Raw genomic sequence first — 57,671 nt, 5'->3', positions numbered from 1 at the left:
GCTTGATGTTGCGCCACCCATGCCATCTATTTGTTTGCCGTATATATCTGGGCTACCAATCACTCGCATCAATAAGGCATCCCTTGCTGGTCCAGGCACTTGCGCTGCAGCAGGTAAATCCAAAAGGTTAAAAAATACGCCTTTGCTGGTACCACCACGCATATACGTGGCTGGGATTTTTATTTGCTGTTTAAAGCTCATATTAAGTCCTAAGTAGCACTTGTTGATTCAAGAAAATCTTGGGCGAAGCGTTGCAAGATACCACCAGCAGAATAAACTAAAGTTTCTTCTGCTGTGTCTAAGCGACAAGTAACGGTAATGCTATGAAAGCTACCATCCACACGATTAACCACCAAAGTTAGGTCACAACCAGGGCTAGGATCACCGATCACATCAAAGGTTTCTGTTCCATCTAGCTTGTGGCTTTTTCGGTTTTCTAACGCTCTAAATTGTAGAGGTAAAATACCCATACCCACAAGGTTGGTACGATGTATACGTTCAAACCCTTCGGCTACTATTACTTCTACACCGGCTAAGCGCACGCCTTTAGCTGCCCAATCTCTGGATGAACCTTGTCCGTAATCTGCACCAGCCACAATAATTAACGGCTGAGCACGGTCCATATAAGTTTCAATGGTTTCCCACATACGCAGCGTCTGGCCTTCGGGTTCTAGTCTGGCAAGTGATCCTTGCTGTATATTGCCCTCGTCATCTAGACACATTTCGTTAAGGAGCTTAGGGTTAGCAAAAGTGGCTCTTTGTGCGGTTAAATGGTCGCCTCTATGGGTAGCATACGAGTTGTAATCTTCCTCTGGCAGCCCCATTTTGGTCAAATACTCACCTGCCGCGCTGTTGGCAAGAATAGCGTTTGAAGGTGATAAGTGGTCAGTGGTTATATTGTCCCCTAGTATGGCTAAGGGGCGCATGCTTTTTAAGGTGCGTTCACCTGCCAAGGCGCCTTCCCAATAGGGAGGCCTACGTATATAGGTAGTATTAGGGCGCCAATCATATAAAGGGCTTGCCGCCTCGTCTATTTTACCTAGATCAAACATTGGAATATAAATCTGTTTAAACTGCTCCGGTTTAACACATTTAGCGACGATAGCGTCTATTTCGTCATCTTCAGGCCAAATATCTTTAAGCAGAATGTCATTACCTTTTTGGTCTTGTCCTAACACATCTTGTTCTATATCAAAACGCATGGAGCCCGCAATGGCGTAGGCAGCTACCAATGGCGGTGATGCTAAGAAGGCTTGTTTGGCATAGGGATGAATTCGGCCATCAAAGTTACGGTTGCCCGATAATACGGCTGTAGTATATAGATCACGATCAATTACCTCTCGCTGAATTTGTGGGTCTAAAGCACCACTCATGCCGTTGCAAGTGGTACAAGCATACCCGACAATACCAAAACCAAGTTGTTCCATTTCGGTTAACAACCCTGCTTCTTCTAAATAAAGTTTGGCTACTTTAGAGCCAGGAGCAAAGGAGGACTTAACCCAAGGCTTGCGCTTTAAGCCTAAGCGGTTAGCATTTCGGGCTAATAAACCCGCGGCGATCACATTGCGTGGGTTACTAGTATTGGTACAGCTAGTAATAGCGGCGATAATTACTGCGCCATCAGGCATTAACCCATCAACTTCTGAATTGTCATAGGCTTTGGCAATGCCTCGTTCAACCAAGGCCGAGGTCGGTAAACGCAGGTGTGGGCTTGATGGCCCAGCCATAGTGCGGCCAACGCTAGACAAGTCGAAGGTTAATACTCGTTCGTACTGGGCGTTAACCATGTCACCTGCCCATAAACCGTTGGTTTTGGCATAGGTTTCAACCAAAGCCACTTGCTCTGGTTCGCGTCCGGTTATATTAAGGTAATCAATAGTTTGCTGGTCAATATAAAATAGCGCCGCAGAGGCTCCGTATTCGGGAGTCATATTCGAAATGGTAGCTCGGTCACCAATGGTTAAACCATTAGCGCCTTCTCCAAAGAACTCCAGATATGACGACACTACTTTTTGGGCACGCAAAAATTCAGTGAGTGCCAAAACCATGTCTGTGGCGGTAATACCTGGCTGCCGTTTGCCGCTCAGCTCTACACCAATAATGTTTGGCAACCTCATCATAGAGGCACGGCCTAGCATCACGTTTTCTGCTTCTAACCCACCCACTCCAACAGCGATGACACCTAAGGCATCAATGTGCGGTGTATGGCTGTCAGTACCGATACAGGTGTCTGGGTATGCCAGTCCATCTCGGTTCTGAATCACAGGAGACATTTTTTCCAAATTGATCTGATGCATAATGCCGTTGCCAGCAGGGATCACATCAACGTTTTTAAACGCCGTTTTAGTCCATTCAATAAAATGGAAGCGGTCATCGTTGCGACGGTCTTCAATGGCACGGTTTTTTTCAAACGCGTCAGCGTCAAAACCGGCATGCTCTACAGCCAATGAGTGGTCAATAATCAGTTGCGTCGGGACTACTGGGTTCACTTTTGAAGGATCGCCGCCTTGCTCTGCAATAGCATCCCTTAATCCGGCTAAGTCTACCAAAGCAGTTTGGCCCAAAATGTCATGGCATACTACACGCGCTGGGTACCAAGGAAAGTCTAGGTCTTGTTTTCGCTCAATTAATTGCGTAAGAGAAGCTGTTAACGTAGAAGGGTCGCAGCGTCGTACCAACTGTTCCGCTAATATCTTGGAGGTATAAGGTAGTTTGGCGTAGGCACCCGCACTAATGTCATTAATAGCCGATTGAGTATCGAAATAATCTAACCCAGTATCAACCAGGGCTTTGCGGTAGTTGGTTTTCATCGTTATTAACCTCGGTTAGATATGTCTACCCACTGGGCAGTTTCAGGGCCTGTGTAGTCTGCACTTGGGCGAATAATCCGATTGTTAGTACGTTGCTCCATGACATGAGCTGCCCAGCCAGTAAGCCGCGACATGACAAAAATTGGCGTAAATAATTTGGTTGGAATACCCATAAAATTATAGGTAGATGCATGAAAGAAATCAGCATTACAGAACAACTTCTTTTCTCGCCACATAACTTCTTCACAACGCACAGACACTGGGTATAAATGTGTGTCACCAATAGAGTCTGCCAGCTTTTCTGACCAGCCTTTAATGATCACGTTACGTGGGTCTGACTCACGATAAATAGCATGGCCAAACCCCATGATTTTGTCTTTACGGGCCAGCATACCCATGATGGCAGATTCTGCTTCATCTGGTGTTGCCCAGTTTTCAATCATGTCCATTGCTGCTTCGTTTGCACCACCATGTAATGGGCCCCTTAAGCTACCAATTGCTCCGGTAACACATGAATGCATGTCTGAAAGTGTTGACGCACAGACCCTAGCAGTAAACGTGGACGCGTTAAATTCGTGCTCGGCATATAAAATGAGAGATACGTTCATCACCTTAGCGTGCAAGTCACTGGGCTTCTTGTCATGTAATAAATGTAAGAAGTAAGAACCAATAGAGTGATCATCAGTTTCAGTTTCAATACGCACGCCATCATGGCTAAACCGATACCAATAACAAATGATCGCAGGAAATAGACTTAGCAAACGGTCTGTAACCTCTTGTTCCATCGAAAAGTCGATTTCAGTTTCTAAATTACCTAGCATAGAGCAACCAGTGCGCATCACATCCATTGGGTGCGCATCAGCAGGGATTTGCTCCAGTACAGTTTTTAAGGCTTTAGGTAAGTGGCGCATACCCCGTAACTTTTTGGTATAAGCGTCAAGCTCTGCTTGATTTGGTAAATGACCTTTTAGCAGCATGTGGGCGACTTCTTCAAAGCTAGCCTTTTCAGCCAGTTCGCTAATGTCATAACCACGATAGGTTAAGCCCGTCCCAGTTAAGCCAACAGTACATAATGCGGTAGATCCAGCTGATTGACCCCTTAGGCCAGCTCCAGATATAGGTTTAGTACTCATTGTATTGTTCCTTTAAGGGTGTAGTTACAGGTTTTTACCAGCTGCGAATAATTTGTCTAACTTTTTTTCAAACGAGTGATAATCTAAAAAATCATATAGTTCCATACGGGTTTGCATCGTATCGATGACTGCCTTTTGATCACCGTCAACTAATAAGTGTTCATAGACATTAAGCGCCGCTTTGTTCATAGCTCTAAATGCACTAAGTGGGTAAAGCACCATATCTACACCAACATTGGCCAATTCTGTTTTGTTGTATAAAGGTGTGGCACCAAATTCGGTAATGTTAGCTAATAGAGGCACAGATATGGCCTTAGCAAAAGCTTCATAATCAGTCAGCTCATGCACAGCTTCAGCAAAAATACCATCTGCACCGGCTTCTATGCAGGCTTGAGAGCGCTCAATAGCAGCTTGTAAACCGTCCTTTTGGAAAGCGTCCGTTCTTGCCATGATAAAAAAATCATCATCAACACGGGCATCTACTGCAGCTTTAATGCGATCTGCCATTTCTTGAGTGGATACAATCTCCTTATTGGGGCGATGGCCACAGCGCTTTTGTGCCACTTGATCTTCAATATGCACTGCAGCAACACCTGCAGACTCCATGCCTTTAATAGCTCTGGCAATATTAAAAGCCCCACCCCAACCCGTATCAATATCCACTAAAAGAGGTAGTTCGCTAGCTGCGGTGATTCGCCTAGCGTCTGCCAATACATCGTTAAGGCTAGTCATGCCTAGATCAGGTAAACCATACGAGGCATTAGCTACCCCGCCGCCAGAAAGGTAAATAGACTGATGACCAACTTTTTCCGCCATCATCGCACTATAGGCATTAATTGTGCCGACAATTTGCAGTGGATCATTATTATTGATTGCTGCTCGGAATTTAGCACCTTGGCTCATTCTAACTGTTTTGCTCATGGGTTATTTCCATCCTGGGTAGTAGATTGTGTTTGCATGCGCTGCATGATGTTTTTTCGAGCATTATTAATGTGACGCTTCATAAGCCACTCGGCTAACTCTCCGTCGCCTTCTTCAATAGCGCTACAAATTTGGTCGTGTTCTTTTAAGGCTTGTTGAGGTCGGTTGCTAGACAAGCTAAATTGGTATCTGTACATACGAACAAGCTGATACAAATCCCCGGCAAGCATGTCAATAAGGCGTTTATTTTTACTGCCATGAACAATGCAATAATGAAAGTCAACATCACCTTCTTGTTGAAAATAAGATTGACCTTGAGTGTCTAGGATGTGCTTATGATGGCTATTAAGAAGTAATCTAAGGTTAGACTTCTCTTCTTTTGACATGGCCTGAGCCGCCAGCTTGGCGGCCAAGCCCTCTAGTGATTCTCGTATTTGATAAATTTCTAACAACTCTTGGTAAGATAGCTTTACAACCCTTGCACCGACATTAGGTATGCGGGTGATCAAACGCATAGATTCAAGCCTACTCATGGCTTCTCGCAGCGGGCCACGGCTTATCCCATGAATTCGGGCCAGTTCAGGCTCATTAAGCTTTTGACCTTGGGCAATGGTGCCAGTAATAATATCTTTTACGATACGCTCACACACTTGTTTGGCTAAGGTAGTTATTTCTTCCTGCATAATAGATTGTCTACACATTTAGAGTGAAGCCATTATATTCCACCTCTGCAAGGGCGTCAAATTAGACATTGATCTAATATTGTAGACAATATGGCATATAAATTGTTATTTAATTGTTGATAATGTTAAATTTATGTTGCTAATTAGAGTAAAGCCCTAGTGCCACTCCCTTTGGACAGTTAGAATAGAACTACTATTAGTCTTAAGATGCTTAATGTGTATATAGCCAACCTACCTTTTGTAGAAAACGCCTGTCATTATTTTGAAACCATAAGGCATCTGTCTATGCCATTGTTACTGGATTCTAGCCGCCCAGAGAGTCATTTTGGCCGCTACGACATCGCTATGGCTGAACCGTTAGCAGTAATTACCCACAAAGACGGCGTGACTAAAGTTGAGCAGAATAACACCACTAAAACAACGAACATAGACCCCTTTAGCTTAATTGGTCAATTACAAAGTGAGTTACTGGTAGATACCAGCAAGCTTTCACAGGCCCAAGGCATCCCGTTTACCGGAGGTGCTGCCGGACTATTTGGTTTCGATCTAGGACGCTCCATAGAGGTAATCCCTTCAACTGCTGCTGCAGACATAGCAATGGAGGACCTGTGCATCGGTATTTACCCTTGGGCAATTATTACCGACCATGAGCTTCGATCAAGCTACCTAGTGAGCCAGCTTAATGAATTAAGTACTGAAGCGTTAAAAGCAGACATCCTTCTAGCTAAACCTGCCCAAGCCAAAGAGTTTGCTCTAGAAAGTGATTTTGTTTCCAATATGACCCGTGAGCAATATGCCGAAAAATTCTACCGTGTCATTGATTATATCCATGCTGGAGACTGTTATCAGGTCTGTTTAGCACAACGTTTTGATGCGCCTTATAAGGGCAACCCGTGGGCAGCTTACAAGCAACTTCGCCAAGTCTCCCCTACGCCATTTAGTGCCTACATGGAAACACCCGAAGGTGCCCTATTGAGCTTATCACCGGAACGGTTTTTAAAGGTAGATAATTGCAAGGTAGAAACTAAACCAATTAAAGGCACCCGACCAAGAGGCAAAACAGACACGGAAGATCAGCAGTTAATCAAAGAATTGGCCGCAAGTCCAAAAGATCGTTCTGAAAATGTAATGATCGTTGACTTGCTGCGCAATGACATTAGCAAGCACTGTCTGCCATTTTCTGTAAAGGTGCCAAGTTTATTTGCCATTGAGACATACAGTAACGTACACCACCTTGTTACTACGGTTACTGGAGAGCTTGAATCTAGCGAACAGATTTTACCTTTGTTAAAAGGGGCCTTCCCAGGTGGCTCAATTACTGGAGCACCTAAGTTGAGGGCTATGGAAATTATTGAAGAATTAGAACCTCACCGCCGCAATGGTTTTACCGGTTCTATTGGTTACATCAGCAGTAACGGGCGCATGGATACTAATATTTGCATTCGTACTTTGGTGACTAACGCCAAGGGTGATGGTGGTGGACATATATATTGTTGGGCCGGCGGCGGCTTAATTGCAGATTCTGAGTGTGACTCTGAATACCAAGAGACCTTCGATAAGGTCGACAACCTACTCAATGGGTTACGCGCGCTTTAAATCATAAGTGGTTTGAGAAACTCACCTCATGGGTAGTGATTTGCGTTCAAACAAGGTATCAAGTTCTTGCTGTGTTCGGCATTCTTGAGCTTCATGTACCTTGCTTTTGGTGAGGTTTGGAGCAAAGGCTTCTATAAAATCGTACATATAACCCCGTAAAAAGGTGCCCTTTCTAAAGCCAATGTTGGTGGTGCTGTGAGCAAACAAATGGCTTGCATCCAAAGCTACTAGATCGCCATCAAGATCAGGTTCATAGGCCATAGACGCAATAATACCCACGCCAAGACCTAACCTAACGTATGCCTTAATGACATCCGAATCCACTGCTGTGAACACCACCTTGGGCTCCAAATGGGCGTTTTTAAAGGCGTCATCTAGTTTAGACCGTCCAGTGAAACCAAATACATAAGTAACAATAGGATGCCTTGCCAGTTCTTCTAAAGAAAGCTTTGCCACCTGGGCAAGAGGATGGTCTTTTGGCACCACAACACATCGGTTCCAGTGATAACAGGGCATCATCAGTAAATCACTAAACTGATCTATGGCTTCGGTCGCAATAGCAAAATCAACTTCACCATCTGAGGCTAAACTGGCAATTTGTTTAGGTGTGCCCTGCTGCATATGCAATGAAACGTCAGGGTACTGGCCAATAAAGTTATTAATGACCTTAGGTAAGGCATAACGTGCTTGAGTGTGTGTCGTGGCAATCGACAAAGAACCTTTAGTTTCATCAGTATATTCTTGAGCCTTACGTTTAATGCCATCGACCTTTAAAAGAACATCGTGGGCAGACTCTAAAATAGATTTTCCTGCAGGAGTAACATGGGTTAGGTGCTTGCCACTTCTAGCAAAAATTTCAACACCAAGCTCATCTTCTAATAAACGAATCTGTTTACTTATGCCTGGTTGTGAGGTAAATAAACTCTGCGCTGTAGCCGACACATTAAGGTTGTGCTTTTCTACTTCGCAGATATATTTTAGCTGTTGTAACTTCATAAGCGCGTTAAACCCTAAAGAATTATTGGCAAATAGTACCACATATAACAAAAAAGCATATGGGTAGAATTACAGTGCATTTACCTTTTGTAACAGATCAACTAAATCTTCAATGGCTGGAACACCCACCACAGTTTCTGAATTTAACTGGCCTTGGGAATCATAAAACACCAAGCCTGGAGGCCCGACCAAACGCAGTTCCTGCATCAGTTGCTGTGCAGCTGGGCTATTAACAGTAACATCTACTTTAACCACTTTAAAATCTAATAATGCACGCTTCACGCGTGCATCAGTAAATACAAAACTATCCAACTCCTTACAGGAGATGCACCAATCAGCATAGAAATCTAACATCACCGGTTGCTCATCCAGTTTTGCTTGACTCAACAAGGGGGCTACTGCAGCTGGCAGCACTTTAATAAAGTTCAGCTTAGACGCCTGGACTTGAACCATACTGTTACTTTCGGTAACAACCAGTTTACCTAGTGGTTGCAATAAGCTCCCAGTACCTGCGAACTGTCCTACAGCCAGAACGGCTCCATAAAGACCCAAAAACATGGCTAATGTATAGCTAATTACCGCAGCAGACACTGTCGCTAAAGGTGGTTGCCAGCGATGATTCAAAGCTAACACTAAGGCGATCATAATGGCTAATAGCGCAACCAGTATCAGGGTTACACCTGACCAAACACGATCGGTCATCCACAAGGCCATAAACAGCATTAAGAAACCAAAACCAACTTTTATTCGATGCATCCAAGGACCTGTTTTTGGAATCCACTTACTCGCAGATGTTCCCACCAAAAGTAATGGTAAGCCCATACCCAAACCCATAACAAATAGGGCCAAACCACCCGTGGCTGCATCCCCAGTCTGGGCAATAAACAATAGCGCTCCAGCCAATGGTGCTGCTACACAGGGCCCTACTACCAGTGCAGACAATATACCCATGGCTGCTACACCGGTATATTGCCCACCTGATTGATTATTACTCATTAAATTTATTTTGTTTTGAATAGCCTGAGGCATTTGCACATTAATCCAGCCAAACATAGCCACTGCAAACAGCACAAATAGTGCAGCGGTGGTTCCTATTACTGCAGGGTGCTGCAAAGCAACCTGCACATTAGCGCCACTTAGCCCAGCAAAAACCCCAGCCACACTATAAGTCGCTGCCATAGACAACACATAAATGAGGGATAATAAAAAGCTTTTCCATGGGCTAGGCTTGGGGCTAATGCCTACAATAATGCTCGACAAAATGGGCACCATAGGTAATACGCAAGGTGTAAAGGCTAAAGCTAGGCCCGCTAAAAAGAAAATGACCGCCAAGGTGGCAATCGATGTGTTTTCTAGATTTTGTATAAACCAGTTAGCATTAGTGCCACGAGTTTGTGACCAGTCTGTAGTTTCAATAGCTACTGGTTTGCTTTGCGCTGCAACAAGGTTGACGGCTCTGAGTAAAATGCTTGTCGTTTGTGGTGGGTAGCAAACACCCCCACTCCAGCAACCTTGGTAATGTATAGTGAGGTGGGTAGCAGCATTGTCTGAGCTAGGTAATTTACCTGTTGCATGGAGCTGATTGTAGTAGACCTGAGTATTGCCAAATATGGGGTCTTCCTTCTCCTCAGCTGAAGGCAACACTAGCTGCTCTAAAGATTGGTTGTTAGAGGTGGTAAAAAATAATTTGTCTTGATACAGATAGTAGTCATCCGCTATAGTCCAAATGACATCAATTCGATCATTATCTTGTTGAACTTCTACAGCAAACGCTTGCTGTGCTGGAAGCGGGTGCTTGACAGTATCAAACAAAGCGGCTTGGGCTTGCATTGACAAAAGCAGCCCTAAAAACATAGCAAAAGTTTGCCCAGCAAAGAATGAACGACTATTTATACCCAGTATTGCCATGATCCTTTTCTCTCAAACACGATTTAGGTGAGATTCATTTGTTTGTGGGCCTTTATGTGTGTTACAAAGGACGGCTTGATTATAGCGTTTAGACCTTGCCATAAGCCAATCTTTTACCGTTTTTACTATTAGTTATTTTATTGAGAGCAACTATGACAGACCGTCGCATCGAAGACCTGAACATTGCCAGCCAACAGGTTCTTACATCCCCTGAAGATCTGAAAAATCAACTACCCACTACCAGTATGATTGCTGATGGTGTAATGCAGGCTCGTCAAACTATAAAAAATATTTTAGATGGTAAAGACCACAGATTATTTGTCGTGATAGGCCCATGCTCTATCCACGATACAGAAGCCGCTTTAGATTATGGACGCCGCTTGGCAGTGTTAGCCAATGAGTTAAAAGACACGCTGTATATTGTTATGCGGGTTTATTTTGAAAAACCACGCACCACAGTCGGTTGGAAAGGGCTGATTAATGATCCACACCTAGACGGGACCTTTGATATTGAAACAGGTTTACACATTGGCCGTAAGCTCATGCTGGACTTATCTGCTATGGGTTTACCGTTAGCGACAGAGGCATTGGATCCTATTTCACCACAGTATCAATCAGACCTATGGAGCTGGGCAGCAATTGGTGCACGTACGACAGAATCCCAAACTCACCGTGAAATGTCGTCTGGCTTATCCTGCCCTATTGGTTTTAAAAATGGAACTGACGGCGGCTTAACAGTAGCTTTTAATGCGCTAGAATCTATGGCGTCGCCTCATTCTTTTTTGGGTATTAACCCACATGGACAAGTTTCCATAACTCGCACTAGTGGAAATCAGTACGGCCACGTTGTGCTTCGGGGCGGCGGTGGCAAGCCGAACTATGACTCTGTGAATGTAGCTCTATGTGAACAAGCACTTGCAAAAGATGGTTTGTCTGGCAATATTATGGTGGATTGCAGTCACGCCAACTCAAGTAAAGATCCGTCTATCCAGCCTTTGGTGATGGACAATATTGCGCAACAGATTAATGAAGGTAACGATTCTATTGTTGGCCTGATGATAGAAAGTAACATTAACTGGGGTAACCAATCTATTCCACAAAACCTGTCTGAATTGCAATATGGTGTGTCTGTCACCGACGCTTGTATTGATTGGGATACAACAGAAATGAGCATGCGTGAACTCGCCAGTAAACTTAGGCAGAGCTTGCCAAAACGATCTCGGGTCGCTTAAACCGTTTTTTAAAGCAAAAAAAACTAGCAAAGGGAGCTAGTTTTTTTTGCTTTAAAGAAAAGCGCTACATATAAGCATTTTCAGTGTTTGAGTGATCAGTGACATCGCGAACTGCACCAATGCCAGGAATCCTTTCCATTAAGGTTTTTTCGACGCCTTCCTTTAGAGTTAAGGAAACAGAGCTACAACCTTGACAACCACCACCAAACTTTAATACAGCCACGTTGCCTTCTTCTTCTGCCACTACACCAACCAAACTAACATCACCACCATGGGAGGCTAAACTAGGATTAATTTCTGTATATAGGTAATAATTAACTTGAGCATCTAGTGGGCTATCTGCAGTCACCTGAGGCATCTTAGCGTTCGGAGCCTTGATTGTGAGCTGGCCTCCCATACGGTCTGCACTGTAATCAATAAAAGCATCGTCCAGATAGTCTACACTGGCAGGATCAACATAAACCCGAAATTTCTCTAAGTCTGAAAATTCGTCGGTGATTTTTACTTCATCTGGGCGGCAGTATGCTAAACACGTTTCAGCGTTTGGGGTGCCAGGGTCAGTGACAAAAATACGCACTGAAATCCCTTCTACATCTTGCTTTGAAAGCAACTCTGCTAGATAGTCTTGGGCACTGGGGGTGATGTCTATGTAATCCACTGTATTTTCCTTTTTTACCAACCACATGAGCAACCCGCAGGCACTCAACTATTGGCTTATTATATACCCTAGTGTTTTACTTGGGTATTCATTTTAAAGACTCGGCAAAAAAGCATATAATAGCAGATCAATTGATTAGCATACCCTTTAGGCATCTTTGACCCAGCAACTCATGAGCAAATCTCAGAAACCTCATTTACATTACTCGTGTGAACCTACATTAGCCAATTTATGGCCTATTGCGGTGCCACTAAGTGGCGCTATGCTATCCCAGGCTGCAGTAAGCTTAGTTGACACCGCCCTTGTTGGGCACTTGGGTGGTTTGGCTCTAGCAAGTGTGAGTATTGGTAGTTATCTGGTGTTTATTTTGGTGGCTATCATTACCGGATTGGGCACTGGCTGGCATGGCCTAGTATCACAGTATTCCTCGTCTCGTGAGGGCTTGATCGGGCTGGGTTTAGTTTACGGCGTCTTTATCTCGATTGGCCTAGGCGCACTAGGTGCGTTGATGCTGGATGACGTGATCGATGTATTTGTATTGGATGATCGCATAAATAGCCTAGCCGCCTACTACGCTCAATCTCGACTTTGGGCTTTGCCCGCTATTGTTTTAAGCATAGCGGCTAGAATCTATTGGAGTGAACTTGGGACTCCCTGGCAATTTACCAAAATAATTTTACTCGCTCACTTAGCTAATGTGCCCATCAGTTATGGGCTTATATATGGCATTGGTGGGATGCCTGCCATGGGCGCAGTGGGTGCTGGCCTGGGCACCAGCATAGCGCTTTGGCTTGGTGTTTTATTACAACTATCTCTATTATTTAAGAACAGCTCAAGGTTTCAAGCGTTTACTTGCCAATTTAGCATAACAAATTGGGTATTATTATTGCGGTTCACTTGGCCCCCTATGCTACAACAACTAGCATTTGCATTACACTTAGCTTTATTTTTGTGGATACTAAGCCAACTTGGTGCTTCTGTAATGGCTGCTTCCTTTGCTGTGCTCAATATTGGCATGCTGCTTATTCTGCCTGCCATTGGTTTAGGTCAAGCTGCATTATCTCTAATGGGATCAGCAATGGCCAACAAAGATTTCTTTAGCACCTTGGCCTGGAGTAAATTAATCATAGCTACTGGGCTAGTTTCTGCCCTCTTACTGGCTGTGGTAGTCAGCATTATGGCCCCTTGGTTCGCACAACTACTATTAGTTAATAGGGAATTACAACAACTCACAGTAACCGCTTTACCATGGTATGCCATGGCCATGTTTTTTGAAACGTGCATCATAATCTTAAGCCGCTTCGTGTTGTTAATGGGCCGACGAAAAACTGGTTTTATACTCGTTACTGGTAGCCAATGGTTACTTTTCTTGCCACTTTTAGCTTGGTTAGCGCCAAGTTATGGTTTTATGGCCGTGTGGTGGTTGCATATTGTTTATCGAATACTTACGGTATCAACACTGTGGTGCATTTGGCGACGTTATATAAAGCGTTTATCTACGGACCAAACGTTTTCACTCAATAAGGAATAAGAATGCATACTGAGTCGGTCATATTTTCATTTTTCTTGATCTTTACAGGTGCTGCACTGCTAGCTACCTTATCGTTGTATTTTCGACAGCCACTGCTCCTGGCCTATATCGTTTTAGGCGCAATATTGGGGCCTTTTGGCTTGGCGTGGGTAGTTGATACAGAGCTTTTAGCCGATGTTTCCCACATTGGAATTATTTTTTTACTGTTCCTCATTGGCCTTGATATGCAACCTAGCCATTTATTCCGAATGTTGAGAAAAGGCTATATGGTGGCCTTCATAAGTTCTTTAGCTTTTGCTCTATTAGGATTTTTTGTTGGGTATGGTTTTGGCTTTAGTATGATAGATAGCCTTATTATCGGCGCCTCTACCATGTTTTCAAGTACTATTATTGGCATTAAACTACTGCCCACCACTGTCTTGCATCATAAACAAACAGGTGAACTTGTAGTGGGTTTGTTGTTATTGCAGGATCTATTAGCGATTATTCTTCTTACTCTTTTGACCACATTAGGACAGCAATTTAGTGAGGGATTAGAACTATCATTAAACGTTGATTTATTAATAAGCCTTGCGGCCTTGCCTTTGATAATGTTGGCTGCACTGGGTTTTGTGCGTTGGGTCTTGCTGCCTCTCATAAAACGATTTGACCGTTTCCATGAGTATATCTTTCTTTTGGCTTTAGGCTGGTGTTTAGGCTTAGCTGAACTGGCTCACAGTATCGGTTTGTCTGCCGAAATCGGTGCTTTTATTGCCGGAGTTAGTTTAGCTTCAAGCGTTATCAGCCAATATATTGCAATTAACTTAAAGCCTATTAGAGATTTCTTTTTGGTGTTATTTTTCTTTTCCATAGGAGCAAGCTTTAACTTTCCTCTCATGCACTCTATTTGGTTTCAATGTTTAGTGTTAGCCGTGTTAGTGGTGACTATAAAGCCTATTGTGTTTGGTTGGATTATCCGGCCAATTTGCAACTCTAAGGCAACATCATGGGAAGTGGGCTTTAGGTTGGGCCAAACGAGTGAATTTTCTATTTTAATTGCTACTTTGGCAGCTTCCAGCATGTTAATAAGTGAATCTGCCTCACTATTAATTCAAGCCACAGCCATTATTACTTTTGTGGCATCATCTTACCTTGTGGTATGGAATTTCAAGTCACCTATTGCAGTTAAAGATCATTTAAGACACGACTAAAAAAGCCCCAGCAGATAAACTATTGGAGCTTGATCAATGAGAGTATAAATAGTTTAGTCTGAGACTCCCTGCTTTTAGCTTGGTGTTCTCATGGTGACTAGCTCTTCAGCACTAGTGGGGTGGATACCAATAGTAGCGTCAAAATCGGCCTTGGTTGCTCCCGCTTTCATAGCCACAGCGAAACCTTGCAACATTTCACCAGCCCCCTCTCCTACTATGTGTAATCCAATAACGCGATCTGTAGAAATATCGACTATTAGTTTCATGAAACTTCGCTCATCACTGCCGCTTAAGGTATGTTTCATCGGCTTAAAGTCTGAACGATACACAGCTATTTCGCTATGCTTTGCCAACGCTTGATGCTCTGTTAAGCCAATAGTGCCAACGTTTGGTTGAGTAAATACAGCTGTTGGAATAAGCTCATAGTCCATCTTTTTGGCACCATCACCATACCAATGATTCACTAATACCATAGCTTCAGCTAAGGCCACAGGGGTCAGTTCAATACCCCCAGTGACATCACCTAGAGCATAGATATTATCTATATTAGTCTGAAATTTGTCGTTGACTGCAATAGTGCCTTTTAGAGTGGTTTCTATTCCTAGAGAGTCCAAGCCGATGCCTGCTACCCGAGGTTGGCGACCAATAGCCATAAGCACTTGGTCAACTTCGATCTGACTGCCATCTGCAAAGGTTACTAATAAGCTATGATCAGCTTGACGAACAACATTATTAACCTGGCTTTGATAATATATTTCGATGCCCTGCTTGCGCATTTCTTGATCAACAAACTGACGTACATCATCGTCAAAGCTTCGCATGATCAGGTCACCGCGGTAAGATACGTGCACTTGGCTACCTAAACCCTGAAAAATACAAGCAAACTCAAGAGCAATGTAACCTGCACCCACTACTAACAAGCGCTTTGGAAACTCTACAAGATCAAATATCTCATCAGAGCTAATGAGTAGGTCAGCGTAATCAACATCAGGAATATTGGGAGCACCTCCTGTTGCGATAACAATACGCTTCGTTGTGTAGTCTTTTCCTTCCACTGTGACAGTATTGCAGTCTTTGAGGCGGGCATACCCACGAATAATTTGTGCACCTGAGTTGTCCAGAAGCTTAGCGTAAATGCCATTAAGCCGACTAATTTCTATTTTTTTATTGGCCACCAGGGTAGGCCAGTGGAATTTAGCTGCACCTAAGTTCCAACCAAAACCCTTGGCGTTTTCGAAATCATGGCTGAAGTGGCTGGCATAAGTGTAGAGCTTTTTCGGGACACAACCGACATTAACACAAGTGCCCCCTAACGCCCGGTCATCAGCAATAGCCACTTTTGCTCCTTCACCAGCCGCCATCCTTGCAGCTCTTACACCACCAGAACCAGCACCAATCACAAATACATCAAAATCAAATTCCATCAGGACAAATCTCTTAATTTAGGTGAGTTACGCTAACTAAACCAACATAAACCAAAGTTGGACCGTTCTAACCGACCACTATTTCCATTACAATAGCGTCAAGTTTATCAGCCTTCCAAAGTGTTTGTTGGTTTACATCACCGTAATCGAGTTTAAAATATGTATTTAGTTTGCTTTAACATCAATAGCATTCGGGCCCGTATTCCGCAATTGGAAGCGATTGTGGCACAATATCAGCCAGCCGTTATTGGCTTACAAGAAACCAAGGTTCAAGATTCAGAGTTTCCTATTGAAGAGACGAAGAGACTTGGGTATGAAACAATTATTCACGGTCAAAAGGGCCATTATGGTGTGGCGTTAATGACTAACCTACCCATATTAAAAGTGATTAAAGGTTTACCAGGTGATGATGAAGGCTCTCAGCGCCGGCTAGTTGGTGCTGTTTTACAGTTACCAAACGGCGACACTATGACAGTATTTAATGGTTACTTTCCTCAAGGCGAAAACATTGAACACGTGAGTAAGTTTCCAGCTAAACGGGATTTCTATGCGGGCCTCACGTCGCTTTTAAATACAGAGTATAAAAGCTCTGGGCATCTAGTGGTAATGGGAGATATTAATGTGGCAGCACAAGACATTGATATTGGTATAGGAGAAGACAACCGGAAGCGTTGGCTTAAGTCAGGCAAAGCTAGCTTTCAACCAGAAGAACGCCAGTGGCTCAGTGATCTTCGTCAATGTGGACTCACTGACAGCTACCGTCAATTACACCCTAAGTTAGAAGCCTATTCCTGGTTTGATTATCGCAGTAGAGCGTTTGAACGTGAACCTAAGCGGGGCCTTCGCATTGACCAAATACTGCTAACTCAAGGGCTGGTAGATTGTTGTAAAAAGGCAGGAATAGATTACCATATACGGGGAATGGAAAAACCATCAGATCATTGCCCAATTTTTGCGCAATTAATATTAACGTAAAGCGTCATGTGAATTTTAATAAACTGATTTTTTACTTATAATAGTAAAACGATACACTAATACTAATTAAAATTAGTATACAATGACCGCAGTTATAAAGTTGACACAACAATGCTATTTAAAGGCGGAGAAAAATCGTCCATGCCTAACCCTAAGCAAGACGCCGCAGATGTGGCCGCAGAGATGAAAGCCAATGCCAAAATCGCATCTACTATGCTTAAGGCAATTGCCAATGAAAGCCGTTTGCTTATTTTATGCAATCTAGAAGGTAAAGAACTTTCTGTTACAGCACTAAATGAACAGTTAGACTTAAGTCAATCTGCCCTGTCACAGCATTTAGCCGTATTGCGCAAAGATGGCTTGGTAAAAACTCGAAGAGAGTCACAGACCATCTATTATTCGCTTTCAGACGTGCGCGCTTCAAAAGTTATAAAGACGTTACATGAGCTATACTGTTCTTGAGTTAAATTAAGCCAAGTCAAATATTTTACCTGGGTTCATAATATTTTTGGGGTCCAAAGCCTGTTTGATTAACCTCATAGTTTCAACAGCTTGGGCGCCGTGTTCCTCCAGCAGGTAAGCCTTCTTTCTTAAACCTATTCCGTGCTCCCCTGTGCAGGTTCCTTGCATTGCCAATGCCTGCTGAACAAGATAGTGGCTTAACTCATTAGCAGCCTCAACTTGTTCTTGGTTGTCTGGGTAGAAAGGAATAATAAGGTGGAAATTACCGTCACCCACATGACCCACTAATGGGCAGTTAAAGCCTAACTCTAAAGCCTTGGCTTCGGACAACTCAATACATTCAGCAAGCTTAGAAATAGGCACGCACACATCAGTACTAATAACGCTAGCGCCCGGGTTAAGTGCTAAACAAGCAAAATAAGCTTGGTGCCTTGCTTTCCATAATTCATTTCGCTGCTCTAAGGTTTCGGCACAACGGAAATCATCTCCATGGTATTCTTGGGCTACGGACTCAACCAAAGCAACCTGCTCATCAACACTGGATTTTGAGCCATGGAATTCCATAAATAAGGTTGGTTGTGCAGTAAACCCCTGCAACTTAGAGTATTCAATACAGGCACCCATCTGGCAGCTGTTAAGTAATTCTATGCGAGCCAGTGGCACAGCCAGCTGCATACATTCAATGACACATTGAGCAGCTTGATTGACGCTACTAAAACTGCAGACCGCTGCCCGAATCTGCTCTGGAACTGGGAAAATACGTAACCTTAATTCTGTAATAATACCTAATGTGCCTTCAGCACCAATATAAAGATGGGTTAAATCGTAACCTGCTGCGCTCTTTCTTGATCGGCCTCCAGTTTGTATCACATCACCATTAGGCGTCACCACCGTAAGCCCAAGAACCACCTCTTTCATAGTGCCGTAACGTACAGCATTTGTTCCAGAGGCTCTTGTGGAGGCCATACCACCTAAGCTGGCATTAGCACCGGGATCTAAGGGGAAAAATAGACCACTAGTCTTTAACGCATAGTTCAAGGCTTCACGGGTAACACCTGCCTGCAATTTTACATCAAAGTCTTCTGCATTGATTTCAAGCACCTTATCCATACCCGTTAAATCAAAGCTCACACCACCATTAACAGGGACTAACTGCCCTTCTAAGGATGTCCCTGTGCCAAACGCAATGATTGGGATGCTGTGCTCACTGCAAATGCATACCGCCTCAGCTACCGCTTGAGTAGAATTAAGCATCAGCACAGCGTCAGGCAAAAGTTCACTGACAAAGCTTTCACCACAACTATGTTGTTCACGAGCAGTGGCATTGTCACTGTATTGGTCTCCAAATACATTTTTTAACCGTGCCAGACCTTGTTGCTTTGAGTTCATTGACGAGCCTCCAACCATGTTTATTGCTTTTTCATCATCATAATAAGCACCACTATTAGCCAATAACCGAACTAACTATGGGAGTAATTTATTCATCACATCTCAAATTAATCTCATTTACAATTAGGGTAGCAAATATTAATATTTGTTAGCTTAGCAAAATTGATGTCGAGCGTGGATATTTTTAACAGTTAAAATTTTAATTATTGGCTCTAGCCCATAAAAAGAGCCCCCGGCTAGCATTCTAAACGGGGGCTCTTTAAGTTACTTAAGTTAATTAAGTAGTGAGTTCTAGTAACAACTTATTAAGTCGCGAAACGTAAGCTGCCGGGTCTTCCAACTGACCACCCTCAGCCAATTGGGCTTGGTCAAATAGTACGCGTGTTAGCTCACTAAAACGGTCTTCATCAGCTTCATCGTTTAGCTTGGCAACCAATGGGTGTTCAGGATTAAGCTCAAAGGTGGGTTTAGTAGATGGCATTGCTTGGCCAGCAGCTTCCATAATACGACGCATCTGCATACCCATATCATCTTCGCCAACCACCAAACAGGCCGGTGAGTCAGTCAATCGGTGGGTGATCCGCACATTCTCTACTTGGCCTTCCAGTAAGGTTTTTACCCGTTCAACTAGGCCTTCATATTGCTTGGCTTGTTCTTCGTGTTCTTGCTTTTCTGCCTCGTCTTCAACTTCGCCAAGATCTAGTGTACCTTTGGCAACGTCTTGCAACTGGGTTCCATCAAAGTCCATCATATGGGACATCAGCCACTCGTCTACACGCTCTGACAATAACAGAACTTCAATGCCCTTCTTGCGGAAGATTTCCAGATGAGGGCTATTCTTTGCAGTGTTGTGATTATCAGCAACCACATAATAAATTTTATCTTGGCCTTCTTGCATCCGGGCTTTGTACTCAGCCAAACTATGCACTTGCTCTGTTTTGTCATCAGTACTCGAAGAGAACCGCAATAGTTTAGCTATTTTCTCTTTATTATTGTGGTCTTCTGCAGGGCCTTCTTTCATAACCTGGCCAAACTCTTTCCAGAAAGTAGCGTACTGTTCAGGCTGCTTTTTAGACATCTTTTCAAGCACATCAAGCACACGTTTGGTAAGTGCTGCGCGCATTGAATCAATAACGGGGTCTTTTTGCAAAATTTCGCGAGACACATTAAGAGACAAATCGTTGCTGTCTACTACCCCTTTAATGAAACGTAGGTACATGGGTAAAAATTGCTCAGCTTCATCCATAATGAAGACACGTTGAACGTATAACTTTAAGCCACGGGTTGCTTCTCGCTGATACATATCCATTGGTGCTTTGGCTGGGATATAGAGCAAACTAGTATATTCAAGCTTCCCCTCTACTTTATTGTGGGCCCATGACAAAGGCTCCTGAAAGTCGTGTGATACGTGCTTATAAAACGCGTGATATTCCTCATTCTTCACTTCTGAGCGAGACTTGGTCCAAAGAGCTGTGGCTGAGTTAACTGTTTCTTCTTCTGGATCTTGCTTATCTGCATCTTCGCCATAATGTTCTTTCATCATGATGACAGGAATAGAAATATGGTCAGAGTACTTACGCACTAAACTGCGTAAACGGAAGCCTTCTGCAAACTCACTTTCATCTGCTTTGAGATGCAAGATAATTTCTGTACCGCGGCCTTCTTTTTCAACTTGAGAAATATCAAATTCACCCTCACCTTTTGAACGCCATAATACGCCTTCAGAGGTCTTTGAGCCGGCTTTCCGAGTAATTACTTCAACTTCGTCAGCAACAATAAAGGATGAGTAAAAACCAACACCAAATTGACCAATCAACTGTGAATCTTTTTGTTGATCACCTGTTAGGTTTTGTAAGAATTCAGAAGTGCCCGACTTGGCAATCGTACCTAGGTGGTCAATTACATCGGTGCGGTCCATGCCAATGCCATTGTCACTAATGCTTAGTGTATTGGCGTCTTTATCAAATTTGATACGGATAGCAAGGTCACTGTCATCGCCGTAAAGACTACCATCTGAAACTGCAGCAAAACGCATTTTGTCTGCCGCATCAGATGCATTAGAAATTAGTTCGCGAAGAAAAATCTCCTTATTGCTGTATAAGGAATGAATCATTAAATGTAAAAGCTGTTTAACTTCTGTTTGAAAACCTAAAGTCTCAGTTTGAGTATCAGTGCTCATAGGGCGTTATTTCTCCGGAAAACATGGGCTGCGCCATTAGCGCTAGTAAAGTGGTTACGGGGCAATGATGGGGGTGGCTTGCGTAATTTCAAGCTATACCACTTGCTTTATACCTCTTCACCTAATAAAAAGTGTGCTCTAGCTGTAGCGATGGGTTGAAGCTCATCCTTTTGCCAAGCTAGCACCGTAATGTTAGCAATTCGCTTACCTTGTCGAACAATGCTGCATCGAGCATAAGTGGGTTTAACACCCGCAGCCCGAATGTAGTCAATAGAAAAATTTATAATCTTAGGGATGGTTGGATGTTGGCTTGTTAACATCTGTCCCAGAGCCGCAGCCACTTCCATAAAACCAGCGATCACACCCCCATGCAGAGCAGGCGTAATTGGGTTGCCTATATTGTTAGGCTCAGTAGCTAGAGTGAATAACCAACCATCTTTATCCTGTGTAATAGTCACACCGATAAATTTAGCATAAGGAACAAAATCTAATAGGGCAGAGTAATCATCCTGTAGTTTGGATGATTCTATGAGCTGTTTAAGTTTCATAGTAATAGGTCCTCTGCACCCAGCTTTACAAAACCGCCCTTACCCCAAGCTTTTCCGCTGCGCACAAAAGTAGCCACACAATGAACAATTGGGTCATCAGGGTCATCTTGGTAGGCGTAACCCCTTGTAAAACAGATACTGCGAGTAATTTTGTAGCACTGCGCCCAGGCAAAAATTGAGCCTTTTGCATTTGCTCGACGCATGTGGTCCATTCTTAGATCTAATGTAGGACAAAACTCTTGTGCAGGCAGGGCTGCAGTGACAGCAAACCCACACACAGTATCCATCATGGTGGTCAAAATACCCCCATGCACATAACCTTGTGAGTCCATACCCAATATTTCTGGATTATACGGGAGTTCTATTGTCGCCTGTCCCTTTGAAGCCGTGATTACTTTCATTCCTAGCTTTTTACAATGAGGTAACACTTGTAAAAAGTTATTCCCTTGCACCAAGAGTTCTTTAGAATCCATAAAACTTGCCTAATTTAGGATAACTATATTAGATGATAGTCTACTAATGTTTTTCGATTCTTAGAGTCGTTAGAACCCCGGAGTTCTGCCAGTGAACTTGACTTAAACTCACGGTGATAGAGAATATATACCACCACACAGGTAGTCACCATAAACACTAATGGGTGTATTGACCACGTCAACACAGCCAGGCTGTAGTAGTAGGCTCGCAGGCCAAAGTTAAAATTATTACCGGCCATGGATAGCACTTTAGCAGAGCGATTAACATGGTCCATAAGGTCTTTATTATCAGAGATGTCGCCATGAGCTACTGGCGCACTGGAGATCATTACTGTAGCAAAGCCGTATTGCCTGAGGCTCCATGTAAACTTAAAAAAAGCATATACAAACAGCAATATCAAAAAGAATAACTTAAATTGCCACTCTAAAGGTGACTGAGGAGGTAAGAATGGAATACCTCGGCCAATGTGAACCACGTCATCAGTGTAGCCAACTAAGGTCACAAGGCCCGCTAAAATAAGCAAGCTGGAGGACGCAAATAAGGTCACATAACGTTCTAAATTAGCAACAGCTCCGATGTCTGCCATGCGCATCTCACGGTCAATCATGCGAATCATCCATCGTTGTCGGTATGCATGCAGTACTCCTGCTAAGGAATCCTTGCTTCGCGAAGCCTTAATGGCATAAGCCTGATAACCCCGCACCACGACAATAAACCAAACTAAAGCCAGTAAATTCCAGCTATGATCTGGGAATAATGCGGCAATGTAGCTGGTTATAGTCTCCATTAAACTAGGCCTCGTCTTGGTGTTGTTGGAATACAGATATTTGTTTCTTTTTGGTGGCTAAGCCTTTTTGTTTACGTGCTTGATAACTTGAAGGCGAAAAAGATTTAGCAACAATCTTTTTCTTCTTATGGGGGTTAAAGGTTACCCCAGCTACAGCAGGCATTTTCTTTTTGGCACGGGTCATAGTTGGTTTTGCCCAATAGCGGTTGTTGAGTCGTCTAATAAGCGTATTTTAACACGCTTCGAGCCCCATTTGTGTTTACCTCTTGTATTTGTTGCAACGTTAAAATCTGCTCGTCCATCAATAACCTTAAGGTGCAAGAATAGCAGTACGTATTGAAAACCCTTGAAGTAACAGTTTAAATAAAACCTTAAAACGTAATACATTCTGGCGTTTTAGATACTTTAAAATTCAACAATTGGTGATATTTATGTTTCATGGAGGGCCACGCTAAGGACTGAGCAACCGTCTTAGCTAAATCACCCTGATTTGGGCCTAGTGCCAGCTTTTGTATCAGGTTAACTGCTGCAATAGATTCTTTTTGACGATCTTCAGGGGTAGACTCATAGACATACTTTAAGCCAAAAATTTCAGCATACACCAGACGATTTGGCAATATGGGGATACAACCGAGCTGAACCGCTTCTAACACAGCGAGTCCTTGAAACTCATGCAGTGCAGTAGATAAGATCATATCTGCCCCCGCCAGCCAGTTTAGGTAGTGCTGGCGAGAGGCTGCATAGCCAAATTGAACCAGGTTAGTAGCGAACTCAGCTTTTATCTGATTAAACTCTATTGGTTGTTGGCGAAATGTTTGCCCCAGCACGCACAACTGAAAGTCTACACCTCTTTTTCGCAATTCTTGTAATATGGCTTGGAGTTGTTGCGGGCCTTTGTCGTATTCCCACCGTGCCGCCCAGACTAACCTTAAGGGTGCCCCATCTTCTGATTTGGGCCAAGGGGTTTGCTGAGAATCATTATTTTTAAGAGTCATATATCTAGCATCCAAAGATGCAAGAGGCACTGGTAACACGCAACTTTTCCTACCTAACAATTCAACCACGTTTAGCGGCATTTTTTCGGGCAGTTGGTTGAGCAAGTCCTCCACCCCAGCACTAAAGCTTTGCTGGTTGTATTGACTATTGAATACTAATCTATCCGCTGCTAAAGCTGCATAGAGGCTCACCATTTTAGGATCCAAGTGGTGCTTAGCATTAGCCTGACTTGGCGGGTAAACAAATTGATTTTCGTGGAAATAGAGAAGGGTTGGGATATTCGCTAAATTAGCTACAAACCCTTTTAGGGATGCTAAGTCGACCATCGATGTTGCAATCACTAAATCATATGGCTGCTCTAACGTAGACCGTTCTCCTAGAGCCCACTGCATGCTGTTACCACGAATACGCCAACTAAAATAACGCCCAGGCAGCACTAATTGGGTCCATTCATAGTTTGGAAACTGAGCTACTAAACCCTCACGCCAGTACTGATGGCTTTTTGCGTCGTAGGCTGAAAGTAATAATATGCGCACGACTTAGGCGAGGCTATCTAAAAAACGGGTCACCAGACGGCAAAATAACTCTGGTTTTTCAGCATGAAGCCAATGGCCGCACCCAGTCATTATTTTAAGCTCTGCATTGGGCAATAAAGTGTCAAACGCGATCTTATGGTCGGCTAAAATGTAATGGGAATCTGCACCCTTAAGTATTAATACTGGGCCACTGAAGCATGGCAGTTCTTTAGATGATTTAGGCGCTGCACTAATAGCCTGGTAGTTATCTTTAATGGCTTTAAGGTTATAGCGTAGTGCAAACTCCCCTGCATTATTTTTATACAAACTTTTTAATAAAAACTGACAGACCTGCACATCTGGTTCATAGTTTATAAGTAAGTCTAGCGCCTGTTTGCGGGACGCTAATGTGGCTAGATCAATGCTGTTAAGGCCTGCCAATATACTTTGGTGACGCGGTTGATACGCCACTGGGGCAATATCAGCTATCACTAAGCTATTAACGCGCTGCGGTTGATTTATGGCTAATTGCATCGCCACTTTACCCCCCATCGAATGACCTAAAAGGTCGACTCTTTTTAAACCTAACTCATCTAGCGTACCACACACATCTTCTGCCATGGTGGCATAGTTCATTAATGGGTGATGGCCAGACATTCCATGATTACGTAGGTCCATGGTGATCACCCAGCGATTTTGTGCCCACTCTAAAGCTTGGCTGCGCCAGTTATCCTGTGACCCAAATAACCCATGTAAAACGACTAATGGGTGACCGCCAGTCGTATTAAATTGAAACGTATTGAGCAGCATTAGCTCACTTCAACATCAACTTCTTCCACGGGAATTTCAAAGTCGTGAACTTGTTGCCATGATTGTTCTGGAGCCCTTTCCCATACAGTACCGGCATTACTATCTAACAGAGCTTCTAGGGTTAAATCAGCTTCGCACATAGGCTCCAACGGGAAAGGTTCTAGATTTGAGAACTCGTTTAGAAATTCTGGAGTTTCATATCCTGTGAACAAACGCCAGCCAGTATCATTACTGTGTTCTGGTATGGTTTTGTACATAAAACGCACGGGTAAAGCATGATCACCTAGGGCTAGCTTTGATACACGAGCCATATGACCATGGCGAGTTTGACGCTTTTTTTCTGTCATTATTTATGCCGTTATTCCAAGGTTTGCAGCATGGTACTGAAGGTGTTCATCAATAAAGCTGCTTATATAGTAGTAGCTATGGTCGTAACCCTCTCGCTCACGATAGTCGACTGGATGGTGCAAACGCTCACAGGTTGCGTTGAATAATTCTGGCATCAGCTGATCAGCATAAAATGGATCACTGGCACCCTGATCAATCAAAATAGCCTGCGGTATAATGCCTGCGTCATGGTTTTTTTGTACCAGGTGGCTAGCATCCCAATCTGCCCATGTGTCCTCATCGCTTCCCAAATATGCTGTAAGGCCCTTTCGGCCCCAAGGACACTGCGATGGAGACGTAATGGGAGCAAAAGCTGATACTGAAGCGTATTTACCTGGGTTTTTTAAAGCGCAGATCAATGCCCCATGACCTCCCATGGAGTGGCCACTAATAGCTGCCTGATCACTCACTGCATAGTGGGTTTGAATGATACTTGGCAGTTCTTCTGTAACATAACTGTACATGTTGTAAGCATCAGACCAAGGCGCCTGAGTAGCGTTGACGTAAAAACCTGCGCCAGTGCCAAGGTCGTAGGCTTCGTCTTCGCCCCCTATGGCAGCGTCACGAGGGCTAGTATCCGGCATAACGATAGCCATACCCAATTTTGTGGCCATACTAAATGCACCAGCCTTTTGGCTAAAGTTTTCATCGTTACAAGTGAGGCCCGATAACCAATAGAGCACTGGCACCATTTTTGTTTCAGTGACCTGTTTTGCTTGTGGTGGCAAGAATATAGCAAAGGTCATGCTCCCGTTGCACACCGCAGACCAATGTTCTACCCGCAATAGGCGGCCACCACTGACTTTGACTTCTGAAATTTGTTTTAAAGACATGACAGATGGTTCCTAAAAAATGATAACAGAGCGAATGCTTTCACCGCTATGCATGAGGTCAAAAGCTTTGTTGATGTCTTCTAAACCCATGGTATGTGTCACCATTGGGTCTATTTTTATTTCACCAGCCATATAGCGCTCTACGTAACCTGGTAGCTGTGTGCGGCCTTTAACACCACCAAAAGCGGTTCCGCGCCAGACTCGGCCAGTGACTAACTGGAATGGTCGGGTACTGATTTCTTGACCCGCTCCAGCAACTCCTATTATTACTGACTCACCCCAACCCTTGTGACAGCATTCTAAAGCTGAACGCATAACGTCTACGTTACCAATACATTCAAACGAAAAGTCTACACCGCCATCGGTTAGGTCTACAATAACGTCCTGAATAGCATCTGAATAGTTCTTTGGGTTAATGCAATCTGTAGCACCCAACATTTTCGCCATTTCAAATTTATCTTCATTAATATCAATAACAATAATGCGGCTAGCACCAGCCATTACAGCACCCTGGACTACGCTCAAACCTATTCCACCCATACCAAACACGGCAACTGAATCGCCTGGCTGAACCTTAGCTGTATTAAGTACTGCGCCAATACCTGTGGTTATACCACAGCCTAGCAGACATACTTTCTCCAGTGGTGCAGCCTTGTTGATTTTCGCAAGGGCAATTTCGGGAACAACCGTGTACTCAGAAAAAGTAGAAGTGCCCATGTAATGGAACAGTGTTTTGCCGTTTAAAGAGAATCGGCTGCTGCCATCAGGCATTAAACCTTTACCTTGGGTACCTCGAATGGCTTGGCAAAGGTTAGTTTTACCTGACAAGCAAAATTTACACTGGCCACATTCTGGTGTGTATAAAGGAATAACGTGGTCACCTACAGCAAGACTAGTGACACCTGCACCGATTTCTTCTACTACACCACCACCTTCATGGCCCAGAACAGATGGAAAAATTCCTTCTGGGTCAGCTCCAGACAAGGTAAATGCGTCAGTGTGACATACACCTGTAGCAACCATTCGCACCAGCACCTCACCTGCTTTTGGTCCATCTACATCAATGTCTGAAATAGTTAATGGTTGGCCTTTAGCTAAGGCAATAGCAGCTCTTGATTTCATGATATAGTGTGTCCTTAAAGTCGATTAGGCCAATTAAAAATTATTAGTTTTATACCAACTGACAATTTCACTTGAGGTTCCCTGCATCACCACACGATCCTGCTTAAGGGAAAGTTGGTAGTCGTACATTGGGTCATAATAATGAATCAGTAAATAACTAATCCAATTTTTATGATGTGTTAAGTTATTATGCTTTGACTGTTGATTTAAAGCCTTTTCAAGCAGTTTAACAAGATGCGTATGAGCTTCACTACCCAAACGTTTACGAATACGATTGATACTCTGTAAAAGGCTATCACCAAAAGCTAAGAAAGCATCGTTGGGATCAGCTAGCTCTTGCTGCCATGCAGCGATAGCCCTTACTACATACTCACCAAAAATACGATCAACACGGGCATCAAAACAATCATTTAAAACCATTATAGGAGAGGATTTAAGTTTAGCTTGGAGGCTTAGTGGGAGTAAACGACACCCTACCAAACGACTTTCGTCTTCGTAAATAACTGGAGTATTAGAGGCCTTTTTGAGCCGCATTAAAGCAATGGCTAGACTATTTTCAAAGTTAATTTGACTAGGCTGCTCTTCAATGTATTTACCAAAACTAGACCCACGGTGCTTGGCGATACCTTCTAAATCAATCGTCCGATCAAACTGAGGCAGTATCTCTGTCTTACCTGTACCAGTGCGGCCACTAAGTACAAATGCCGGGACATCTTCTACCAATTTGTCTAAGCGCTCTATCAGGTGCGTACGAAGTGCTTTGTACCCACCTTCCACAAACGGAATTGCAATACCTGCTTCGGCTAGCCATTGCTGCGTCACTTTAGACCTAAGCCCACCCCGAAAACAATATAGCACTGCATTGGGGTGCTGGCTTGCAAACGCATGCCATTGTTCAACCCGTTGGTTTTTCGTCGTGCCACTGACTAACTGGTGACCTAAAGTGATCGCAGCTTCTTGGCCTTGTTCTTTATAACAGCTGCCTATTTGGTGGCGCTCATCATCACTCATTAAGGGCAAGTTGATTACATTAGGAAAAGCGCCTTTACTAAATTCTATAGGTGCTCGTACATCAAACATGGGCCGTTGACCCAATAGCAAGTCATCAAACTGGGCCGCTTGAATTGGCTTGGGCATGACCATTAATAGGGCTTTATTGGACATACTATAGCACCGAAATCCAGTGTTTTTGCGCATCTTTTGGTGCAAATAAGTCTCCGATCCAAACACAGTCTTGCGCTGCGGCACGGCAAAGGGCTTCAGCTGCAGTAACTTGATCTTTGGCTACAGCCACTAACAAGCCGCCACTGGTTTGTGGGTCGCAGAGGATATTTAACTGGTCTTTATTGAGTGCGCCTAGTTTATGGCCATAGCTGTCGAAGTTTCTACCGCTTCCCCCAGGCACACAGCCTTGGTCTAGGTAGTACTGAAGGTCAGTTAATAAGGGGATTTTGTCAAATTCTACTTCAGCCTGTAATTGGCTGCCCTCACATACTTCTGCCAAATGCCCCATAAGCCCAAAACCTGTTACGTCTGTCATAGCATGAACGCCAGTTAGACGTGCTAGTTTTGCTCCTATGTCATTAAGTTTAACCATATTGTCACGCGCCAGGTTAACATCCTGTGGGCGCAATATACCGCGTTTTTCAGCAGTGGTTAAAATACCTACTCCCAATGGTTTGGTCAGCATGAGTCGGTCTCCTGCTTGAGCTTGGTCATTTCGTTGAAGGTGCTCTAAGGCCACTCTTCCGGTTACAGCCAATCCAAATATGGGCTCTGGTGCATCAATACTGTGGCCACCAGCAAGACAAATATTAGCCTTAGCACATACATCTCTTGCGCCGTCGATTACCATAGCGGCCACTTCGGGTGCCAGTGTGTCTACTGGCCATCCTAAGATTGCAATCGCCATTAAAGGTTGGCCGCCCATAGCGTAGACATCACTTATAGCATTAGTGGCAGCTACCCGACCGAAATCAAACGGGTCATCTACAATAGGCATAAAAAAATCTGTGGTGCTGATAATACCTGTGCCATCACCCAAATCAAAAACAGCTGCATCGTCACGGCTTTCGTTACCTACGATTAAGTTCGGATGAGAGAATTTTGGCAACTGGGATTGCAGTATTTTGTCGAGGACTTTTGGTGAGATTTTACACCCACACCCAGCACCATGACTATATTGGGTAAGTTTAACTGTATTCATGAATAATCAGACAAATTGACAAAGATTGAAGTATACCGAGTTTATCCCGAATGTGCTGTGGATCATTGCTCAGATTCTGGTGGTAATAGCGACAATGCCAGGCGCCTAACGTCTTTTTGCAACCCTTTGTGGGTATTATTTTGTGCTGCGTGCATGACCAATTGTTTATCCTTGTCATTAAGTAGTTGCTGATAAAGTAAGTGCAATGGGCCGCTAAACCCAGCATGTCCTTTTGCCAACAGAATTAATAAGCGCCGCTGTTGCTCAACATTGAGCATTGCAGCCGTAGCATGTATAAATTTAGGATAGATACCTTGCCAAGTTTCAGCATCCACAGACGTAAACCACATGCCTTTGCCAAAATCTAAATAACCTTTAAAGTGACATTTTAACTGGTCTTTTAACGCTTTAGCCCCCTGGCTGATGGGCTGAATCACTTGCACACTATTGAGCCCAGTCGCTGTATCTGGACGCAAACCTAGCCATGCCGAGGTAAAGTTATTCGCAAGCCAAAAACGAAGGGTATTATTACTTGCTGAAAAGCTTGCTCCAATAAAATCAATCTGATGCGCTTCTCCACATGCATAAATGTGGTTTAAAAGTGCTGAACCCAATCCTTTTCCCTGCAACCTAGGCAAAACTACCAGCCTTTGAATGCGCCAACTACGCATTTCACAAGCGATGGAAAAACCAGCTTGTTGGGCCAAAATTTGAGCCAAAAGATGACCTTGAATGCGACGCCTACCAAGTGAAATTTGCTGCGCTAAAGTGCTGTCTAAGTTGCCTTCTTGAGCAACCCAAGCCATGCCAACAAGGCAGTCATTTACATAACATAAGTAAATTTTATGCTGAGGATGATCCAAAAGTAATCGTAAGTCTTGGGGTGTGGTCTGGTAATGCGCCAGCATAAGCAAAGCGTAGACTTGCTTTAATAACTCGTTGTCCTGTGCCAGCTTTTCTCCAGTCATTAACCTGTAGCTAACGTGTTGTAAATCCTCAGTAGCTAAATCTAGCATAGCATCGGGTATCCTCACGTCACATAAAAAGCTACTGCGAATAAATGTCTCTAAAGGATCATCAGCCTGCCAGCGCATTGGCTGCGTTAATGTCATTGCTTTGCTGGTTAGCCCTAGGGTACTAATAATATGGGGCAATTTTAATCTGTAGCCCTGACCACTGCCCTCATAACCGTCTTGAGTGGATGATAAAACGACCAATTTATAATGCTTAACTAGCTTTGTAAGTTGTGACAACGGTATCGCTGCGGCCTCATCAACAATGACCAGACCTGCTTTAGGCCGCTGTTCTAACAGTGCATCTAAAGCGTGAAAATTTACCTTTTGCAAACCTGCAGTTTGTGTCATCGAGCCAAGGGCGCGTTTACTGGGTGCTGTAACGACAACAGGGCCGTGGTTATCCTCCTTACCTATCGTTTTAATCAGCCAACCCAAACAGGCAGACTTACCCCTTCCCCTATGGCCTTCGATGGTATACACGATCTCTGACTGCTGGTTATAAGCCGTAACTAAAGTCGTTATTATACTTTGTTGTTCCCTTGTGGGTTCTAACAATGGCCATTGTTTAAGCAGCTTAGTGAAAGGTTGCCAATGGGTAGTTTTTACTTGATTGACTTCTTCGTGCAAGACATAGACTGCACTATGATGTTGCCATTGTCGCTGCCACCATTGAATGAAATTTGAATGGGCATGACGCTCTAACTGACCGTAGGCTTTTAGTTGGGAATCAAAGTTGCTCTGCCACTGAGATGTGGGAGGTGTTAACAAAATTAACACTCCTGTACCCTTAATAGTGCCACTCAGGGCACATAAAGCGCTCGCATTAAACCCTCGGTGAGCGTTATAAATCACATATTGATTAGACGTCCCCAAATATTGATTAGCTTGGTTTGCACTGATGTATTGGTGCTTAGGTGCCTGACTTTGTCTTTTTTGCGGCACGTCAACCCATAGGCACGGTTCACCTATCTCAGGCAGTTTCTTTGCCTGCGCTAGTCCATGATTTTCCACCATAGCCACGACCAGCATCAAGCGATGACCAGCGTGTTGAGATAACGATAATGGCTTGCGAAAATCAGCTAATTGGGTAATGGAACGCAAAGTTGTCCAATCCTTGGTGGCTATAAGTGGTAATTATTGTACACTCAGAAGCAACAATAAACGACGCTGAACAACAACATGCAAAGAATAGCAGCCACCTGCCCCCATGATTGCCCAAGCGTGTGCGCATTAGAAGTTGAGCGCATTGACAGCCATACCATTGGTGGCGTTTATGGTAGCAAAAGTCAAACCTACACAAATGGCGTAATTTGCGCCAAAGTGGCTCGGTATAAAGACCGCATCCACCACCCACACCGGCTAACACAGCCGTTGCGCCGCATTGGCGATAAAGGTGCTGGCATTGAGGCGTTCGAACCGATTAGCTGGGAAACAGCAATGGCATTGATAGTGGATAAATTCACTACCATTAGCAACCAATATGGCACCGAGGCAATTTGGCCTTATCACTACGCTGGCACTATGGGTTTGGTGCAAAGGGATTCCATTGACCGTCTTAGTCACACCTTAAGCTACTCTCGTCAGAAGTCTACCATTTGCACTACCCTAGCTGACGCTGGTTATATTGCAGGTACTGGCCTTAAGCGCGGCATCGATCCGCGGGAAATGCAGCATTCATCGCTTATTGTTGTTTGGGGTGGCAACCCAGTTCACACGCAAATTAATGTGATGGATCACATTAATAAGGCTCGCACTAATAGTAATGCTAAGTTAGTCGTTGTGGACCCTTATCGCACAGCTACAGCACAAAAAGCTGATCTACATTTAATGCTGAAGCCGGGAACCGATGGCGCTTTAGCGTGCGCAGTCATGCATTGTTTATTTAGAGATAACTATGCCGATTGGGATTATCTAAATCAATTTACTGATGACCCACAGGGGCTTGAGAGTCATCTGAAATACAAAACGTCTGCTTGGGCATCAGTAATCACTGGCTTAACCGAAGAAGAAATTGAAACCTTCGCACATTGGTATGGTACTCATGCTCAAAGTTTTATTCGATTAGGCTATGGCTTCAGCCGCAGCCGAAACGGTGCTTTTAATATGCACGCAGTGACCTGCTTACCAGCAATAACAGGGGCATGGAAGCACCTCGGTGGTGGCGCACTTTATAGCAATAGTGCCATGTACCCTGTGGACTTAAACCTAATAAAAGGGTTAGACAGCATTGATGAGACAACTCGTATTTTAGACCAGTCACGCATTGGAGCAGTGCTCACTAATAACCCAAGAGACCTGCAAGGAAAACCCCCAGTTAAAGCGCTGTTTATTCAAAACACCAACCCCATGGCTGTAGCACCTGAATCAAATTTAGTACGCCAGGGCTTTGAACGGAATGATCTATTCATTTGTGTGCATGAGCAGTTTATGACTGAAACAGCCGCCATGGCAGACCTAGTGCTTCCAGCAACCATGTTCTTAGAACATGATGACATTTATTTGGGTGGTGGTCATACTCACCTTCAGCTGAGTCGCAAAGTTATTGAACCACCTGGCCAATGTCGAAGTAATTTATGGGTCATCAATGAGCTTGGCCGACGTTTAGGTAGTCAGCATAAAGGGTTTCACATGTCTGCAGCAGAACTTATGAAAGACTGCGTTACTCAAGTTGGCTCAGTAGACTGGCCAACGTTATGGCAAAACAATTGGGTAGATTGTGCACTGCCCTTTGATGACGCCCACTTTTTAAATGGTTTTGCTCACACCGACGGCAAATTCCACTTTCATCATGGCTGGGATGAGCTGTTGTTGGGGAAAATTAATGTCTCCTCATTGCCTGATCATGTGGCTATTACTGACCCCACCACTGCCAAGCAGCCATGGCGCTTAGTCACCGCTCCTGCACGCCATTTTTTGAACACAAGCTTTACAGAAGCCCCATTCTCTTTAAGGTTAGAGAAACAACCAGATCTAATGGTGCACCCTAAGGATTGCTTAGCTTTGGGGGTGAAGAATGGAGATCTTGTTGAAATTGGCAATAGTCGAGGACAGCTGATCTTGCCTGTTAAAGAATATGATGGATTACAGCAAGGTATCCTGGTGTGCGAATCAATATGGCCAAACAAAGCCTTCGTTGGCAACGTAGGTATCAACGCACTCACCAGTGCAGACCCTGGCTTGCCTCATGGTGGTGCTGTATTCCACGATACCAGTGTTTGGCTGCGGCCGTTTATCCCCAACTAGCACTTAAAGCGTGTGCAGCAAGCGTCCAGCATTGGTCTGTGGCAGAGAAATATCAAGCTGGCGTAATACATGCCAAGCCATTACTTGGTTACTTGACATAAAGTAACACCCATAACGTTGCTCTAACTCGTCTAGCTTAGCTAAAGCCTTAAAATTTGTGCATGAAATAAACACAGCGTCAGGCATAGATTCAAGCCCATCTAACAGCTGATCGATGAGAATGGGCAGATGCTCAGGATTCATTGAGCCAATCTCTCGATCGAGTGTCAAATTTAAACTTCCCCAACCTTTAATCGTGTACCCTGCATCGGTTAGGGCCTGATAAAACGGCTGATTTACGCTGGCTAAATAAGGCGACAACACTACCAAATTTTGAGCTTTAATATGCACTAAAGCAGCTTTAATAGCGCTGAAGGGATTGCTAGTTACTTGGAGTGAATTACCTTGCTGAAGTAACTCATGCACCTTTTTTTCGCCAATCACTAAACTCCCAGAGGTACAGCCGTATGCTATGGCGTCTAAAGGCACATCTGGCAAAATTAGGCTGGCACATTGACCTATCTGTTGCGCCATAGTTAATAAAGCCTCTGGAGTAACTTCAGCTGCACAGGCTATACGAGCTACTAAAACTTCAATAGGCAACCCAGCAAATAAATCTCGCCATTCAATCTCGAGCACCATATCAGTGGCCAGTACGACTAACCCAATGCGCACAGGCATGTCCTTGGGTATTAAAAATCCCGGAGACAACGGTCTACATAAGTTTGAAAAAGAATTCATAGGGTAGTTCCTTAACAGCCTTAATGGGTAATAGAGTGCCGCCGAGCTTTAGACCATATGCGGTTACTGAACAAACTTAAGCTTGTAGCAGCAGCAATACCAAACTTCTCACCCATCGTTTTTTTAGCCACGTACTCAATTAACAATACGTCACTGTCTTTTACTGCTTGTTGTAACACTTCATCTGAGGTACCCACTGCATCTACAAGGCCAAGATCTATAGCTTGCTGGCCGTACCATACATCGCCATTAGCAACTTGCTCTAGATCAAGCTGCGGACGTTGTTGTTTAACCCAACTTTTAAACAAACCATGGGTTTGCTGCAAATCTTCAACAAATTTATCACGGCCTTTACGGGTATTCTCTCCCATAATAGTTAGACTACGTTTATGTTCGCCTGCAGTGAGCACCTCAACATCGATAGAGTGCTTTTTAAGCAGCCTATGAACGTTTGGTACCTCAGCTACAACGCCGATAGAACCGACCAAAGCAAAGGGTGCAGCGGTGATATGGTTTGCCATGCAAGCCATCATATAGCCTCCACTAGCAGCAATTTGGTCAACACAAATAGTAAGTGGAATGTTGGCAGTATTGATACGTCCCAACTGTGACGCCGCCAAACCGTAGGTATGGACCATGCCACCGCTTGAGTCGAGGCGCATAATGATTTCGTCGGTAACTTTAGCAACTGATATAATTGCGCTAATCTCATGACGCAGAAACTCTACTGCACTGGCTTTAACGTCGCCATCAAAGTCTAGTACAAACGTCCTTTTCTTGGTGGCAGGTAACGCTTCCTCACCCAAGCCTGAAGACCCTTCTGCTTTAATTTGCTTAGCCTGTTTCTTTGCATCAGCTTTATCCTGTTTAGTCTGAAGCTTATCGGCTTTTTCCTGACTCTTGCGCAACTGCTTGAACTGAAACTTATCCATCATTGCGTGATCTAGGGTGTCTGTCATGTCTTCAAACTCTTCATTGAGGTTTCTCACCTCAATATGCCCAGCCTTACTCAATTGTCGGCGGTTTTGTCCCGCCATGACTAAAAAGCCAATGACCACAACGGCAGCAACACAAAAAGTAACAACTTTTGCTAAAAATAACCCGTACTCATACAAAAAATCTAACACGTAACTCTCCAAATATGGTTCTTGTGTACACCAAAAATTCCTCTCTATTCTAGTCTAGTCTAGTGGGCCTTAAAACCATAATTAAACATGCATCAAATCTACAATTCAAACGATCGTTTGATTTAACTTAAAAAAACCCATAGAATCAAACTGATTAAACTTAAAAAAAGGATTAAACCAATGGCTGTAGCTCAAATTATGGAGCAAATGCAATCTGCATTTGTCGCTGACGAAGCTGAAGACTTAGAAGCAACATTTCAGTTTTGCATTTCTGACGATGACGATTTCTTTGTCACCATCGATAACGCCACATGTGCTAGCAGTTTAGGCAATCACGATGATCCAGAAATCACGATGTCTATGGACTCTGAGACACTTACAGAGATTGTATCTGGGGAGCTGGATGGCATGGCCGCCTTCATGGGGGGGCGTCTTCAAGCTGAAGGCGATGTGATGTTAGGCACGCGACTAAGTCAATTATTTAAAATGGGTTAATACCCTACATATGCCAATTAAATAGCCACTTATATGCTTGCTTACTCAAATCTGCAGCGGCCTATTTAGCTTTTCATTAACTGCATTAAGGTTAGATACTTTTGCCTTAAAGCTTAAAAAGCCGCGAAAATTGCGGCTTTTTAAGGTCTGCATTATGGCCGAAGAACGAGTTGTAAAGCTTAATTTTTCCTAAGCATTCAACCAGAGACATTGACCATCTGAAGCTTTAGCCACAGTTTCTAGCTTAATTTGGTGAGCATGGAGCTCTTCATTAGTAGCTAACACCACTGGCAGTGAGCCGGCTTGCAAAGTCACTTTGCTATTAATAGTGGTGGCTCCACCACCCACAGATACTGTTTGGGTAGCCAGCATTAAGTCAGTTTGTCCACCAGTCATGAGCAGATAGACGTCAGCTAAGATCTCAGAGTCTAACAATGCACCATGTAATTCTCGGTGCGCATTGTTAATGCCATAACGTCGACAGAGCGCATCAAGGTTGTTTTTTTGCCCTGGATGTTTTTGACGGGCAAGTTTTAAAGAATCTGTTATTTTACAAATATCCGCAATTTTCGGATAACTTCGCCCCACAGCTTTTCCCGCAATGGCCAATTCATTGTCTAAAAACCCAAGGTCAAAGGGTGCATTGTGAATAATCAGTTCAGCACCTCTGACAAACTCAATAAAGTCATCAGCAATAGTAGAAAATAATGCTTTACCTTTTAAGAAGTCTTCAGTGATGCCATGCACAGCCTGCGCTTCCATGGGGATATCACGTTCTGGCTGGACATATTCGTGAAAACTCTTACCAGTTAAGCGTCTATTAACCATTTCTAATGCGCCAACCTCAATTAACCGATGGCCCTGCTTGGGCTCTAAGCCCGTTGTTTCTGTATCTAATACTATTAATCGCATAGTTTGTTCCTTAAGAGATTATACAGCTTGTTCTGCGGCACCTAAGTTGGCAAGGTCATCAGCAATTTCGTTTTCTACATGGCCACTATGCCCTTTAACCCAATGCCATTCTACTTCATGAGGCTGCACAGCTTGGTCTAACATTTGCCAAAGATCAGCATTTTTAACAGGTTTTTTGGCTGCAGTGCGCCAGTTGTTTTTACGCCAATTAAAGATCCATTCAGTAATTCCTTTGCGCACATACTGAGAGTCAGTCGTAAGATCAACTTTGCACGGACGAGTTAAAGCCTCTAGCCCTTTAATGGCTGCCATAAGCTCCATACGATTATTAGTGGTTAATGGTTCGCCACCATATAAACGCTTTTCTTGCTCTTTAAAGCGCATTAATACGCCCCATCCACCAGGACCAGGGTTACCTTTGCATGCGCCGTCAGTAAATAATTCAATGTGATCTGTAGCCAATCAATTCATCTCCAAAGGTTATTCTTTTTGACTCGTTTGTCGAGTAGCTCCTGCCAAACCAAAACTAGGATTGACCACGCGATTGCGCCAATTTGCTTTAAGTAAATGTACTCGTGTCTCTTGCTTTACTGCTGATAAAACATACCCAGCACCCAAAGGAATCGCAAGGCAGCTCAGCCACGGCCTAGTCTTCCATTTAGCTGGCGAGCAATCATATACAGGCTTAATATCAAAGTCACCGAAACTTAATAAGGTAAGCCAATCTTTAAGCCTGTGTTGTGCTAAAAAATTAGCCCGCCACGGCACTCCGCGCTTGAGTCTTAGTCGTCTCCACAAGCCCCAAAAGCTATAAGGGTTAAGACCTGTTATCACAAGGCGGCCACCGGAGTTAATAACACGCGCGGCTTCTCGAAGAATCTGATGAGGATTATCACTCATATCTAACACATGCTGCAGCACCAACAAATCTATGGTTTCAGTAGCCAGAGGTAACTGATGTGGATCCATTACTGCGTGGCCACCTAAATGACGATGTGATGTTAAGGCAATGGCATTTTTAATTGGGCTTGTTAGGCTCGCACTCAGCTTAGCATTGAGGCCTAAATAAACGCTGTAATGGCCAAAAGCTTTAGGCATTAAAGAATTCAGTTGTTGCTGCTCTTGCACCATAAATGACGCACCTTTTGCACTGCATAACCAGCTAGTAAACTGCTGTTCTTCAAATGGGTAGGGCTTCAGGTGGGTAGAATTATTCATGCGTTATAATAAGGCATTCTCAGCCACCTTGCTTGCGTAATTTAGCCAGCACCGCTACTCTAATGATCCATACAAAGCTCTAAGAAAGACCAAACCATGCAGACAATGCCTTCAAGTCTAACTATCACGCCTATACCAGCTTTTGAAGATAACTATATCTGGTGCATTGAGGATGTAAAATCTGACACTTTTATTGTGGTGGATCCAGGTGATGCAGACGTGGTTATTGAACATGCAATAAAAATAGAAAAAAAGTTGTCTGCAATATTAGTCACCCACCATCATGCTGATCATACCGGGGGCATTGCTGATCTGGTGAATTATTTTGGAGAGCTACCTATTTTCGGACCTATTAAAAGTCCGTACTCTGGGACAACCCAGAGCGTTGTCGAAGGTCATAACGTCAATGTATTTGGTTCAAAGTTTAAGGTCATTGAAATTCCTGGACATACGCTAGACCACATTGCCTACCACAGTGATGAGCAAGGCCTATTATTTTGCGGTGATACTTTATTTTTGGCCGGTTGTGGCCGAGTATTCGAAGGCACACCAGAACAAATGCATCTCTCATTGAGTAAAATAATGGCGTTACCTGGAACCACCAAAGCTTACCCAACCCATGAATATAGTTTAGCCAATTTAGAGTTTGCTATGACTGTAGATGGTAACAATGATGCCCTAAAGTTGGCCCAACGAATGTGTAAACGCATACGTGCTAAAAATGGAGTGACATTACCTACCTGCTTAGCGCAAGAATCTGCTATTAACCCGTTTGTGCGCACGCATGATAAAGCAGTAATTGCCAGTGCCGAGTTCTACAAGGGTCAAGCTTTGAATAGCCCTAGTGACGTTTTTGCAGCGCTACGACAGTGGAAAAACAGCTTTTAGGGATTAAAAAGGATAAAAACTAAGGAACTATAACAAGACTTAGGGTTCTATATTGACCTACGCCGCTAGCCTGCTAAAATCAACAGCCTTTTGATATTTTAATTGTGAACACTGCCTTGACAAGAATTTCTTTACACCATTCCTTTAAGCGCCAGCTTAAACCCATATTTTATGTGGCTGCAGCGGTATCTCTTAGCGCCTGCCAAACACCTATTTTACAACCTAATCTATCTAACTCAGATACTGCTAAAGTTGCCAACATTGATGATGTGACAGTCAGTGCCAATGCCTTTGATGTTGTAGAAATTTCTGATGTTGTTGCGGCGCCTGACGCTGATGCAGTTGCCAAAGCTAAGATCACTGATACTCCTTTGGCTAATGCCACTTTTGAAGCCTTGGCCCCTCCCATAGAAAGTGTCATCAATATAGCCAAATCATTACAGCCATCGAATGTAATTAGTTACAACGCTGAAGAACAGGCTTATCCAACAGCCCAAGCCATTGCCGAAAAAATAGTTAATAATAACTTATTGGGTTGGTCTGAAATTGATTCTGATGCCAGCACTTCTGAAGCTGCACATTTTCTTTCAGAGCCCCACAAAAATAATAACCCTGTCACACCAATAGATGTGTCGGCAACAATGATTTCAGAAAAAACGATAGAAATAGTTCCAGACATAATTCCAGATCTAGATCTTTGGCAAATAACTGTAGCTAATTATGGTTTAAGCAAGGTTGTCAACGCCCGCATTGACCAGCATTATAATTGGTACAATTCACACAAAGCGTATATGCACCGAGTAACCACCAGGGCCAGCCGCTACTACCATTTTATGTTGCATAGCGCCTTAGACCAGTCGCTACCTGCTGAGATTGCCCTACTTCCTATTATTGAGAGTGGCTTTGACCCCTTTGCTTATTCTTCAGGGCGCGCTTCTGGCGCGTGGCAATTCATTCCATCTACCGGACGCAGTTTTGGTCTAAAACAAAACTGGTGGTACGACGGCCGCAGAGATATTGTGGCATCTACCAAAGCAGCTCATAAGTACTTGTTACAATTACACAAAATGTTTGATGGTGACTGGTTACTCGCTATTGCTTCCTACAATGGTGGCCAGGGAACTGTACTGAAAGCCATTAAACGTAATAAAAAATTGGGGAAACCTACTGATTTTTGGTCATTAGATCTGCCTAAAGAAACCATGAATTATGTGCCTAAACTATTAGCCGTAGCGCAGGTTATTTCCGAACAAGCTGGCACAGATACTCTGAACAGTATCGCTAATAAAGCCTATTTTAAATCCATAGATGTTGGGTCTCAAATTGACTTAGCTCAAGCGGCAGAGATGGCTAAGATTACTACGGATGAAATGTATCGGTTAAACCCTGCCTTTAACCAATGGGCAACAGATCCACAGGGCCCCCACCACCTGCTCATTCCTATTGCTCACTTAAACACCTTTAACTCCAACCTTGCAAAACTGCCTTCAAGTAAAAGGGTATCTTGGGAAAGATATACCATAGTGCCTGGTGATAGCTTGCTGAGGCTTGCCAACCGATATCACGTTAGTGTTGAATTATTGCGAACTATTAATAACGTTGATGGCACAATGATTCGTGCGGGTAAAACGCTCATGATACCTATAGCAAGCAAGGATGCGGCAGCATATACCTTAAGTGCTGCGCAACGTGTTATTGCCAGGCAAAAGCAAATTAACCAAACTCAAGCCAGCAAACGAGTTGAATATAAGGTTAAAAGTGGCGACAGCCTTTGGAAGATTGCGAAAAAATATAAAGTGAGCATTAAACAAATTGCAAGTTGGAATAAACTTAGTACTAAATCTGTGTTGCAAATTGGTGACAAACTCAATATATGGCCACGAAGCAGCAGTAATAAACTTCCCGCTGCACAACGTAACATAGTAAAAAAACTCACCTACAAGGTACGTTCTGGAGACAACCTCTCAGTTATTGCACATCGCTTTAGTGTCACGGTTAAAGACATTCAAAAGTGGAACCAATTGCTGAAAAAATACCTTCAGCCAGGTCAGCAACTCAGCCTCTTTGTTAACGTTACTAAACTTAAACAATAGGCATTAAAAAACCCGCCATTTTGCGGGTTTTTTTGTGTTCGCTAGTCAATTCTGACTATGCGTTGGTCAGCTTATAGCTGGTCATCAACTCCCTTAACATACCAGTCCATGCCTAGCAAAGTACCAAGATCAACCACTTCGCCTTCAGCAGCAGCTAAAGAACCATCCTGCTTATATACAGGGCCAGCAAAGGGGTGAAGTTCACCAGCTGTAATAGCTGCTGTGGTGGTTTCTGCCATAGCTTTAACGTCAGCTGGCATGTTCACGAATGGGCCCATTTGAACCATATTCGTATCCATTCCACCAAACGTATCAGTGCTTACCCATGATCCATCTAATACGGCTTGTGTGCGATCAACATAATAGTCCGCCCAGTTATCAATAATAGAGGTTAGCAAAGCGTTAGGAGCAAATGCAGCCATATCTGAGGCCTGACCAAAGGCATAAACACCCTGCGCTTCTGCCACTTGAACTGCAGCTGTAGAGTCCGTATGTTGGGTGATAATATCTGCACCTTGGCTAATTAACACTTTAGCCGCATCGGCTTCACGGCCAGGGTCAAACCAAGAGTTGGCCCATACCACTTTTAGCTTAAAGTCCGGATTAACGGTTTGAGCACCTAATAAGAACGCATTAATGCCGCGCACTACTTCAGGAATTGGGAAAGAGCCAATGTACCCAGCGACACCTGATTTAGACATCTTGGCAGCAATTTGACCAATGACATAACGGCCTTCATAAAAGCGTGCGCCATAAGTAGACACGTTATCTGTGCGTTTGTAACCAGTGGCATGTTCAAACTTAACATCTGGGAACTTAGCCGCAACATTTAAGGTTGGGTCCATGTAGCCAAACGACGTAGTGAAAATTAAGCCAGCACCTTGACGAGCCAAGCGAGTGATTGTGCGCTCAGCGTCCGGGCCTTCGGGTACATTTTCAACGAATACTGTTTCTGCATGATCACCTAAACGAGCATCAATCGCTTGGCGCCCTTGATCATGTTGATAAGTCCAACCAAAGTCGCCTGGAGGACCAATGTAGATAAAACCAACCTTGAGCTTATCTGCTGCAACAGCAGAAATGGATAGTGCTGAGACCAGCGCAATGCTGGCTGCAGTCGTGAGCAACTTCTTCATAAAACTTCTCCTCATCTATTACGATGACTGGTTATTTAAATGTTACAGCATTAGTGACCTTAAGCTAAGCTTAACGATCGGGTACAAAACCTTGCCCTAAAGAGGCAGGGGTATTGATCAAAGATAAGCGTCGATTAGTAGAAATAATAACCAAAGCTAGAATAGTTGCAACGTATGGCAGTGAAGATAGCAGTTGTGATGGTATACCAACACCCATACCTTGAGCATACAGTCCCAAAATCCATACACCGCCAAATAAATAGGCTCCAGCGGCTAACCGACCTGGTAACCAAGTAGAGAATACCACTAATGCCAGAGCAATCCACCCCCTGCCTGCAGTCATATTTTCTATCCACTGAGGTGTGTAAACCAAAGATAAATAGGCCCCAGCAAGACCAGATGTGGCACCACCAAAAGCAATACAAGCATAACGCACTGCAACTACACGGTAGCCTAAATTGTGAGCAGAAGCATGATTTTGCCCAACAGCACGGATAATCAACCCCATTCGGGTGTGATTTAACGTATAAGCCACACCTGCAGTTAACGCAATGGAAACATAAACTAGCGGATCTTGTCCAAAGATTAATCGACCCACATAAGGCAGGTCTGATAGCCATGGTATGGACACGTTAGCTAACTTAACCCCTGGTAAACCAACAAATCCACTACCAATTAAACCCGAAAGCCCGAGCCCTAATAGTGTAATTGCTAAGCCCGTTGCAACTTGGTTAGTCATTAAGGTTTGCGTCAGTAGGCCAAATAATAAAGACGTGGCAATACCTGCAAAGGTAGCAGCAATAACCCCTAACCAGGCAGAACCAGTAACATGAGCGGCAGCAAAACCACAGACAGCGCCCATTACCATCATGCCCTCTATACCGAGATTGAGCACCCCTGAGCGTTCCACTACCAACTCACCGATTGCGGCTAATAACAAGGGAGTAGACGCTGTGATAATGGTTAAAAGTATTGCTTCGTATGGGCTCATGACGCATGACCTGAAGTAGGTTGATTAGGTTTAGTACTTATCCATTTAAGCTGATATAAAATTAGTGTATCGCACATCAAAATAAAGAATAACAACATGCCCTGAAACATCTGAGTAATTTTACTGGAAATCCCTAATTCAATTTGTATACCTTCACCGCCAATGTAACTAATGGCTAACAAGATGCCGGCAAAGATGACTCCCAGAGGGTTTAAACGTCCCAAAAATGCGACAATAATCGCTGTAAAACCATAGTTAGGTGATATTTGAGGCTGTAACTGTCCTATTGGCCCCGCCACTTCGATTAACCCAGCAAGCCCTGCAAGGCCTCCAGACAGAGCAAAACAGAACCACACCATTTTAGTTTGTGAAAACCCTGCAAAAGTACCTGCTCTGGGTGCACTCCCCACAACATTAATCTCAAAACCCTTTAACGTGTGGCGCATTATCCAAAACAGGACTAACGCAGCGACCAACGACACTATTAAGCCAAGATGCATTCGCCCATCACCCCACATGGGCAGTAGATGCCAGCCTTCAAACGATACGGACTTTGGAAAGTTATAACCATTGGGATCTTTCCAGGGGCCTCGTACGAACCAGTCCAAAAGTAACTGAGCAATATAAACTAGCATCAAACTGGTAAGAATCTCATTAACCCCAAAATGAGTTTTTAGCCAAGCGGGGATCAATGCAAATAGTGCACCACCTAATGCGCCTAAACATAGCATGGCTAACAGAGCTAAAGGCGATTGCCACTCTCCCCATAATATGGGAATAATAGCGCCCATAAGGGCCCCAACTGTCAGTTGACCTTCAGCACCTATATTCCAAACGTTAGCTTTAAAACACACCGCTAAACCAACACCGATGAGCACTAATGGACCAGCTTTAACTAATACCTCCTCAACAGACCACCAACTGGTCAAAGGATCTATAAAATATAAATATAGTGCAGTAAGGGGGGGTTTACCCATCGCTGCAAAAATCAGCCCTCCAACTACTACGGTAAGCACTATGGCTAGTAAGGGAGAAAATAAATTCATTAAGCCTGAAGACTGAGGGCGTTTTTCTAAAATTAATTGCACATTAAGCTCCAAATGCTTGCGCAGTTTGTTCATGGGAACCAGCCATCATTAAACCTATTTTTTCTCGAGAAAGCTCACTAGCTGCATAGCTCGGCGATAATTGCCCTCTAGATATGACGGCAATAGTATCGGCTAACTCAAATATTTCATCCAAATCTTGGCTAATAATTAAAATAGCGCTGCCTTGTCGTGATAGGTCAATAACTGCTTGGCGGATTAACGCTGCTGCCCCAGCATCAACGCCCCATGTCGGTTGGTTAATAACCAAAACTTTAGGTTTGCGATTAAGTTCTCTGCCCACAACAAACTTTTGCAGATTGCCACCAGACAAAGAACCTGCCACGTCATCTTCCCTAGACTTGCGCACGTCGTAGTTGATGCTAATAGCCTTATTCAACTGGGCTAGCTGACGCCGATCTATTCCAAACCATCCTCGATCTAACGAGGACCCTTCATCATTACACGCATGGCGAGACAGGAGGATATTATTAGTTAAACTTAAATGTTCTACTGCGCCATGTCCCATGCGCTCTTCAGGAACAAAGGCCGCCCCTAAAAGCCGCCGTTGATTAATATTAAGGCCGTCACTAACCTGCCCTAATAGTGAAATAAAGTGTTGCTGCGGGTTACGCTCTTCCCCAGAAATTACACTAAAAAGCTCACCTTGGCCATTACCTGCAACCCCTGCAATAGCTAGTATCTCCCCACTTTTAACTTGCAAATTTACATCTACAAGATCAACACCAAAAGGAGCAGACGAAGTTTGATAAAGGTGAGAAAGAGATAACAAAACCTCACCTATTTCACCATTAGCATCACGACTCACCTGATGCACACTACTACCCACCATTAGCTGCGCTAGGGTAGCAGCAGTCTCTACCTTGGGATCAACTTCTGCAACAAGTTTACCGTGGCGTAAAATAGTCGCGTCATGGCATATTTGTTTTACTTCTTCTAGACGATGAGAAATGTAGAGTACGGCACAGCCCTCTTCTACCAAACGGCGTAAGGTTGAAAATAAAGCTTGGGCCTCTTGAGGGGTAAGAACCGCAGTCGGTTCGTCCATAATAAGAAGTTTAGGCTGTTGCAACAGGCAACGAACAATCTCTATGCGCTGCCTTTCTCCAACAGATAAGTCTGCAACCAATGCAGCGGGGTTAAGGGGTAAGCCATAATCTAATGAAAGGTCAGCAATTCGCTGGCTTAAGTCACCTTGGCGCAGCTGCACTGGCAAAGCAAGGCTAATATTTTCAGCCACAGTAAGGGCTTCGAACAATGAAAAATGTTGGAATACCATACCAATGCCCAGCTCCCTTGCATGCGCTGGGCTGGCTATCAAGGTCTCTTGGCCTTGCCAAAAAATACTGCCAGACGTCGGTTGCAAAGCACCATACATCATTTTAACTAGGGTAGACTTGCCTGCCCCATTTTCGCCTAATAGGGCGTGTACTTTACCCGTTTCTATCGATAGATTAAGGTTGTCATTAGCATAAAAGTCACCAAACTTTTTACTAATATTTGTGACCTGTAACAGGGTCATTGGTGCATTATTATTAGATTTATTGAGCATGAAATCCCAGAATTCAGATGTAATACTGCTAGCATTGTAACCGCAAAATATATTTCGTCAACAAAAACCTGACTAGATGGTTAGGATTTCAAGGCTGTTAAAGTGACTTAAACACTGTAAACCTCAAAATCTTTAAAATACGCATGACCACTTAATTCTGCTGGCGCTACGACGGCCTCCGAAGGCTGACTATTGTGCAAATAACGCTTAGCCACACTTTGTAAAGAATCAAGACTGACCGCTAAAATAGCAACCCTAAAGGCCTGGCGAACATCTGAAGTGCGGCCATGAAGCTGATTCTGATATGCCTGTAAGGCTTCTCCTGCTGGCGATCCTGGCTTATCAAGGCTGCCAATAACGCCCAACACTGCTTCTTCGAGGTGTTGATTTAGTAGTTGATCAGACAATACCCAATCTACCGATGCGCCAAAATCTGCGAAGGTTTCTTCACTACGAGGGTCGCGGTAAGAGTAAAAACGGAAACAAGCGTTATTATTATCTTGCCCTGCTCCACCACCATAAGCGCCACCCTGTTCACGCACCGCGCGATGTAAGTAACCATTGCGTAAAACCTCACCAAGAACAACCAACGAAGCTGCATCTGGATGGGCGCTTGATACAGTTGGAAAAGATCTGGCACAATAATTAACTTGGGTGTTAGTCGTCCATAACTGATGCACTGGTCGATAATCATTTTTGCTATGGGCTTTATCAAATGGCCATTGAAAACGCCCTTGTAACGCACCGACATGCGCCGTAAATGCACCGGTAAAAGTGGCCTCTATATTAGACTCTTGTTGAACTTCCCCTACACTAGCCAACTGGAGTGGCTGTTCGCACAACTGTTGCTGGAGTTTTGCAAGTGTGCTGCATAGATCTGTTAGATGTTGCTCATCCTCCAAGCTATCATCGAGCTGCTGTAGCCAAACCACAGATTTTAAGCCACTCATACTGTATTGAAGGTTTGCACCCGCGCTCATATTTCGGCTAGCCGCACCTAAAGCAAAACTGTGGCCTGATTGCCCGACACTTTGTTGGCGACGTGATCGTAACTGGCCAACCAATTCCTTGATACGTTTTTTCTCATCAAAACGTACAGACAATAAAGTTTGTTTTAGTAAATCTACAATGGCTTCTTGCTGGCTTACCAGCCCTTTAGTACTTATTACAAAGTAGGCATTCAAGTGGTCAGCATCAGTGGCTTGACCCCGGAAAGATAAATAGGCAGAAAGGCTGCCGCAAACGGCGGCTTGCTGAGCCTGAACAGCTAAGTAGTCTTGGTCACCAATGCCCAATTCAGTCATCAGCTGGGCAAGCAAATTAAGGTAAGGTAAGTTTTGGGCATCAATTTTTGGCCAATCAATCACTAACTGATGGTACACCAACCCATTTGTGCCTGCCCCATAAAACTCCCAGCCTAAATCTTTATTAGACACTGTTGGGCTAGCAATGAACTGGGAGACTGGAATGTCTGCTCTAGTTACCTCTGGCAAAACACCAGGATCGTCTTCTTGTGACTGACGATCCAATAGTGCTGCTGTTTCATCAATAACAATCTGACGTTGCTCATCATTCATGGCGCTAAGCATGCCACTAAGGCGCTGCTTTTCTGCAGTGTCTCTGCGGTTTGACATCTTCTCATCTGGCACTAGCGTCAACCTTACTTGATGACTATTGTTTATCAATAGGTCTTGAATTAGGCTTGGGATAAAGTCTCGGTTTTTAATGTCCTCAGCAAGCTCTGACAATACTGGGTCTAAATTTAGCGCGGCTAAAGCATCACCGCCATGGATTGCTGCGGGTAGAGCACTCAGTATTAGCTGCATACCAAATGGATACCCATCACCACCTATTTCACGTTGACCCAGCTCAAGCTGATGCAAAGCAGCTTCGATTTCGCTTTGTGGTACGCCCTCACTTGCTACTTTTTCGAGACAGTTCAATACCAAGGTTTCAAAGGCTTGCGAGTCTGTAATTTCCGCCCCTTCTAGACCACAAACAAAAGTCATTTCTTTATTAGAATCTTCTAAGCCGCAAAGTTGCGAGGGTCCAGTACCTAAACCACATGTCTCTAGCTCCTTACGTAGCGGTGACGCACTATTATCTAGTAATACACGAGACAGCAAGTTAGCTCTCAACTGTTGTTTTAGATCTGTGCTATGGCCCAGCAACCAACCTAGCACTAAATGGGTTTTAGCCTGCTTATCATTTGCTGCAGCTGGGTAACTTTCCTGTACTTTTAAGGGACTAAAGTATCGCTTTTCATCCGCAACAGATAGGTCAATTTTCTGTGCTGAGAAACGGTGCAGTGCATGAGTCTCAAAAGAGGCTTGATGTGTCGCTGCAGAAATATCACCGCTGGTCATAAAGATAGCATTAGAGGGGTGGTAGTGACGTTTGTAAAAGGCTAACAGCTGTTCGTGGGTTAGGTCAGGAATGTCTGATGGTTCACCACCACTATTAAAATGATAGGTTGTACTAGGGAATAGGTACTTGGTTAAAGTTTGCCACAGCTGACTAACTGGAGAGCTCATAGCGCCTTTCATTTCATTAAAAACAACGCCTTTAAAAATAAGGCTTTGCTGACCTTCGTGGTCATCAATGAACTCTACACGATGACCTTCTTGAGCAAAGTCTAAGGCATCAAGGCGAGCGAAAAACACCGCATCCAAATAAACCTCTAACAGATTATTAAAGTCCTTTTTATTTTGGCTGGCAAATGGATAAGCAGTCCAATCACTGCTAGTAAAAGCATTCATAAAGGTGTTTAAAGAACGTCTTATCATCATGAAAAAAGGGTCCCTTACTGGAAACTTCTCACTTCCGCACAAGGCCGTATGCTCCAGCACATGAGCCACCCCTGATGAATCCTGAGGCATTGTTTTTAGCGCCACTAAAAATACATTCTCTGTTTGTTCACTGGCTAAATGAATATGCAACGCACCGGTTTTAACGTGCTCGTACTGTTGAATATTTATATTTAACGAATCTATCGTTTGTTGGCGCAAAAAGCGAAATGCAGAGTGGGACTGTGGTGCTGCGGACATATTTTTACCAATTAATAGATTTAAAAGACACCACCAGTAGAGACTGATCATGCCATTAATAGGAGCAAGAAGTTAACTCACATCTGGCTCAACGCTATGTGTTCACTGACAAGTCAACAGTGACTTGCATTACTATTTACACCGGTGACAATGATTAACGTCATTTACACCAAAAACAGGCCACAATTAACCTTATTTTTATTGTCTGCTATAGCTTTTAAACGGCAAGAGTTGCAAAAGCGACTTCAGCCACAACTTTCAACTTTAGCATTTCACACAAGTATAATTTGAAACACTGTGCTAGAAAAGTCTTCTTTAACAGAAACATTAAATAGCCAGTTAAATACCCATCGCATAACGAATGACTTGTTTTTTAATGAGTGGGACTTTGGCCGAGGCCAGCATCATATTTCTAAGCCACTTGCTCTTCATGCTCGTTTGGCTAAATCCATAGTGAAAAGCGTCCATACTATGAAGCATGACGCTATTGGCTAACTTTCGCTGCTTTTGATATCGACTCAGCACACCTATTGTGGACCAATCTTCGCCAGAGTGGCGAGCCTCCTTGAGGATTTCTGCCAAACTGGACACGTCTTGAAAACCTAAATTAACACCCTGCCCGGCCAGTGGGTTAATCACATGGGCTGCATCACCAATTAATACCATGCCGTCCATACAATAACTTTGAGCATGTTGTTTTTGTAATCCAAAAGAGGCCTTTGCAGTCACTTCGATGGTGCCAAGTTCAGCCGGAAAATGTGCCATAATTTCACCTGCCAAGTCTACGTTAGGTAAACTTGCTAACGCTCGTGCATGATCTGTCTGGTGGTACCAAACGACAGAACCGTGCTGACCCAGCAGAGGTAAAAAAGCTTGTGGGCCGGTATTTACAAAGCGTTGCCAAGTGATATCTTGCTGGCCCAACTGAGTATTAACAGAGGCCACCAAACAAGCTTGCTGATATTGCCCACGATTAACGCCAACTCCAAAGCTCTGTCTTACCTTAGACTGAGCACCATCTGCACCAACGACCAACCGAGCCGATATGCTTTGCCCAGTATCAAGGTCTATACGCATTATCTTACCATCACGATGGAAGTGTTCTGGTGATGCAGGACAAATGATCTTTACGTTATCATTGCTTTGCAAAGCCTGCCACAAGCTAAGCTGTACCAATCGGTTTTCAACAATATGTCCAAGTTCTGCTGCACCCACTTGGTTGGCATTAAACGTCAGGTCTCCAAAGCCTGCAACTTCCCAAACACGCATACGCTTGTAGGGGCAAAGACGCATGCCTTGAAGGATCTCCCAGGCGGCAGATTGCTGCATTACTTGGGCACTCTTAGGGCTTAACGCAGAAATTCTTAGATCAAATTTCTGGCTTAAGTCATACCTACTCGGCTTATGCCCATCCACTAGGGCAATAGAAAATCCATGGGGGGCAAGCAGTGTTGCTAAGGCAGCGCCAATCATACCGCCACCACAAATCACAATGTCGTAATCACATTTCACGTCTGTTAGCCTTTACCTTAATCAATAAACTAGTCAACTTAATTTGCCTTTGCCCCATAAAAGCCCTTCCCTTCCAAGCCCACTTGTGGTCTATTAAAAGTATGGCTTCTGTATAAGAATCTGCTTATTTGAAGCCTATATTATGTTGGTCTCACGGCTAACGAGTCTATCTACTTAACCCAACTAACCCAAGAGGAACCGCACTCTATTTCTACTTTTTTTAACTCTCCTAAGAAGGAATCGATTATGCAAATGAACATTACTGCTCGTCACGACACCAAAGCTACTGATGCCATAAAAGAACGTATTATGGCCAAGCTGCAGAAAAATGAAAGCCACTTCGATCATATTACTAACATTCAAGTCACTATGGACAAAGAAGGTAACCAAGACCTTGCTGAGGCCACTCTTCACCTAGATACTGGCCAAGAAATATTTGCCAAAGCCAGGGGTAACAACATGTTTAGTGCGATCGACTCTTTGAGCGCTAAAATAGAAACCCAATTACAAAAAGCTAAATCTAAAACACAAACTCGAAAAGGCATCGATAAAGGCATGCGCGTGATGTCTGAAGAGCCAGAAGAACCGGATGAAGAAGTAGCTTAATCTAAATGTTCAGCAAAAGTGGTATAGGTTTCATAATCATTAATGCCTAACGCTGCTGCAGAACATAACGCCATAGGATCTTCTGCAAGATCCTTTGGTACCACCACCAAACCATCACTGAAAGACACTACTTGCAAGCCAACTTTATGGCAATGGGCAAATACCTTTTCCAGAGCGTGCACAACCTGCTCTTGATCCTTGAGCAATCGGTCACGTGGAATTTCATCATGAGCTGGGGGCTTGTACTTAAATTGCTTTAGTACTTGTTTCTGATCATCCATCATCAACAGCAACACATCGCCCCACCGCCATTGTTCTAACAAACGCTTACAAAATAAAAATTGCCTAACATCAGTGCAGTGAACACGGTCGCCTGCGCGCAATTGCCTTAACTCATCGTGCACTTGCTGCTGCGTGGTGGTGCTGGTGATTTCTATATGCATTGTGGGTTCTTTGCTTTAGGTATAGACCGACAGTTTAACAAACCTAGCACCTAAGTGGAGATTTTCAAGCATTATCACCCAAGACTGTTCGGTATTGATTGAAACTCTGTTTAAGAACAGCCACTATAAGTCGGTATGTGAACAGTAGACCACTTTTACAGGCGTTAAAGTGGCTCTTTGTATAATTAAATCTAATCAAGAGGATATGCAGTGGAACGTGAATCAATGGAATTCGATGTTGTTATTGTGGGTGCCGGCCCATCTGGCCTAGCCACCGCATGTAAACTACTACAACTAGCCCAAGAAAAAGGCCAGGAATTGAGCGTTTGTGTGGTTGAAAAAGGCTCTGAGGTAGGTGCCCATATATTGTCGGGCGCTATCTTAGAACCCACAGCCCTAAACGAACTTTTTCCTGATTGGCAATCCATGGGAGCACCACTCACTGCGCCTGTTGTTAGAGACGAAATGCATATTCTTACGAGTTCCACAGGTGGTATGTCACTGCCTAACTTTGCTATTCCCAAGCCCATGCACAACGAAGGTAACTACATTGTTAGTTTAGGTAATGTGTGTCGTTGGCTTGCCGAGCAAGCTGAAAACTTAGGTGCCGAAATCTTCCCAGGTTTCGCTGCTTCTGAAGTTCTTTATCATGAAGATGGCAGTGTTAAAGGCATTGCTACAGGGGACATGGGGGTCAGTGAAACTGGTGAGCAAAAAGACAGTTATATGCAAGGAATGGAATTACACGCAAAATACACTGTGTTTTCAGAGGGCTGCCGGGGTCATCTAGGCAAACAATTGATTGAAAAATTCAGCCTTGATTTAGAGACAACGAGTCAGCATTATGGCATTGGTATTAAAGAACTATGGGATATTGACCCAGCCAAACACCGACCCGGTTTAGTTGTCCATGGTTCTGGCTGGCCGCTGACTAAAGGGGCCAATGGTGGTTTTTTCCTATACCACGGTGACAATAACCAAGTGACTGTAGGCATTATAATTGACCTAAGCTACGATAATCCGCACCTAAGCCCATTTGACGAATTCCAGCGCCTTAAGCATCACCCTGTACTTAAACAGCATTTAGAAGGCGGCTCTAGAGTGTCTTATGGCGCTCGTGCTGTCGAAAAAGGTGGACTATTCGCCTTACCTAAAATGAGCCTTCCCGGTGCATTACTTATTGGCTGTGACGCAGGGACTATGAACTTTGCCAAAATTAAAGGCAGCCATACAGCAATGAAATCTGGCATGTTAGCAGCTGAGACATTATTTGAAGCCATTACGAACGGCGACCAAGGTAAGCAAGACTTACTCGCATATGGCGAGAAGTTTAAGCAGTCTTGGTTACATGAAGAGCTTTATAAAGCGCGTAATTTTGGTGCTGCAATGCACAAGTTTGGCATGTGGTTAGGAGGCGCCTTTAATTGGTTTGACCAAAATATTTTTGGTGGCAAGCTTCCGGTAACTTTAAAAGATAACACCCCTGACTATGCGCAGTTAAAACCTGCCGCCCAGATGCCTAAAATTGAGTATCCTAAACCTGATGGAATAACCAGTTTTGACAAATTATCATCAGTATTTATTTCCGGTACTAATCATGAGGAAAACCAGCCCTGCCATCTTACTTTAAAGGATGCAAGCCTGCCCTTAGGTATTAACTTAAGCATGTGGGATGAACCAGCACAACGATATTGCCCTGCTGGGGTATACGAAGTACTGGAGAACGATAGTGGTGACAAGACCTTCCAGATCAACAGCCAAAACTGTGTTCACTGCAAAACCTGCGACATTAAGGACCCAAGTCAAAATATTACCTGGGTGGTGCCAGAGGGTGCAGGCGGCCCAAACTATCCCAACATGTAATTTTTTAATCTGGGTAGAGCAATTTAGGTTAATGTTCATAACTACTAAATTGGGCATCTATGTAACCACTTAATAGGCTTTTAACTTAACATGTAACTTAAGTAGTTTGCCTATTACCTAATTGGAACAAACAAAATGAACCGGCATGAGTTTCATTTAAAATTTGGGAGTAAAAACCCCATCGTTTTACCCGTGATCCATGTGTTGAATTATGAACAAACGCATCGCAATATTGTCATCGCAATGGAAGGTGGTTGCCCAGGGGTATTCCTAATCAATCATGATTTTGAAAAGGAAAAGCTATTGCCAATTATTAAACGCATCCGGGCTACATTTTCTGACTATTGGCTTGGAATAAACTTTCTTGCCGTCACTGGTGAATTCGCCTTTCCAATTTTAGGCGCGCTGCAATCTGAAGGTATTTGCATTGACGGGTATTGGGCTGATGATGCGTGTATTGATGAACGTCGTGGAGAAAATGATCAGATAGAAGCCAATAGAATTACCACAGCACGCAAAGAGAGCGGTTGGCAAGGCTTATACATTGGTGGAACAGCTTTTAAAAAACAACGCGATGTTGACCCAGCTGGATATGCGTATAGTGCTCAATTAGCCACTCGCTATATGGATGTTGTAGTCACTTCTGGTATTGCCACAGGCTATGCTGCCGATGTTGAAAAAATCAAAACTTTTCGAACAAGCTGTGGTGATACAGCTCTGGCCATTGCATCTGGAATCACTCTAGATAATGTAAAAGACTATGTTGAAGATGCAGACTTGCTGATGGTTGCCACTGGCATAAATTTTAAAGATGACTTTTATAATATAGACCCAAAAAAGTTAAAGAACTTAATGGATAGTATTAAAAGTACGGGAGTAAAATATGAGTTTTGATAAAGGTCCAAGAGATGATCGATGGTATTTCTCTATTATGGCACCCAATACGAAAGGGGATAAATTTGCATGGCTTGATCCAACGTCTATCTATATCAATGGTCGTGCGTATCAAGATTTACTTGATGATCTTTGCGCTGACATAGATCCAAAGGATATTGATGTTGTTGCTGGGTTAGATGCAATGGGATTTGTTTTAGCAGCAGGTATTGCTGCTCGTATTGGTTGTGGATTTCTACCTATTCGAAAAGCTGGGAAATTATGCGTTGATACCGATAGTGCGTCCATGACAAATTATTCTGGACGAACTCAATCAATGGAAATGCGATTACCCGCATATGCCCCAGGTACTCGAGTGCTATTAGTTGACCAATGGGTTGAAACTGGCGGAACAATGCATGGAGCTGTACAGCTAGTTGAGCAACAACAGGGCCTAGTTGCAGGAATGGTGGCCATTGTTATGGAAGAAAATGAGAACACCACCAGATACCGTGAGACATATAAGTGTGTTACTGCAATACAGCCAAACACACCGTGGCAAGATCAGGCAAATGCTCAATATTTAGAAAGCTTTAAAAGCTATAATCCAGAGTCAGCTTTTCCTAAATAAAATATAATCTGTAGAGAGAATATTAAACTGGGAAAGGCCATTAATAACCTTATAACGCTTACTTTGGTGCTATTTAGTCCCGAAGATCTTGTCACCGGCGTCACCAAGGCCTGGGATAATATAGCCTTGTTCATTTAGGCACTCATCAATTGCCGCAACATATAAATTCACCTCTGGATGCAGTTCAGACACCTTCGATAAACCCTCTGGTGATGCCACTAAGAATAACCCCATAATGTTTTTACAGCCCTTTTGCTTGAGTAAATCAATGGTAGCTAACAGTGTACCCCCTGTAGCTAACATGGGATCAATGATTAGTGCTGTGCGCTGATCTACATCAGCAATTATTTTGTCAAAGTAAGCCACGGGCTCAAGAGTTTCTTCATCACGGTATAATCCAACAACACTTACTTTTGCATTGGGCACAAGTTGCATTACGCCCTCAAGCATACCTAAACCCGCTCGCAAAATCGGCACAATAGTAAGTTTTTTGCCGGCTAGCATTTGTACAGGGATACGCTCTCCTTGCCAACCATCAATGTTAACTTTTTCCAAGGGTAACCCCCTACTTGCCTCATACGTCAGTAGGCTGGCAACTTCATTGGATAGTTCTCTAAACTGTTTGGTGCTCACATGTGCCTTGCGCAAAAGAGCAAGTTTATGTGAAATAAGGGGGTGGTGAATTTCATGTACTGGCATTATGTGTATTTCCTAGTGGGCTAAGCTGGCCCAATATAGTATCGATGAGGGCCACTGGTCAACTCAGCGTGATCCCCGTGGGTTGTTTCAACCACTTCGCAGGCCAGTGCAAGCTGGTAAAAAACGGCCCGATTAATGCGACCCCACAGACCATCACGCACACACACTCGTGGCTGTGGTTGTTCTGAGTTATAGGTCACAACCAATTGGTCTAACTGTGAGAGATAAATTTGGTCACCAGTGTTGGTCGTAAATTGCCACAGGTCAACACCCTCTTGATGCACATAGTCTGCTGCAACAATCACAAAAGGCAGGTCTTCTACGGTAATACGGAAGGCCTCTGTAGGTGTGATGATCCAATAATCACCATTGACTTGACGCTGCAGCAAGCGCGCAAACAATTGCATGATTTTAGTTTTAACAATAGCACTACCTTCATGGAACCAGGTACCATCTGCAGTAATGATTAAGTCTATATCTCCATTAAATTGAGGTTGCCAAGAGTCTAAATCATAATGAGGCAATTTCTGGGCCTGAGCGACTAGCTGTTCTAACATTTTAACTTAGTCTTGATCAGCAGTATTGGGGTCATGGGACACCTTTTTTGATAAGTCTGTATGACGACTCTGCCCACGGTTACCCATACGCATACCTATTTGCATCAGAAACTCAAAAAAAGCTTCACGGTCTTGAATGAATTCTTTAAAGAACCCCGAGTCATGCAACGCTAAGGCACCATGAACTAGAGCCCAAGACGCAGATAAATGGAAATAGGCTGGTACCTGCTCCAGCTTCCCAGAATCAATACGTTTTTCAACTAAAGTGGTTAGCACCTGCATATTTTCATTTCTAATTTGGTGAACGTCAGCAATTTCCTTGTCATATTCCTCACCCTTGATCAGACGATCTTCTAACCGGTCAAAGAGTAACGCTTGCTCAGGATCATTCATCCGATATTCAAAGTAACTGCGCCACAAAGACTCCGGGTCGGAGAAATCTTTTGTTGCCAATAAACTGGCTAATTGAAGTTCATAATTAATCAATAAATAAATATAGATATCTGATTTAGACTTAAAGTGTTTGTATATGGTGCCTTTACCAATACCCACGTTGTCGGCAATCATTTCTACAGTCACTTTGTCTTCACCATGCACACGGAAGAGCTCTAAAGCTGTTTCTAGTATTTCCTCTTCCCTGCGCTTAAATTCACGTACCTTGCGGTTCTCTTTTTCACGCGGAAAATAGGCAGGAATGTTTGGTTTTGCAGCGATGCCCCAATTCATGGCGATACCTTTAGATAAATAAACCAGTCTAGCTATGACTATGATAGATATAATAGTCATAAAACTTTCAAAACGCCATCACTTATAATTTATACTAATTAAGGGTCTTTAAGAACAACTGGCTAAAGTTCTTGCTTGTTTGTTCTGCGAGCTCAGCCAAAGAAACCCCTTTGAGATCCGCTACATATTGAGCTACCAAACGCACATGCTTAGGTTCATTCTGCTGACCCCGATATGGCACTGGTGTTAGGTACGGTGAATCGGTTTCTACTAGTAAGCGATCCATTGGAATTTTCTTAACAACTTCTCGCAACGCAGAAGCGTTGTTAAAGGTCACAATGCCAGAAATAGAAATGTGGAAACCTAAGTTTAAGCACGCTTCAGCCATAGCC

The 57,671-nt window shown here is 43.7% G+C and carries 53 protein-coding genes (2 of these 53 only partly in view); 14 read left to right on the top strand and 39 right to left on the bottom strand.

The genetic code is table 11. From position 1 onward, the window contains the following. The 5 genes in view from prpF to ABXT60_RS07005 are tightly spaced (at most 24 nt apart) and all read right to left on the bottom strand, a layout consistent with a single transcriptional unit that may run on beyond the window. On the bottom strand, positions 1–201 hold the beginning of the coding sequence (gene prpF, locus ABXT60_RS07025; RefSeq protein ID WP_443632021.1) for a 2-methylaconitate cis-trans isomerase PrpF. 981 nt of this gene lie to the left of the window's left edge; 201 of the gene's 1,182 nt are visible here — the first part of the coding sequence; the start codon lies at positions 199–201; its stop codon lies off the left edge, out of view. A gap of 8 nt (positions 202–209) precedes the next feature. Then, a complete protein-coding gene (gene acnD / locus ABXT60_RS07020) occupies positions 210–2,810 on the bottom strand; it encodes a Fe/S-dependent 2-methylisocitrate dehydratase AcnD (RefSeq protein WP_443632020.1) in 2,601 nt (866 codons plus the stop codon). Positions 2,811–2,815: 5 nt separating this feature from the next. Then, entirely contained in the window at positions 2,816–3,943 is a 1,128-nt protein-coding gene (gene prpC, locus ABXT60_RS07015) for a bifunctional 2-methylcitrate synthase/citrate synthase (RefSeq protein ID WP_443632019.1), read from the bottom strand. 24 nt (positions 3,944–3,967) lie between these two features. After that, complete coding sequence (prpB, locus tag ABXT60_RS07010) at positions 3,968–4,846, bottom strand: methylisocitrate lyase (RefSeq protein WP_443632081.1); 879 nt, start codon at positions 4,844–4,846, stop codon at positions 3,968–3,970. 14 nt (positions 4,847–4,860) lie between these two features. After that, a complete protein-coding gene (locus ABXT60_RS07005; RefSeq protein ID WP_443632018.1) occupies positions 4,861–5,547 on the bottom strand; it encodes a GntR family transcriptional regulator in 687 nt (228 codons plus the stop codon). 207 nt (positions 5,548–5,754) lie between these two features. Here ABXT60_RS07005 and pabB point away from each other — a divergent pair, with 207 nt between their 5' ends. Beyond that, complete coding sequence (gene pabB / locus ABXT60_RS07000) at positions 5,755–7,143, top strand: aminodeoxychorismate synthase component I (RefSeq protein WP_443632017.1); 1,389 nt, start codon at positions 5,755–5,757, stop codon at positions 7,141–7,143. 21 nt (positions 7,144–7,164) lie between these two features. Here the strand turns inward: pabB and cysB are convergent, their stop codons facing one another. Further along, positions 7,165–8,139, bottom strand: a complete 975-nt coding sequence (gene cysB / locus ABXT60_RS06995) for an HTH-type transcriptional regulator CysB (protein ID WP_443632016.1) — start codon at positions 8,137–8,139, stop codon at positions 7,165–7,167. A gap of 69 nt (positions 8,140–8,208) precedes the next feature. After that, positions 8,209–10,047 carry a protein-disulfide reductase DsbD gene (gene dsbD / locus ABXT60_RS06990; RefSeq protein WP_443632015.1) on the bottom strand — a complete coding sequence of 613 codons (1,839 nt, stop codon included), beginning with the start codon at positions 10,045–10,047 and terminating at the stop codon, positions 8,209–8,211. Between the two features lie 152 nt (positions 10,048–10,199). Here dsbD and ABXT60_RS06985 point away from each other — a divergent pair, with 152 nt between their 5' ends. Then, the gene (locus tag ABXT60_RS06985; RefSeq protein WP_443632014.1) at positions 10,200–11,279 is read left to right on the top strand and encodes a 3-deoxy-7-phosphoheptulonate synthase; all 1,080 of its coding nucleotides are present in this window, start codon (positions 10,200–10,202) and stop codon (positions 11,277–11,279) included. Between the two features lie 64 nt (positions 11,280–11,343). Here ABXT60_RS06985 and nfuA read toward each other — a convergent pair whose 3' ends face one another. After that, positions 11,344–11,964 (bottom strand): Fe-S biogenesis protein NfuA, encoded by a 621-nt coding sequence (gene nfuA / locus ABXT60_RS06980; protein ID WP_443632013.1) that lies wholly within the window; start codon positions 11,962–11,964, stop codon positions 11,344–11,346. A gap of 145 nt (positions 11,965–12,109) precedes the next feature. On the opposite strand from nfuA, the gene ABXT60_RS06975 reads away from it, so the two are divergent. Further along, positions 12,110–13,468, top strand: coding sequence for an MATE family efflux transporter (locus ABXT60_RS06975; protein WP_443632012.1), 1,359 nt, complete (start codon positions 12,110–12,112; stop codon positions 13,466–13,468). A gap of 2 nt (positions 13,469–13,470) precedes the next feature. Further along, positions 13,471–14,658 (top strand): cation:proton antiporter domain-containing protein, encoded by a 1,188-nt coding sequence (locus ABXT60_RS06970; protein WP_443632011.1) that lies wholly within the window; start codon positions 13,471–13,473, stop codon positions 14,656–14,658. Between the two features lie 74 nt (positions 14,659–14,732). Here the strand turns inward: ABXT60_RS06970 and gorA are convergent, their stop codons facing one another. Continuing rightward, positions 14,733–16,082 (bottom strand): glutathione-disulfide reductase, encoded by a 1,350-nt coding sequence (gorA, locus tag ABXT60_RS06965; protein ID WP_443632010.1) that lies wholly within the window; start codon positions 16,080–16,082, stop codon positions 14,733–14,735. 159 nt (positions 16,083–16,241) lie between these two features. Between gorA and xthA the strand changes: the two genes are divergently transcribed. Then, a complete protein-coding gene (gene xthA, locus ABXT60_RS06960; protein WP_443632009.1) occupies positions 16,242–17,057 on the top strand; it encodes an exodeoxyribonuclease III in 816 nt (271 codons plus the stop codon). Positions 17,058–17,198: 141 nt separating this feature from the next. Next, positions 17,199–17,519 carry an ArsR/SmtB family transcription factor gene (locus ABXT60_RS06955; protein ID WP_046481902.1) on the top strand — a complete coding sequence of 107 codons (321 nt, stop codon included), beginning with the start codon at positions 17,199–17,201 and terminating at the stop codon, positions 17,517–17,519. Between the two features lie 6 nt (positions 17,520–17,525). On the opposite strand, the gene ABXT60_RS06950 is transcribed toward ABXT60_RS06955, so the two are convergent. From ABXT60_RS06950 to ABXT60_RS06885, 14 genes are all read right to left on the bottom strand, one after another. Further along, positions 17,526–18,908, bottom strand: a complete 1,383-nt coding sequence (locus tag ABXT60_RS06950) for an FAD-binding oxidoreductase (RefSeq protein WP_443632008.1) — start codon at positions 18,906–18,908, stop codon at positions 17,526–17,528. Between the two features lie 277 nt (positions 18,909–19,185). After that, positions 19,186–21,087, bottom strand: a complete 1,902-nt coding sequence (htpG, locus tag ABXT60_RS06945) for a molecular chaperone HtpG (RefSeq protein WP_443632007.1) — start codon at positions 21,085–21,087, stop codon at positions 19,186–19,188. A gap of 107 nt (positions 21,088–21,194) precedes the next feature. Then, the gene (locus tag ABXT60_RS06940) at positions 21,195–21,635 is read right to left on the bottom strand and encodes a PaaI family thioesterase (protein WP_443632006.1); all 441 of its coding nucleotides are present in this window, start codon (positions 21,633–21,635) and stop codon (positions 21,195–21,197) included. Further along, a complete protein-coding gene (locus tag ABXT60_RS06935; RefSeq protein WP_443632005.1) occupies positions 21,632–22,108 on the bottom strand; it encodes a PaaI family thioesterase in 477 nt (158 codons plus the stop codon). The genes ABXT60_RS06940 and ABXT60_RS06935 overlap by 4 nt, the downstream gene beginning before the upstream one ends. A gap of 23 nt (positions 22,109–22,131) precedes the next feature. After that, positions 22,132–22,896, bottom strand: a complete 765-nt coding sequence (locus tag ABXT60_RS06930) for a DUF599 domain-containing protein (protein ID WP_443632004.1) — start codon at positions 22,894–22,896, stop codon at positions 22,132–22,134. A gap of 4 nt (positions 22,897–22,900) precedes the next feature. Beyond that, complete coding sequence (locus ABXT60_RS06925) at positions 22,901–23,080, bottom strand: hypothetical protein (RefSeq protein ID WP_443632003.1); 180 nt, start codon at positions 23,078–23,080, stop codon at positions 22,901–22,903. Positions 23,081–23,267: 187 nt separating this feature from the next. Continuing rightward, positions 23,268–24,428: a tRNA-queuosine alpha-mannosyltransferase domain-containing protein gene (locus ABXT60_RS06920; protein WP_443632002.1), complete on the bottom strand. Its 1,161-nt coding sequence runs from the start codon at positions 24,426–24,428 to the stop codon at positions 23,268–23,270. Between the two features lie 3 nt (positions 24,429–24,431). After that, positions 24,432–25,217: an alpha/beta fold hydrolase gene (locus tag ABXT60_RS06915; protein ID WP_443632001.1), complete on the bottom strand. Its 786-nt coding sequence runs from the start codon at positions 25,215–25,217 to the stop codon at positions 24,432–24,434. Then, positions 25,217–25,564 carry an immunity protein Imm33 domain-containing protein gene (locus ABXT60_RS06910; protein WP_443632000.1) on the bottom strand — a complete coding sequence of 116 codons (348 nt, stop codon included), beginning with the start codon at positions 25,562–25,564 and terminating at the stop codon, positions 25,217–25,219. The genes ABXT60_RS06915 and ABXT60_RS06910 overlap by 1 nt, the downstream gene beginning before the upstream one ends. A gap of 3 nt (positions 25,565–25,567) precedes the next feature. Continuing rightward, on the bottom strand, positions 25,568–26,437 hold the full coding sequence (fghA, locus tag ABXT60_RS06905) for an S-formylglutathione hydrolase (protein ID WP_443631999.1): 870 nt from the start codon (positions 26,435–26,437) through the stop codon (positions 25,568–25,570). Between the two features lie 12 nt (positions 26,438–26,449). Then, entirely contained in the window at positions 26,450–27,559 is a 1,110-nt protein-coding gene (locus ABXT60_RS06900; protein ID WP_443631998.1) for an S-(hydroxymethyl)glutathione dehydrogenase/class III alcohol dehydrogenase, read from the bottom strand. 33 nt (positions 27,560–27,592) lie between these two features. Further along, the gene (gene mnmH, locus ABXT60_RS06895) at positions 27,593–28,723 is read right to left on the bottom strand and encodes a tRNA 2-selenouridine(34) synthase MnmH (RefSeq protein ID WP_443631997.1); all 1,131 of its coding nucleotides are present in this window, start codon (positions 28,721–28,723) and stop codon (positions 27,593–27,595) included. Between the two features lies 1 nt (position 28,724). Next, a complete protein-coding gene (gene selD, locus ABXT60_RS06890) occupies positions 28,725–29,765 on the bottom strand; it encodes a selenide, water dikinase SelD (protein WP_443631996.1) in 1,041 nt (346 codons plus the stop codon). Between the two features lie 62 nt (positions 29,766–29,827). Continuing rightward, a complete protein-coding gene (locus tag ABXT60_RS06885) occupies positions 29,828–31,882 on the bottom strand; it encodes a GNAT family N-acetyltransferase (RefSeq protein WP_443631995.1) in 2,055 nt (684 codons plus the stop codon). A 78-nt stretch (positions 31,883–31,960) separates the two neighbouring features. Here ABXT60_RS06885 and ABXT60_RS06880 point away from each other — a divergent pair, with 78 nt between their 5' ends. Beyond that, positions 31,961–34,024, top strand: coding sequence for a molybdopterin-dependent oxidoreductase (locus tag ABXT60_RS06880; protein WP_443631994.1), 2,064 nt, complete (start codon positions 31,961–31,963; stop codon positions 34,022–34,024). Positions 34,025–34,027: 3 nt separating this feature from the next. On the opposite strand, the gene ABXT60_RS06875 is transcribed toward ABXT60_RS06880, so the two are convergent. Beyond that, entirely contained in the window at positions 34,028–34,804 is a 777-nt protein-coding gene (locus tag ABXT60_RS06875) for a maleate cis-trans isomerase family protein (protein WP_443631993.1), read from the bottom strand. A 20-nt stretch (positions 34,805–34,824) separates the two neighbouring features. Next, a complete protein-coding gene (sohB, locus tag ABXT60_RS06870; protein ID WP_443631992.1) occupies positions 34,825–35,931 on the bottom strand; it encodes a protease SohB in 1,107 nt (368 codons plus the stop codon). A 180-nt stretch (positions 35,932–36,111) separates the two neighbouring features. On the opposite strand from sohB, the gene ABXT60_RS06865 reads away from it, so the two are divergent. Further along, entirely contained in the window at positions 36,112–36,426 is a 315-nt protein-coding gene (locus ABXT60_RS06865) for an SCP2 sterol-binding domain-containing protein (protein WP_443631991.1), read from the top strand. Between the two features lie 189 nt (positions 36,427–36,615). Here the strand turns inward: ABXT60_RS06865 and dnaQ are convergent, their stop codons facing one another. The 3 genes from dnaQ to ABXT60_RS06850 are packed head-to-tail and all read right to left on the bottom strand — an operon-like array spanning position 36,616 to position 38,556. After that, entirely contained in the window at positions 36,616–37,338 is a 723-nt protein-coding gene (gene dnaQ / locus ABXT60_RS06860) for a DNA polymerase III subunit epsilon (RefSeq protein WP_443631990.1), read from the bottom strand. 18 nt (positions 37,339–37,356) lie between these two features. Further along, positions 37,357–37,800: a ribonuclease HI gene (gene rnhA, locus ABXT60_RS06855; RefSeq protein ID WP_443631989.1), complete on the bottom strand. Its 444-nt coding sequence runs from the start codon at positions 37,798–37,800 to the stop codon at positions 37,357–37,359. Between the two features lie 18 nt (positions 37,801–37,818). Next, positions 37,819–38,556, bottom strand: coding sequence for a class I SAM-dependent methyltransferase (locus tag ABXT60_RS06850; RefSeq protein WP_443631988.1), 738 nt, complete (start codon positions 38,554–38,556; stop codon positions 37,819–37,821). A 96-nt stretch (positions 38,557–38,652) separates the two neighbouring features. On the opposite strand from ABXT60_RS06850, the gene gloB reads away from it, so the two are divergent. After that, positions 38,653–39,444 (top strand): hydroxyacylglutathione hydrolase, encoded by a 792-nt coding sequence (gloB, locus tag ABXT60_RS06845; RefSeq protein ID WP_443631987.1) that lies wholly within the window; start codon positions 38,653–38,655, stop codon positions 39,442–39,444. Positions 39,445–39,560: 116 nt separating this feature from the next. Next, entirely contained in the window at positions 39,561–41,537 is a 1,977-nt protein-coding gene (locus ABXT60_RS06840; RefSeq protein WP_443631986.1) for a LysM peptidoglycan-binding domain-containing protein, read from the top strand. 71 nt (positions 41,538–41,608) lie between these two features. On the opposite strand, the gene ABXT60_RS06835 is transcribed toward ABXT60_RS06840, so the two are convergent. From ABXT60_RS06835 to ABXT60_RS06810, 6 genes are all read right to left on the bottom strand, one after another. Next, positions 41,609–42,673 (bottom strand): BMP family ABC transporter substrate-binding protein, encoded by a 1,065-nt coding sequence (locus ABXT60_RS06835; protein ID WP_443631985.1) that lies wholly within the window; start codon positions 42,671–42,673, stop codon positions 41,609–41,611. A gap of 70 nt (positions 42,674–42,743) precedes the next feature. Beyond that, positions 42,744–43,664, bottom strand: a complete 921-nt coding sequence (locus tag ABXT60_RS06830; protein ID WP_443631984.1) for an ABC transporter permease — start codon at positions 43,662–43,664, stop codon at positions 42,744–42,746. Further along, positions 43,661–44,785 carry an ABC transporter permease gene (locus ABXT60_RS06825; protein WP_443631983.1) on the bottom strand — a complete coding sequence of 375 codons (1,125 nt, stop codon included), beginning with the start codon at positions 44,783–44,785 and terminating at the stop codon, positions 43,661–43,663. Before ABXT60_RS06825 ends, ABXT60_RS06830 begins: the two co-directional genes overlap by 4 nt. Further along, entirely contained in the window at positions 44,754–46,322 is a 1,569-nt protein-coding gene (locus tag ABXT60_RS06820; RefSeq protein WP_443631982.1) for an ABC transporter ATP-binding protein, read from the bottom strand. Before ABXT60_RS06820 ends, ABXT60_RS06825 begins: the two co-directional genes overlap by 32 nt. A gap of 107 nt (positions 46,323–46,429) precedes the next feature. Continuing rightward, positions 46,430–49,369 carry an insulinase family protein gene (locus ABXT60_RS06815; RefSeq protein WP_443631981.1) on the bottom strand — a complete coding sequence of 980 codons (2,940 nt, stop codon included), beginning with the start codon at positions 49,367–49,369 and terminating at the stop codon, positions 46,430–46,432. A 339-nt stretch (positions 49,370–49,708) separates the two neighbouring features. Continuing rightward, positions 49,709–50,881 carry an FAD-dependent monooxygenase gene (locus ABXT60_RS06810; protein WP_443631980.1) on the bottom strand — a complete coding sequence of 391 codons (1,173 nt, stop codon included), beginning with the start codon at positions 50,879–50,881 and terminating at the stop codon, positions 49,709–49,711. Between the two features lie 246 nt (positions 50,882–51,127). On the opposite strand from ABXT60_RS06810, the gene hpf reads away from it, so the two are divergent. Next, entirely contained in the window at positions 51,128–51,487 is a 360-nt protein-coding gene (gene hpf / locus ABXT60_RS06805; protein WP_443631979.1) for a ribosome hibernation-promoting factor, HPF/YfiA family, read from the top strand. On the opposite strand, the gene ABXT60_RS06800 is transcribed toward hpf, so the two are convergent. After that, positions 51,484–51,930: a hypothetical protein gene (locus tag ABXT60_RS06800; protein WP_443631978.1), complete on the bottom strand. Its 447-nt coding sequence runs from the start codon at positions 51,928–51,930 to the stop codon at positions 51,484–51,486. The genes hpf and ABXT60_RS06800 overlap by 4 nt on opposite strands. A gap of 225 nt (positions 51,931–52,155) precedes the next feature. On the opposite strand from ABXT60_RS06800, the gene ABXT60_RS06795 reads away from it, so the two are divergent. The 3 genes from ABXT60_RS06795 (at position 52,156) to ABXT60_RS06785 (ending at position 55,297) form a co-directional block, all read left to right on the top strand. Continuing rightward, the gene (locus tag ABXT60_RS06795; RefSeq protein ID WP_443632080.1) at positions 52,156–53,793 is read left to right on the top strand and encodes an electron transfer flavoprotein-ubiquinone oxidoreductase; all 1,638 of its coding nucleotides are present in this window, start codon (positions 52,156–52,158) and stop codon (positions 53,791–53,793) included. Between the two features lie 135 nt (positions 53,794–53,928). Then, positions 53,929–54,687 carry a BtpA/SgcQ family protein gene (locus ABXT60_RS06790; protein WP_443631977.1) on the top strand — a complete coding sequence of 253 codons (759 nt, stop codon included), beginning with the start codon at positions 53,929–53,931 and terminating at the stop codon, positions 54,685–54,687. Further along, positions 54,677–55,297, top strand: coding sequence for a phosphoribosyltransferase family protein (locus tag ABXT60_RS06785; RefSeq protein WP_443631976.1), 621 nt, complete (start codon positions 54,677–54,679; stop codon positions 55,295–55,297). The genes ABXT60_RS06790 and ABXT60_RS06785 overlap by 11 nt, the downstream gene beginning before the upstream one ends. 69 nt (positions 55,298–55,366) lie before the next feature. On the opposite strand, the gene upp is transcribed toward ABXT60_RS06785, so the two are convergent. From upp to ABXT60_RS06765, 4 genes are all read right to left on the bottom strand, one after another. Further along, a complete protein-coding gene (gene upp, locus ABXT60_RS06780; RefSeq protein ID WP_443631975.1) occupies positions 55,367–55,996 on the bottom strand; it encodes a uracil phosphoribosyltransferase in 630 nt (209 codons plus the stop codon). Between the two features lie 20 nt (positions 55,997–56,016). After that, positions 56,017–56,553, bottom strand: coding sequence for a DUF1285 domain-containing protein (locus ABXT60_RS06775; RefSeq protein ID WP_443631974.1), 537 nt, complete (start codon positions 56,551–56,553; stop codon positions 56,017–56,019). Positions 56,554–56,559: 6 nt separating this feature from the next. After that, positions 56,560–57,279 (bottom strand): TetR/AcrR family transcriptional regulator, encoded by a 720-nt coding sequence (locus tag ABXT60_RS06770; RefSeq protein WP_443631973.1) that lies wholly within the window; start codon positions 57,277–57,279, stop codon positions 56,560–56,562. A 94-nt stretch (positions 57,280–57,373) separates the two neighbouring features. Beyond that, a protein-coding gene (locus ABXT60_RS06765) for a TatD family hydrolase (RefSeq protein WP_443631972.1) crosses the window boundary here: on the bottom strand, positions 57,374–57,671 show its final stretch. 479 nt of this gene lie beyond the right edge of the window; only the last 298 of its 777 coding nucleotides appear in the window; its start codon lies off the right edge, out of view — the gene reads right to left on this strand; its stop codon occupies positions 57,374–57,376.

It is taken from the genome of Candidatus Njordibacter sp. Uisw_056 (genome assembly GCF_047730085.1).
In the GTDB taxonomy this organism is placed as follows: domain Bacteria; phylum Pseudomonadota; class Gammaproteobacteria; order Pseudomonadales; family Balneatricaceae; genus Njordibacter.
Note: the sequence above shows the minus strand (reverse complement) of the source record. Positions and strands in the feature narration are given on the sequence as shown.

Coding starts and splice junctions, on each gene's coding strand:
- acnD (WP_443632020.1), bottom strand. CDS start 2,810: ATGAAAACCAACTACCGCAAAGCCCTGGTTGATACTGGGTTAGATTAT.
- prpC (WP_443632019.1), bottom strand. CDS start 3,943: ATGAGTACTAAACCTATATCTGGAGCTGGCCTAAGGGGTCAATCAGCT.
- prpB (WP_443632081.1), bottom strand. CDS start 4,846: ATGAGCCAAGGTGCTAAATTCCGAGCAGCAATCAATAATAATGATCCA.
- ABXT60_RS07005 (WP_443632018.1), bottom strand. CDS start 5,547: ATGCAGGAAGAAATAACTACCTTAGCCAAACAAGTGTGTGAGCGTATC.
- pabB (WP_443632017.1), top strand. CDS start 5,755: ATGCTTAATGTGTATATAGCCAACCTACCTTTTGTAGAAAACGCCTGT.
- cysB (WP_443632016.1), bottom strand. CDS start 8,139: ATGAAGTTACAACAGCTAAAATATATCTGCGAAGTAGAAAAGCACAAC.
- dsbD (WP_443632015.1), bottom strand. CDS start 10,047: ATGGCAATACTGGGTATAAATAGTCGTTCATTCTTTGCTGGGCAAACT.
- ABXT60_RS06985 (WP_443632014.1), top strand. CDS start 10,200: ATGACAGACCGTCGCATCGAAGACCTGAACATTGCCAGCCAACAGGTT.
- nfuA (WP_443632013.1), bottom strand. CDS start 11,964: ATGTGGTTGGTAAAAAAGGAAAATACAGTGGATTACATAGACATCACC.
- ABXT60_RS06975 (WP_443632012.1), top strand. CDS start 12,110: ATGAGCAAATCTCAGAAACCTCATTTACATTACTCGTGTGAACCTACA.
- ABXT60_RS06970 (WP_443632011.1), top strand. CDS start 13,471: ATGCATACTGAGTCGGTCATATTTTCATTTTTCTTGATCTTTACAGGT.
- gorA (WP_443632010.1), bottom strand. CDS start 16,082: ATGGAATTTGATTTTGATGTATTTGTGATTGGTGCTGGTTCTGGTGGT.
- xthA (WP_443632009.1), top strand. CDS start 16,242: ATGTATTTAGTTTGCTTTAACATCAATAGCATTCGGGCCCGTATTCCG.
- ABXT60_RS06955 (WP_046481902.1), top strand. CDS start 17,199: ATGCCTAACCCTAAGCAAGACGCCGCAGATGTGGCCGCAGAGATGAAA.
- ABXT60_RS06950 (WP_443632008.1), bottom strand. CDS start 18,908: ATGAACTCAAAGCAACAAGGTCTGGCACGGTTAAAAAATGTATTTGGA.
- htpG (WP_443632007.1), bottom strand. CDS start 21,087: ATGAGCACTGATACTCAAACTGAGACTTTAGGTTTTCAAACAGAAGTT.
- ABXT60_RS06940 (WP_443632006.1), bottom strand. CDS start 21,635: ATGAAACTTAAACAGCTCATAGAATCATCCAAACTACAGGATGATTAC.
- ABXT60_RS06935 (WP_443632005.1), bottom strand. CDS start 22,108: ATGGATTCTAAAGAACTCTTGGTGCAAGGGAATAACTTTTTACAAGTG.
- ABXT60_RS06930 (WP_443632004.1), bottom strand. CDS start 22,896: ATGGAGACTATAACCAGCTACATTGCCGCATTATTCCCAGATCATAGC.
- ABXT60_RS06925 (WP_443632003.1), bottom strand. CDS start 23,080: ATGACCCGTGCCAAAAAGAAAATGCCTGCTGTAGCTGGGGTAACCTTT.
- ABXT60_RS06915 (WP_443632001.1), bottom strand. CDS start 25,217: ATGCTGCTCAATACGTTTCAATTTAATACGACTGGCGGTCACCCATTA.
- ABXT60_RS06910 (WP_443632000.1), bottom strand. CDS start 25,564: ATGACAGAAAAAAAGCGTCAAACTCGCCATGGTCATATGGCTCGTGTA.
- fghA (WP_443631999.1), bottom strand. CDS start 26,437: ATGTCTTTAAAACAAATTTCAGAAGTCAAAGTCAGTGGTGGCCGCCTA.
- ABXT60_RS06900 (WP_443631998.1), bottom strand. CDS start 27,559: ATGAAATCAAGAGCTGCTATTGCCTTAGCTAAAGGCCAACCATTAACT.
- mnmH (WP_443631997.1), bottom strand. CDS start 28,723: ATGTCCAATAAAGCCCTATTAATGGTCATGCCCAAGCCAATTCAAGCG.
- selD (WP_443631996.1), bottom strand. CDS start 29,765: ATGAATACAGTTAAACTTACCCAATATAGTCATGGTGCTGGGTGTGGG.
- ABXT60_RS06880 (WP_443631994.1), top strand. CDS start 31,961: ATGCAAAGAATAGCAGCCACCTGCCCCCATGATTGCCCAAGCGTGTGC.
- ABXT60_RS06875 (WP_443631993.1), bottom strand. CDS start 34,804: ATGAATTCTTTTTCAAACTTATGTAGACCGTTGTCTCCGGGATTTTTA.
- ABXT60_RS06865 (WP_443631991.1), top strand. CDS start 36,112: ATGGCTGTAGCTCAAATTATGGAGCAAATGCAATCTGCATTTGTCGCT.
- dnaQ (WP_443631990.1), bottom strand. CDS start 37,338: ATGCGATTAATAGTATTAGATACAGAAACAACGGGCTTAGAGCCCAAG.
- ABXT60_RS06850 (WP_443631988.1), bottom strand. CDS start 38,556: ATGAATAATTCTACCCACCTGAAGCCCTACCCATTTGAAGAACAGCAG.
- gloB (WP_443631987.1), top strand. CDS start 38,653: ATGCAGACAATGCCTTCAAGTCTAACTATCACGCCTATACCAGCTTTT.
- ABXT60_RS06835 (WP_443631985.1), bottom strand. CDS start 42,673: ATGAAGAAGTTGCTCACGACTGCAGCCAGCATTGCGCTGGTCTCAGCA.
- ABXT60_RS06830 (WP_443631984.1), bottom strand. CDS start 43,664: ATGAGCCCATACGAAGCAATACTTTTAACCATTATCACAGCGTCTACT.
- ABXT60_RS06825 (WP_443631983.1), bottom strand. CDS start 44,785: ATGAACAAACTGCGCAAGCATTTGGAGCTTAATGTGCAATTAATTTTA.
- ABXT60_RS06820 (WP_443631982.1), bottom strand. CDS start 46,322: ATGCTCAATAAATCTAATAATAATGCACCAATGACCCTGTTACAGGTC.
- ABXT60_RS06815 (WP_443631981.1), bottom strand. CDS start 49,369: ATGTCCGCAGCACCACAGTCCCACTCTGCATTTCGCTTTTTGCGCCAA.
- hpf (WP_443631979.1), top strand. CDS start 51,128: ATGCAAATGAACATTACTGCTCGTCACGACACCAAAGCTACTGATGCC.
- ABXT60_RS06800 (WP_443631978.1), bottom strand. CDS start 51,930: ATGCATATAGAAATCACCAGCACCACCACGCAGCAGCAAGTGCACGAT.
- ABXT60_RS06795 (WP_443632080.1), top strand. CDS start 52,156: ATGGAATTCGATGTTGTTATTGTGGGTGCCGGCCCATCTGGCCTAGCC.
- ABXT60_RS06790 (WP_443631977.1), top strand. CDS start 53,929: ATGAACCGGCATGAGTTTCATTTAAAATTTGGGAGTAAAAACCCCATC.
- ABXT60_RS06785 (WP_443631976.1), top strand. CDS start 54,677: ATGAGTTTTGATAAAGGTCCAAGAGATGATCGATGGTATTTCTCTATT.
- upp (WP_443631975.1), bottom strand. CDS start 55,996: ATGCCAGTACATGAAATTCACCACCCCCTTATTTCACATAAACTTGCT.
- ABXT60_RS06775 (WP_443631974.1), bottom strand. CDS start 56,553: ATGTTAGAACAGCTAGTCGCTCAGGCCCAGAAATTGCCTCATTATGAT.
- ABXT60_RS06770 (WP_443631973.1), bottom strand. CDS start 57,279: ATGAATTGGGGCATCGCTGCAAAACCAAACATTCCTGCCTATTTTCCG.